Here is a 56,103-nt window from a genome sequence, read left to right on the forward strand (position 1 = left end):
GTGCTCCCCGCGTATGCGGGGGTGATCCGGAAGCCGCGGTCCCCGTTGATATAGGTCCACAGTGCTCCCCGCGTATGCGGGGGTGATCCTTTGGTGAGCGAGGGGGCCTCTTGCCCCTTAACGTGCTCCCCGCGTATGCGGGGGTGATCCGGCGATCAACGACACCCACGGGCACCGCTTCGGGTGCTCCCCGCGTATGCGGGGGTGATCCTGCAGGCGACAAGGCGCAGCAAGGGCGACCCCAGTGCTCCCCGCGTATGCGGGGGTGATCCACCAGCGCAGCAGCCGCCCGTCGTCGATGACCGGTGCTCCCCGCGTATGCGGGGGTGATCCGACTTCTGACCGGCTCCGCTGGGCGTAAAGGTGGTGCTCCCCGCGTATGCGGGGGTGATCCAAGGTATGCCTCTGCTGCAGATCCAACCAAGATGTGCTCCCCGCGTATGCGGGGGTGATCCCAGCACCGCCACCCACGCTGCCCAGTTCGCACCGTGCTCCCCGCGTGTGCGGGAGGGGGTGAGCCGTCGGTGGTCAGCCACCGACGGCTGGACTCGCCGTGCTCCCCACGGTCGCGGGGGATATCTCCCTTCACGAGCAGATTGAGACCCCCTAATTGGCGAGGTTTTTGTCCTTTTAGTCCTAATAGCCTTGAATGCGGGTGTCTGTTCAGGGGTCGGGGTAGGTCTGTCTTGCTGCTCCGAGGCCCAATGTGCGAGAAGCGCTTGATCAACTCTTCAGGGTCGATTACCTTTCGTGATCGCGCGATTGCTGAATCTGCTAGTTGTCCATGGGGGTTCGGTTTCATCTGGGGTGCCTGGGGGATCGGGGAGAGCTCTTTGTCGGTGCTCTGTGCTCAACTCCGAACAGGAATGCCACCGCGGTGGGGCAGATGGTTCGCGAGCACGATGAGGTAAGGAAGAAGATTGGAGTTGAGCGAAGCGGCCCGTTCGGTGTGGGCGAAGTCGACCGCTCGGGACGGGAGTTGGTTGCCGCTGTGGCAGCACATGGACGACTCCGCGGACATCGCAGGGCTGTTGTTCGACCAGTGGCTAGCTCCCCGGATCGTCCAGCTGTTCGCCGACGAGTTCGGTGGTGACGTCGCAGCCGCTCGTGCGGCCGTGACCTTCCTGGCTGGCGCGCATGACCTGGGCAAGGCGACGCCGGCTTTCGCCGTGCAGGACCAGAGGCTCGCGCAGCTGATGCGGGACCAGGGCCTGTACATGCCGCTGCGGAAAGCTGATCTTCCCGACCGGGAAATCGTTCACCACTCCCTCGCCGGGCACCACCTACTGGTCAGATGGCTGGTCGAGCAGGGCTGGCGCAGAAGAACAGCTAGGGCGTGGGGCGTGGTTCTGGGCGGCCACCACGGGGTACCGCCTGACACTGGCTCCGAAGCTGACACGAGGCCGAAGCTCTACCCGAGCCTGTATGGCGAGGGCCGCTGGAAGGAAGTCCAGCGCGAACTGATCGAGCGAACAGCTCGCCGTTCCGGGGCGGACCGGTGGCTTTCCGAGTGGCGGGACGTTCCGCTCTCGGCGCGTTTCCAAGTGCTGGTCACCGGGTTGGTGATCGTCTCCGACTGGATCGCCAGCAACGAGGACCTGATGCCGTTCCTGACCGGCCAGCTCCCGGAAGTCTCCAACAGCAGTGAACGAGGTTCGCGCGCGTTCGAGCAGCTCCGACTGCCGAAACCTTGGCGGCCGTCCGAGGCCTGCGAAGACGTGACCGAACTGTTCCGGTCCCGGTTCGACCTCCCGGACGAGGCGAAACCGCGGCCGGTGCAGCACGCTGCCTGCGCGGTGGCCCGCTCCACGCCAGAACCAGGGATGTTGATCATCGAAGCCCCCATGGGGGAAGGCAAAACCGAGGCCGCGCTCGCTGCTGCCGAGATGATGGCGGCCCGGTGGGGCTTGGGCGGGGTGATGGTCGCGCTGCCCACCCAGGCCACGAGCGACGCGATGTTCAACCGCGTGGTCGACTGGCTGGACGCGATGGGATCCACTGACCAGGAGGTTGGCGGGTCGATCACGCTCAGCCACGGCAAAGCCCGGTTCAACCGGCTTTTCCAAGGACTGGTGCGCGCGGGGCGGCTGGCCGAAATCGGACGGGACGAGCAATCGGAGTGCGATGGGGAACAGGACCGCGTGCCGCACGCGGTCGTCGCGCACTCGTGGCTGTCGGGGCGGAAGAAGTCCCAGTTGGCGAACTTCACGGTCGGCACGATCGACCAATTGCTGTTCGCTGGCTTGAAATCGCGGCACCTGATGCTCCGCCACCTCGGATTGGCGGGCAAGGTGGTCGTCCTGGACGAGGTCCACGCCTACGACGCCTACATGAACTCGTACTTGACCAAAGTCCTCACGTGGTTGGGCACGTACGGCGTCCCGGTCATCGCCCTGTCGGCGACCCTCCCCGCCGATCGACGCCGCGCCCTGCTGGAGGCGTACCAGCGGGGACGCAGCACCGCCGTGCAAGAACCAGATCGCGGCATCGAAGCCGCCGATGTCGAGGGCGACATCGGCTACCCCGTCCTCGTGTGGAGCGAAGGCCCGCAGGTGAAGACCGAGGTGGTCGAGCCTTCCGGCCGCCGCACCGAGGTGGCGATCGACGTGCTCGGCGGCGACGTCGACGACGACCTCGACGAGCTGGTCGCTCTCCTGCGCGACGCGCTGTCCGACGGCGGTTGTGCCGTTGTCGTGCGCAACACCGTTTCCCGGGTGCTGCACACCGCTAGGCGACTGGAGGAGGAGTTCCCCGGCGAGATCGAGATCGCCCACTCCCGGTTCATCGCGGCGGACCGGATGCGCAAGGACGAGCGGCTGCTCGAGCAATTCGGTCCACCGAAGCACGCCGCGCGACGCCCCGGGCGCCGCATCGTGGTCGCTTCACAGGTGATCGAGCAATCGCTCGACGTCGACTTCGACCTGCTGGTGACCGATCTCGCCCCGATCGACCTCGTACTGCAACGCCTGGGCCGGTTGCATCGCCACCAACGAGGCGAGAACCAGCACGACAGGCCGCCGAAACTGCGTTCCGCACGCGCCTACCTGGCCGGGGTCGACTTCTCCCGAACACCACCGGAATTCGAAGACAACTCCGCCCGCTACATCTACGGCAAGTACTGGCTGTTCAGGTCAGCTGCTGTGCTCCAGCCGCTCCTGGGGAGCAGCATCACGCTGCCCGACGACATCGCCCCGCTCGTCCAAGACGCCTACGGCGCCGCTGAGGTGAGCCCACCGCAGTGGCAGGAAGCGGTCACCGAGAGCTGGAAGCACTGGTGCGCCCAGGTCGCGGAACGCGAGGACAAGGCCAGCAAGTTCCAGATCACTGACCCAACCAACCCAGGGGAAGCCATTTTGGGGTGGCTGCGCGCCAATGTGGGTGAGGCGGACGACGAATCGCAAGGACAGGGCCAAGTGCGCGACGGTGTGCCCACTCTCGAAGCGATACTCGTCCAGCACGACGCATCCGGACGCTGGTTCACCCCCGGTTGGTTGTCGGAAGGCGCAGCGCTCGAGGTTCCTCGCGAGGAAACCCCTTCCGAAGACCTCGCCCGGGTCATGGCCTCGTGCTCACTGCGTCTTCCGCCGAACTTCAGCAACGCTGATGCGGAAGAAGAGCTCTGGAAGGCCACGCCAGAAGCGTGGGAACAGTCGCCGCTCATCTACCGCCTGCCGGTTCTCCTCGTCGACGAAGACGGCTGGGGGCAGATCGGTGACCAACGGATTCGCTACACACCTGAGACGGGTCTGGAAGTGTTCGGCAGTGACAGCTGAGTTCCTCCATGGTTTTCCGGATGCCAGTGAGCTGGCATTCCAGCGCACTGCATTCCCCGAGCACGAATGGATTAGCGATGTCAGCTGAGGTCGGATTCAATCTTCTCGACGAGCCGTGGATCGTCGTGCTCGAGCCCGACGGCCGTGAACGGCAAGTTTCGATCCTGGGGGCGTTCGAGCAGGCCCAGCAGCTCGGCACGATCGCGGGTGAGGTGCCCACCCAAGCGTTCGCGATCACGCGGCTGCTGCTGGCCTTCCTGCACCGCGCGATCGACGGACCGCAGGACCAGGACGAGTGGGAACAGCTGTGGGAGGCTGACGAGCTCCCGCTGGAGCAGATCCGCGAATACGCCCAACGCGTGCGGTCCAGGTTCGATCTGTTCCACCCGGACACCCCTTTCTTCCAGGTCGCGGATCTGCGGACCGAGAAGGACGAAGTTTCCGGGCTCGAGAAGATCGTCGCGGACGTGCCCAACGGGGAGCCGTACTTCACCACGCGCTCAGCCGCCAGCCTGCGGTGCATCGAGGCGGCCGAGGCCGCGCGGTGGCTCGTGCACGTGCACGCCTTCGACCCTTCCGGCATCAAATCCGGTGCCGTGGGGGACCCGAGGGTCAAGCGCGGCAAGGGATATCCGATCGGTCCTGGATGGTCCGGGCAGATCGGTGGTGTGCTGCCGCAAGGCAGGAACCTCCGGGAGACGCTGCTGCTCAACCTCATCTCCTACGACGTCGAAAGCTACGTCCGCATCGGTGAGCGCGATGATGTGCCGCCGTGGGAACGCGACCCGGACGGCCCGGAAGGACGGGAACGTTCACCCCGCGGAGCCATCGACCTGTACACGTGGCAGACCCGCCGCGTGCGGCTCGTGGGTGACCGGAACGGGGTCACCGGGGTGGTCTTGGCCAATGGAGACCCGATTCAACCCCGGAACCAACACGATTGCGACCCGCACACCACCTGGCGCTACAGCGATCCGCAGAGCAAGAAACTCAAAACCACGGTCTACATGCCGCAGACGCACGACCCGAACCGAGCGGTGTGGCGGGGGCTTCCCGCCATGCTCCCCTCGATCTACGGACGCAGGATCAGCAGGGGCAAACCCGAGCATCTGGCACCTGGTGTGCTGCAGTGGATCGGCGATCTGGCATCCGAGGAACACCTGCCGGAAGACTACGTTCCCCGCGTCCGGGTGCTCGGCGTGGAGTACGGCGCGCAAAGCGCCACCTACAGCGAAATCATCGACGACGTCCTACCCCTGTCGGTGGTGCTGCTGCGGCAAGACCGGCCTGCCGCGGGGCAAGCGGCCAAAGAAGCGGTGTCCGACGCCGAAAAAGCGGGGACAGCGATCTGGAGCCTCGCTGAAAACCTCGCACAAGCTGGGGGAGCCGAGCCCAGATCCGGTGCAGGGGACCGTGCACGAGAACAGCTCTACGCCGCCCTCGAGGCGCCCTACCGGGACTGGTTGGCCGAGTTCGGCCCCGACCGCGACCTCCTCGGTGCTCGTGCCGAGTGGCAGCAGACCGTCAAATCCGCCGCCTACGCAATTGCTGGCGAACTGGTCGAAGCCGCACCGCCGGCGGCGTGGAGCGGGCGAACCATCAAGAAGCAGACTGACGGCAAGAAGAGAGAGCGAGCCACAGAGGAACAGGTCATCAACGTCGCGCTGGCGAACCTGTGGTTCAGGGCCGCTCTCAGGAAAGCACTTCCCCTCGCCCACCCCAGCTCGGAGAGCACAGCACAGGAGGCAGCGGTATGAACTCGGCGAACACCGCGTCGAAAACAGCCGAGGACGCCAACACGAAGTTCGCAAAGGCTCTAGAACAGCGGTTCACCAGGCTGCAGGACGAATATTTGCAAGGCGAGCCGTCGGCGAAAGCAACACTCGCCCAACTGCGCCGCGGGCTGGGCAAGCCGGTGGGAAGCAGCCCCAAAGCTTGGGAACTCACCGTAAAAGCGGTTCCTGACGAACTGGGCGGAAATCCCCACTGGCCGTCCCGAGAAGAACAAGCCGCCTACGCGGCGTTCACGCTGTACGCGCTGCACCAGCAGTCGCTCACCACCGGGGCGCACGAGCGCGGAGTGTCCTTCGGCAAGGCCGTGCAGCGTCTGCGGTCGACCTGGAGCGAGGCGGCCGTGACCCGCAGGTTCACAGCCGTCTCCACCGCCGAAACCATCGACGAAGTGCTGGTCCACATGAGAGGCCTGGTTTCCCAGTTCCGCGCAGCACAGCAAAGCCTCGACTACGTGCGACTGGCCTTCGATCTCAGGGATCTGTTGAAGCCTGCTCGAGCTGCGAGCGTGCGGTTGGCCTGGGGGCGCGACTTCTACCGCACGGAAAAAGACGACGACAACAACCCCGCCGGAGGTATCACCAATGAGTAAGGACGAGAACCGCACCCTGATCGACATCCACATCCTGCAAACCGTCCCGCCCAGCAACCTCAACCGGGACGACACGGGCAGCCCGAAAACGGCGATCTACGGTGGGGTGCGTCGCTCGCGGGTCTCCAGCCAAGCGTGGAAGCGCGCTGCTCGAGAAGCTTTCAAGTCCTACTTGGATGAATCCGAGCTCGGCACGCGCACCAAGCGCGTTGTCGACTTGTTGGCCGAAGAGATCGTTGACCAAGCTCCGGAGCTCGAGGAGCGAGCATCGGAACTGGCTTCTTCGACGTTCGAGACTATTGGCATCAAGCTGGAGAAACCGAAGAAGGACGAATCTCAGGAGGAGAAGGAGGACGCGACCCTTCAATCCAAATACCTGCTCTTCCTCAGCCGCCGGCAGATCCAGAACCTCGCGAGTGCAGCGATCGGGGCTGCGGGCGCTGACGATGTGAAGAAAGCGCTCAGGGCAGCCAAGGTCAAAGATCTGGCCAACCGCGACCACTCCGTCGACATCGCGCTGTTCGGTCGCATGGTCGCCGACCAAACCGACATCAACGTCGACGCCGCAGCCCAGGTGGCGCACGCGATCAGCGTGCACTCGGTGGAAACCGAATTCGACTACTACACCGCGGTGGACGATCGCCTCGACGACGACGAGACCGGTGCGGGGATGATCGGCACCGTCGAGTTCAACTCCGCCACGCTCTACCGCTACGCCGCGGTCGATGTGAACCGGCTGGCCGACAACCTCGGTGACGCGCTCGCCACCCGCAGAGCGGTGGAGGCGTTCCTCCAGGCGTTCGTGCGCTCGATGCCTTCCGGGAAGCAGAACAGCTTCGCCCACCGCACCCTGCCGGAGGCGGTGGTGGTGGTGGTTCGGGAGAGCCAGCCCATCAACCTCGTGGGGGCGTTCGAGAAGCCGATCCGGGAGTTGGAGCGGAAGGGGCGGGTCAAGCGGGCAGCGGAAGAGCTGTGCAACGAGGCCCAGGAAATCGAGCGGGCCTACGGCGAGAAGCCGATCAGCAGCTGGGTCACCCGAGTCGGGACGGACACGGACAGCCTCGACGAGCTGGGGGCGAACGTGCCGTTGGACGAAATGGTGACCCAACTCGGTGAGCTGGTTGAAACGCGGCTCGGAGAGCAGTCATGAGCGTGGTCGCGTTCCGGTTGGCCGGGCCGCTGCAGTCGTGGGGCGTGCGGAGTCGGTTCGTGCGGCGGGAGACCGAGATGGCCCCCACGAAAAGCGGGGTGCTCGGCATGGTCGCGGCCGCCAAAGGACTCCGCCGCACCGATCCGCTGGACGAGATGCTGGGGTTGCGGTTCGGAGTGCGCATCGATCAACCCGGGAAGCTGCTCCGGGACTTCCAAACCGCGCAGCGCCCCAAGCGGGAGAAGGACGGCAGCACCAGCTGGAAAGCACTGCCGCTGTCCTACCGGTACTACGTCTCCGACGCCGTGTACGTGGCGGTTTTGGAAGGCGATCGGGAACTCGTCGAAGGGATCGACGAGGCGGTGCGTTCCCCGGAATTCCCGCTCTACCTCGGCAGGAGGTCCTGCCCTCCGGCGGGTCCGGTGGCGTTGGGGTTCTTCGACGGGACCGTGGAGGAAGCTCTCGCGAACCTGCCCTGGATGGCGAGCGCTGAGCACCAACGGCGACATCGGAGCAAGACCGTTCGTTTGAGCACCGTGTGCGATGTGCCTCCAGGTGGATCGAGCGGGGAACTGGTGCGCGATGTTCCGGTGAGTTTCGACCCGAACCGGAGGCAGTACGCCTGGCGTGCGGTCGCGCGCGGAACCGTGGAGATCGAGAACCCTCATGGCAATGCCGAAGCCAGCGAGGAGCACGATCCGATGGCGGCCCTGGGAGGATGAGGTGTTCCTGACGAAGATGCCGCTCAACCCGCGGCGGCGCGGAACGGGAAAGCTGCTGGGCTCGCCGCAGGCCATGCACGCTGCAGTGCTGGCGGGGTTCGCCGACGCCCGGCCGACCGGGGAAGGGCGGATCCTGTGGCGGCTGGACAGCGGACAGCACCGGCTCGTGCTCTACACCGTCAGCCCGGAAAAACCCGATTTCACGCACCTCGTCGAGCAAGCCGGCTGGCCCACGACCGAAACCTGGGACACCCGGGACTACGGCGTCCTGCTGGACTCCCTGCGGCCAGGACAGCGCTGGCATTTCCGGCTCACGGCGAACCCGGTGCATTCCGCGCGCAAGGAGGACTGGCACACCACGAAACCGATCGGGCACGTCACGGTGAAGCAGCAGGAGCAGTGGCTGCTCGATCGGGCCCCGCGGCTGGGGTTCCGCATTCCTCCCGTCAAGGGTGACAACGGTGGGCTCGATCTGGCGGTGGTCGAGCGGAAAACCCACCGCTTCCCGAAGCGAGGCCACCTGGTCACCATCTCCACGGCCACTTTCGAAGGCCATCTGGAGATCACCGATGCCGAGGCGCTGCGCCGCACCCTCACGTTCGGGGTCGGGCGGGCCAAGGCGTACGGGTGCGGCTTGCTCACTTTGGCGCCGCCGCTGAGGGACGCTCCGGCATGACGTCCATCGGATGGCGGCCGACCCAGCCACGGGAACTCGTTCGCGCAGTGGATCGCATATCGTTCCTCTACCTGGAGCGGTGCACCGTCAACCGGGATAGCAATGCGATCACCGCGGCCGACGAGCGGGGCACTGTTCACATTCCGGCAGCGTCCGTCGGTGTGCTGCTGTTGGGGCCGGGAACGACGATTTCCCACCAGGCCATCGCGCTCATGTCGGACAGCGGGTCCACCGTGGTGTGGGTCGGTGAGCGGGGAGTGCGGTACTACGCGCACGGGACCCCGCCGGCCCGCTCGTCCCGCCTCCTGGAAGCGCAAGCCGAGGCGGTCACGAACCGGAGAGCGAGGTTGCGCGTCGCACGCGCGATGTACGAGATGCGCTTCCCAGGGGAGGACGTTTCCCAGCTCACGATGCAGCAGCTGCGGGGCAGGGAAGGAGCCCGGGTTCGCCGCGTCTACCGGGAGCATTCCGAAAGAACAGGGGTCCCGTGGACGAAACGCAACTACGACGTGGAGGACTGGGAGGCCGGTGACCCGGTCAACCAGGCGCTTTCCGCAGCGAATTCCGCGCTGTACGGAATCGTGCACTCGGTGATCGTCGCCCTCGGGTGCTCACCGGCGTTGGGCTTCATCCACACCGGACACCACCGGTCGTTCGTCTACGACATCGCGGACTTGTACAAGGCGGAGTTGACGATCCCGGTCGCTTTCGACGTCGCGAGCGAGCAGGTGGCGGACATCGGTGGGGAAACTCGCCGGTTGCTCAGGGACGTCCTGCACAAGGGCAAACTGCTGGAGCGCTGTGCGCGGGACATCCAGCGCCTGCTGCTGCCAGGTGCGGGTGACGGCGATCCCGGCGACGGGTACCTCGAGGTCGATGTCATCTCGTTGTGGGACGAGCGCGAAGGTTGCGTGCCCGGCGGGGTGTCCTACGGCGGTGAGCTGTGACTGTGCTCGTGCTCACCGCCGTTCCACCTGGGCTGCGCGGACACTTGACCCGGTGGCTGCTGGAAATCAGCCCCGGGGTTTTCGTCGGGCACATCTCCGCTCGGGTGCGGGAGGAGATGTGGCGACGCGTCGTCGAATTCGTGGGTGACGGGCGAGCGATCATGGTGCACTCGAAGCACGGTGAGCAGCGGCTTGCCTTCCAGGTCCACGGGCACGACTGGACCCCGGTCGATCACGACGGTGTCGTGCTCATGCGCCGCCCGGCGGGTTCGGAGCATGTTTCCGACGAGTACACCGCCGGTGCGGCTCCCTCATTCAGGCGGTGGAAACCACCGGGCTCCAGCCGCGCTTCGGGCATCAGCTCCGAAGCCGTGTGGAAACGCCGCGAGAAACGGCGGAAGTTCAAACGCAAGTAGAGCTCGTGCGGACGGCGGGAGGAGGTGACCGCGCGAAGCGATGCCGAAGCGGCAGGCTGACTGGCAGAGGCACAAAGTGAAGCTGTTTTGCGGTGCGGGCTGATATATTCGCTGGTCATCAAGTGTGCTCCCCGCGCACGCGGGGATGATCCCCGATTGCTGTGTCGGTACCTGACGGAGATGTAGTGCTCCCCGCGCACGCGGGGATGATCCGTTCGTTCCACGGGCGTGCGTCTCCCAAGTGTGTGCTCCCCGCGCACGCGGGGATGATCCGTGGTGTCGGTTCGGAGAGCGCCTGCCGGTGCTGTGCTCCCCGCGCACGCGGGGATGATCCGGCTGTCGAGCCCATTGCCTCCGCCCGCACCGAGTGCTCCCCGCGCACGCGGGGATGATCCAGAGCTGGGGTGTGACGGCTACGTCCGGGCCATGTGCTCCCCGCGCACGCGGGGATGATCCCCACATTCGCCCGGCCCGCCCCGTACAGGAGGCGTGCTCCCCGCGTATGCGGGGATGATCCGGTTTTCAGCCACGGCACGTGGTTGCGGTACTGGTGCTCCCCGCGTATGCGGGGATGATCCGTTGTGCGACAAGGGAAGAAGGCGGCTGTTGCCGTGCTCCTCGTGCACGCAGGGGATGGGCCAGCACCACCACGTCGTTCACCATTGCTGGCTTTGGAGTTCCTCGGCGTTCGGGTGGTGGGCGATGGCTTCGGCGAGTCGTCGTTCGGCGGTGGGCGCGTCGGCGGCCAGCGCGCTGGCCATCGCTCCGCCCTTGGCGAGGGGCACGAGCGACCACCACTGCCCGCTCGACGACTCGACCGGATCGTCGTCCCACACCACGGTTTCGGTGGCGATCACCCGCACCCCAGCGAGACGCTCGACGCTCGTCTGCGGCCCGCCGATGTCCAACCGCTGCCGCAGCAGCGGTGCACCCTCCCGCGAGAACCGGGTCGTGCTCACCACCGACCCCGGCTGCTCGCCGTGCCGGCCGAGCACCAGCGTCTCCCGGCAGCGCGCCCGGGCGTCCGACGACAGTTCGACGAGCAGATCCGCCCGGTGATCAGCACGCGAACTGACCACCGCGGGCTGCGGCAAGTACTCCACCACGCCCCCGTCCGACACCTCGATGGTCACAGTGGACGTGCTGCGACCGGGGTGCTGGCCGGGGAGCACGATGCTCGCGGCGGTGCCGAGCAGTCGGAGCCGCGCCCCGGCACCCACGTGCACCCGCAGGTCGACCCGGTCCCCGCCGAGCGGTGAGAGCGCCGAGCTCACCAGGTGCACGATCGCGGTCCCGTCCGGGCTCGGCACCGCGCCGCGCCGCGGCACCAGCGTCAACGGCGGCTGCGACCGGAGCTCGCGCACCACGGTCCGCCCGCCGGAGCCCCGTTCGACGCGCAGCAGCGCGGTCGCCCTCATCTGTTGCTCGCGTGGGCCTTGAGCTGTTCGCGCACCCACGAGGTCACCTCGGGCGCGTTCGGGGTGCGGGTGAGCGACTGGGTGATCACCGGCAGATCGCCGCGCATCCGGTGCGCGTCGGAGATCATGACCTCCATGTTCGCGCCGACCTGCTCGGCCAGGTCCACCTTGTTGATCACCAGCAGGTCGGCGGTGGTGACGCCCGGCCCGCCCTTGCGGGGCACCTTGTCCCCGCCGGCCACGTCGACGACGAAGATCTGCTTGTCGGCCAAGCCCCTGCTGAACAGGGCGGTCAGGTTGTCGCCGCCGCTTTCCACGATGATCAGCTCCAGTCCCGGGTGGCGTTCGGTGAGCCGTTCCACGGCGTCGAGGTTGGCGGTGATGTCGTCGCGGATCGCGGTGTGCGGGCAGGCGCCGGTTTGCACCGCTTCGATCCGGTCGGGCTCGAGGACCCCGTTGTTGCGCAGGAAGTCCGCGTCTTCGGTGGTGTAGATGTCGTTGGTCACCACGGCCAAGTTGATCTCCTGCCCGAGGGCGCGGCACAGGGCGGCGGTCGTCGCGGTTTTGCCGCTGCCGACCGGTCCGCCGATGCCGAGCCGGAACGGGCGGTCCTGGCGCGGGCTCGCCGGGTGCGGGTCCGGTTCGGCGGCGGTGGGGTCGAAGTTGACGGGGTGGTGGTGGCCGTGGCCGTGTTCTTCAGGACGCAAAGAGACGCACCTCTTTCCGGTGGTGGTGGGCGTGTGCTTCGGCGAGCAGGTCGAGCGCGGGTGAGCCGGGGGCGGACAGGTCGGCCGGTGCTGCTCCCGCGGTGGCGGCGGCCTGGTCGGCGATCCGGTCCAGTTCCTCGGCCAGCCCGGTGACCGCGGCGTTGACGTCGAACGGGTTCAGCCCGAGCAGCCGCACCGCGGCGGACGAGGACCCGCTGACGGCCAGGTAGCCGGCGGCCAGGGCGGCTTCTCGCGGCCCGGCACCGCCCACGGCGGCCAGCGCGCCGAGCGCGATCGGGTGGTGCGGCCGCGGGGTCGCGGCCACCAACTCGTCGAGCAGCGGGGAGGGCCAGGCGGTCCTGCCGGCGCGCAGCAGGCCTTGGCCTTGGGCGCGGGAGGCTTCCCGCTGGGCGGGGGAGGGGGTGCGGGCGTCGAGTTCGACGTCCAACTCCCGCCAGTGTCCGCTGTGGACTCCGCGGGTGGTGGCGTGCGCTGCTGCGGCGGCGAACACCGCTTGCAGGGCGCCCGCGGTGCGCAACCGCCCGCGCAGGAATGCGCGCAGTTCGGCGACGGCGCTGATCAGGCCGCGCGACGCGGCTTCCTCGACACCTCCGGAGTGCACGTGCCCGCCGCCGGGGAACCGGGCGTCGGCCAGCGCCAGCACGGCGAGACCAGCGCGCACGGGCTTCACCTCCCTTCCCGCGGCTCAGAACAGCGAATAGCGCTGCGCCATCGGCACTTCCGACACCGGGGCGGGTTCGACCAGCTCCCCGTCGATGCGCACGGCGAAGCTGTCGGGGTCGACTTCGATGTCCGGGGTGGCCGAGTTGTGCAGCATGTGCTCCTTGGTGACCCCGCGGGTGTCGGTGATGGCCTCCAGGCGGGAGGTGAGCTCGAGCCGCTCGGGCAGGCCGTCGTCCAGGGCGGCTTGGGCCACGAAGAACGCGCTGCTGGTGGCGGCGGCGCGCGGCTGGGCTCCCCACATCGGGCGGGCGCAGTAGGGCTGGGGGGTGGGGATCGACGCGTTGGCGTCGCCCATCTGCGCCCAGGCCGCGAACCCGCCTTTGAGCACCAGGTGCGGGCGCACGCCGAAGAACTGCGGTTCCCACAGCACCAGGTCGGCGAGTTTGCCGACTTCGACGGAGCCGACGAGGTGGTCGATGCCGTGGGCGATGGCCGGGTTGATCGTGTACTTGGCGACGTAGCGCTGGGCGCGGTGGTTGTCGGCGGGGCCGTCGCCGGGCAGCGGGCCGCGGCGGTGCTTCATCGCGTGCGCGGTCTGCCAGGTGCGGATGACGACTTCGCCGATGCGGCCCATGGCTTGGGCGTCCGAGCTGATCATCGAGATCGCGCCCATGTCGTGCAGGACGTCTTCGGCGGCGATCGTGGTGGGGCGGATGCGGCTTTCGGCGAACGCGAGGTCTTCGGGCACCGCCGGGTTGAGGTGGTGGCACACCACGAGCATGTCGAGGTGCTCGTCGATGGTGTTCGCGGTGTGCGGGCGCGTCGGGTTGGTCGACGACGGCAGCACGTTGGGCTCGCCGGTGACGCGGATGATGTCCGGGGCGTGCCCGCCGCCGGCGCCTTCGGCGTGGTAGGCGTTGATCGAGCGCCCGTTGATCGCGGCGAGGGTGGATTCCAGGAAGCCGCTTTCGTTGAGCGTGTCGGTGTGGATGGCGACCTGCACCCCGAACTCTTCGGCGCAGCGCAGCGCGGTGTCGATGGCCGCGGGGGTGCAGCCCCAGTCCTCGTGCAGCTTCAAGCCGCCGGCGCCGGCGCGGATCTGCTCCGCGAGCGCTTCGCCGCGCGCGGTGTTTCCCTTGCCGAGCAGCAGCACGTTGACCGGCAGCAGGTCGAAGGCCTCCAGCATGCGGGCGATGTTCCAGGCGCCCGGGGTGACGGTGGTGGCTTTGCTGCCTTCGGCCGGGCCGGTGCCGCCGCCGATGAGCGTGGTCAGCCCGGAGGCCAGCGCGGTGGAGACCTGTTGGGGGCAGATGAAGTGCACGTGGCAGTCGATGCCGCCGGCGGTGAGGATCTTGCCGTTGCCGGCGATGATCTCGGTGGAGGGCCCGATCACCAGGTCGGGGTCGACGTGGGGGTCCACGTCCGGGTTGCCGGCTTTGCCGATGCCGGTGATCCGGCCGTCGCGGATGCCGATGTCGGCTTTGACGACGCCCCAGTGGTCCAGGACCACCGCGCCGGTGATGACCACGTCCGGGGCGCCTTCGGCGCGGGTGGCCACCGACTGGCCCATGGATTCGCGCACGACCTTGCCGCCGCCGAAGACGACTTCGTCGCCGGAGCCGCCGGGGCCTCGGCTGCGGTCTTCGGTGACTTCGACGAACAGGTCGGTGTCGGCGAGCCGGATGCGGTCGCCGGTGGTCGGCCCGAACAGTTCGACGTATTGGCTGCGGTCCATCGAGGTGCTCACCGGTTGCCCTCGCCCCTTTCGCCGTAGTGGGGGTCTTGCGGGTGGTGGTCGCGCTGGTCGAGCTCACCGGCGTGTTCCGGGCGCAGCCCGGGGATGCGGCGTCGACCACCGACGGGCACCAGGTCGACTTCCCGTTCCACGCCCGGTTCGAAGCGCACCGCGGTGCCTGCCGGGACGTCGAGCCGGTGCCCCCAGGCGGCGGCCCGGTCGAAGTCCAGCGCGGGGTTCACCGCGGCGAAGTGGTAGTGGGAGCCGACCTGCACGGCGCGGTCGGCGCGGTTGACGACGGTGATTCGGACGCGTTTCCGCCCCGGGTTGAGCGGGACCGGTTCTTCGGCGGGGATGATTTCTCCCGGACGCATGGCAGCTCCCTGGTGACCGGTGCCGGCCGCTGCGCTCCCGCGATGTCGCGTGGGACCCAGTGGCCCGCGGTTTTCCTCGGCGAGGCGGAACACCGCCGCGCAGCGCGGTTTCACGCGATGGGGTCGTGGACGGTGACGAGTTTGGTGCCGTCGGGGAAGGTGGCCTCGACCTGCACGTCGCGGATCATGTCGGGGACGCCGTCGAGGACCTGGTCGGCGGTGAGCACTTGGCGGCCGCTGCGCATCAGCTCGGCGACCGATCGGCCGTTCCGCGCCCCTTCGACGACGTGGTCGGTGATCAGGGCCACGGCTTCGGGGTAGTTCAGTTTGAGACCGCGGTCCAGCCGGTCACGCGCGAGCCGGGCCGCCACGTGGACGAGGAGTTTGTCGCGCTCGTGAAGGGCGAGGTGCATGCGACTTCTCTAGCACGGGTTCGGCGGGGCGCGACCGGAGAATTCCGGGGTTTTACGCGGGGAAACCGAAGCGTCACAACTGCTTTCCCGGAATTTTCCAAGGGCGGCGCGGCTGCACGGCGGGGTTCCGCGGCGGCCGCCGGGAGGTGGTGCCGCCGCGGTCGGGGGTCACGCCGGGCGCAGCAGGGCCACCAGGAAGTCCGAGTCGTCGGTGAACGGGCGCAGGTCCCAAGTGGACAACAGCAGGTCGGGTTCGAACCCGGCGTTCCTGGCGTCGGCCAGGAATTCGTCGAACTCGTAGCCGCGGCCGGCGCCGAACCCGATCGCGGCCCGCCCCTGCTCGGCCAGGTGGTTGCGCAGCCGGCGCAGCACTTCGCCGCGGGTGCTGGGGGCGAGGAACGGCATCACGTTGCCGGCGCAGACGACCGCGTCGAACGGTTCGGTGATGCCCAGCGCGGGCAGGTCGAGTTCGGCCAGGTCGCCCACGATCCAGCGGGGCCCGGGGTGGTCTTGTTCGGCGGCTTCGACCAGCACCGGGTCGACGTCGACCCCGACCACGTGGTGCCCGGCTTCCGCGAGGGCGCCACCGACCCGGCCGGGGCCGCAGCCGGCGTCCAGGATGCGGGCGTGGCGCGGCACCATGGCGTCCACCAGGCGGGCTTCCCCGGCGAGGTCTTCTCCGGCGCGGGCCATGGCGCGGAACCGCTCGACGTACCAGGTGGAGTGCCCGGGGTTGGCGGCGACCTTCTGCATCCAGCGACTCTGTTCGGCCATGCCCGCATTCTCCCCGAAGAGGGGCGGGGCACCCCGGGTCAAGCGTCCGGCTGCTGGGGCGGGCTGAGCTCGGTGAGCCTGTCCACCAGGGACGGCAGGGTGCGCATCATCTCGTCGCGCACGGCGCCTTCGGGGTCGTCGGTGCCGGAGAGGATGGCGTTCACCATCGCGGATTCGAACTGGTTGAGCAGCATCCGCGTCAGGTGGGCGGAGTCGACCACGAACCGCAGCCCCACCGATGCCATGGCGGTGTCGATGAGTTCGGCCAGCTGGTTCTGGAAGGTTCGGATGGTTTCCAGGAACTTCGGGGCGACTTGCGGGTTGCGCATCGCCAGCAGCCGGAACTCGATGTTGAGCAGGCACCACTGCCGTTCCTGCGGTTGGAAGGACAGGATGTCGGCGATCACTTCCTCGATCAGTTCGGGGCCGGGTTTGCTGGTGGGGCGCCCGAGGGTGGCCACGATCTCGTCGAACCGCTTTCGCAGCATGGCCAGTCGCAGCCGGTTCTCCCGCTCGGCCAGGGCGAGGAACAGCTCTTCCTTGCTGGCGAAGTTGGAGTAGAACGCTCCCCGGGTGAAGCCGGCGTCGTCGGTGATCGCCTCGATGGACGTGCCGTTGATGCCGTGCTGGCAGAACTGCCGGTAGGCGGCGTTCATCAGCCGCTCCCGGGTTTTGGCTCGGCGGGCGGTTTCCCGCGTGCCGCTGCCGGTCGCGCTGTCGGCGGCCGACCTGGTCCTGCTGATCACTCGAAGTTACCTCCTGTGGCGGCATTGTCCGGGTTCTGTGACCGTGCGCACCCGCCGGGAACAACATGAATTTTATTCGATACGATCCTGTATCGAATACACCAACGTATCCGATACGACTTCGTATTCTCCCGTACAGCACACATCGGCATCGTCGGTGTCGGCGACAGGAGTTAGGCGTGTCCTCCTTCCTCTACTCACTGGGCCAGCGAGCCTTCGCCGCCCGCGGAAGAGTCCTGGCGATCTGGCTGCTCGTGCTCGCCGTCGCCGGAGGCGCAGCGGGTCTGCTCAACAAAGGACTGGACAACACCGTCACCATTCCGGGCACCGAATCCCAGGAAGCGCTGGACCGGTTGGCGGTCACGTTCCCGCAAACCAGCGGCGCCTCGGCGCAGATCGTCGCCGTCGCACCCGACGGCGTGCGCGACCCGGAAGTGCGCGCCGCGGTGGACCGCGCCGTGGACCAGCTGGAAGCCGTGGACGACGTCGTCTCGGTCGTCTCGCCCTACGACGAAGACTTCGGCGGGGCGATCAGCGAAGACGGCAAAGCCGGCATCATCACGGTCCAGCTCGACGGGGACATCACCTCCATCGGTGAGCCCACCAAGGAGCGCATCAGCGACATCGCCGGCGAACTCCAGCAGAACCTGCCGGAAGGCGCCCGCGCCTCCCACGGCGGTCAGCTGTTCGCGCAGGAATTCCCCGGCGTGAGCATCATCGAAGCGCTCGGCCTGGTGGTCGCGATCGTGGTGCTGACGATCACCCTCGGCTCGTTCGTGGCCGCCGGCATGCCGCTGCTCAACGCGCTGCTCGGCGTCGGCGTCTCCATCGCGCTGATCTTCCTGGCCACCGTGCTCGGCCCGGTCACCGCCACCACACCGCTGCTGGCCCTGATGCTCGGCCTCGCGGTGGGCATCGACTACGCGCTGTTCATCGTCGCCCGCCACCAGCAAGAACTGGCCAACGGGGCGTCCCCGCAGGAAGCGGCCGCGCGGGCGACGGCCACCGCCGGGTCCGCGGTCATCTTCGCCGGCCTCACCGTGATGATCGCGCTCGTCGGGCTGGGCGTGGCCGGCATCCCGTTCCTCACCACCATGGGCGTGGCCGCGGCGGTCGGCGTCGGCATCGCCGTGCTGGTGTCGGTGACCCTCATGCCCGCGCTGCTGGGCTTCGCCCGCAACCGCATCCGGCCGCGGCAGGCCAAGCGCAGCGCGAAGCGCCCGCTCGGCGAGCGGTTCTTCGGCGGCTGGGTGCGGGCCGCGATCCGCTTCCCGGTGGTGACCGTGCTGGTCGTGGTGGCCGCGCTCGGGCTGATCTCGGCCCCGGCCGCCGGGCTGCGGCTCGCCCTGCCCGACTCCGGCGCCCTCCCCGAGGACGACCCGGCCCGCATCACCTACGACCTGATCGAAGAGCACTTCCCGGAAGGCTTCAACGGGCCGCTGATCGTCACCGGCAACATCGTCACCAGCACCGACCCGCTGAAGCTGATGGACGATCTCAAGACCGAGATCGAACAGCTGCCCGGGGTCGCCGACGTGCCGCTGGCCACCCCGAACCCCACCGCCGACACCGGGATCATCCAGGTCGTCCCGGAAGGCGCCCCGGACTCGGAGCAGACCAAGCAGCTCGTCGACGACATCCGAGCGCTGCGCGGGCACTTCGAGGAGACCTACGGGGTGACCATCTCCGTCACCGGCTTCACCGCCGTCGGCATCGACGTGTCGGACAAGCTGGGTGCGGCGCTGCTGCCGTTCGCGGTGGTCGTGGTCGGGCTGTCGCTGGTCCTGCTGGCGATGGTCTTCCGCTCCGTCGCCGTCCCGATCAAGGCGGCGCTCGGCTACCTGCTCAGCATCGGGACCTCGCTGGGCGTCGTCACCCTGGTGTTCCAGGACGGCTGGCTGGCCGACCTGTTCGGCGTCACCCACACCGGCCCGGTGATCAGCTTCATGCCCATCGTGCTGATGGGCGTGCTGTTCGGCCTGGCCATGGACTACGAGGTCTTCCTGGTCTCCCGGATGCGCGAGGAGTACGTGCACACCGGGGACGCCCGCGGCTCGATCGTCCACGGGTTCACCGCCTCGGCCAAGGTGGTCACCGCCGCCGCGGTGATCATGTTCGCGGTGTTCATCGCGTTCGTGCCGACCGGCGACGCGAACATCAAACCCATCGCGCTCGGGTTGGCCGTCGGCGTGTTCGTCGACGCCTTCATCGTGCGCATGGTCCTGGTGCCGGCCGTGCTCACGCTGCTGGGCAAGCACGCCTGGTGGATGCCGCGGTGGCTGGACCGGATCCTGCCGTCGTTCGACGTGGAAGGCGAGAACCTGCGGGACGAACTGGAACTGGCCGACTGGCCGCAGTCCGCCGCTGACGTCTCCGTCGCCTGCGAAGGACTGGCGCTGTCCGATCCGGACACCGGGGCACCGGTCTACCGCGGCATCACCTTCCAACTGCCGCGGCGGGGGCGGTACGCGGTGCGCGGTCAGGACGAGGCCGCGGTCAGCGCCCTGCTGCTGACCTTGTCGGGCCGGTTGAAGCCGGACACCGGAAAGCTGAAGGTCCTCGGCCACGTGGTGCCCACGCGCGCCTCGGCGGTGCGCTCCCGCGTCGCCTACGTCGACGTCGGCGCGGGCGGAGTGGACTCGGTGCGGCGCGCGCTCGCCGAGGAACCCGAGATGCTCGTGCTCGACCGCACCGACCGGGTCGCCGACCCCGCGGCGCGCGACGAGATCCGCACCCTCCTCGCCGGTGCCGAACCGGTCGTGCTCGCCGGCACCACCGGGCTGGCCGATGTGAACGACCTGCTGCCGGCCGTTCGGAAGACCGTTGTCGTCACCGCGGACGACAACACGCCACCCCTGCCCCACGCCCTCTCCGGCGCGACTCGCTAGGAAGCGGAGGTAATCGCTGTGTCATCGCTGAACCGCCGGTCCGCGCGCCGCTCGAGACTGTGGGCCGTGCTCGGCCTGCTGCTGGTGCCGCTGACCATCGCAGGTGTGCTCACCTGGGCGCTGGGCAGCCCGGGAGAGCGCCTCGGTGACGTCAAGGCCGCGATCGTCAACAACGACGAGCCCGTGGAAGTCGACGGGCAGCTCGTCCCGCTGGGGCGCCAACTGTCGGCCAAGCTCGTCGGTGACGAGATCGAGAGCAACTACACCTGGGAGTTCGCCACCCCGGAAACCGCCGAGGAGGGCCTGGAGAACGGCACCTACGCGGCGGTGGTGACGATCCCGGAGAACTTCTCCGCCGCGGCCACCTCCTTCTCCGGTGACCCGTCCGAGGCGGAGCGGGCCACCATCGACGTGCAGACCAGCGAGCGCAGCCGCTTCGCCGACGAGGCGATCAGCCGGATGGTGACCGCCACGGCGACCGACCTGCTCAGCGAGCAGCTGACCACCACCTACCTGGACAACATCTACGTCGGTTTCAACACCATGGGCGACAAGCTCGGGGAAGCCGCCGAAGGCGCGGTTTCCCTCGCCGACGGCGCCAAGGAGCTGGCCGGCGGCACCCGGCAGCTGGCCGACGGGGCCGGGGAACTGGCCAACGGTGCGCAGGAGCTGGCCAACGGGCTCGGCGCCCTCGACGACGGAGCCGGCCAACTGGCCGAGGGCACCAGCGGACTGGCCGACGGGCTCGCCCAGATGAAGGAGCAGACCGCGCAGCTGCCGCAGCAGACCGCGACCCTCGCCGACGTCTCCACCCAGCAGGCCGAGGGCGTGCAGCAGCTCAGCACCGCGCTGGACGGCATGGCCCAAGAGCTGCAGGCGATGTCCGAGCAGTGCCCGCCCGGTGTGGTGGAGATGTGCAACAAGCTGATGGTGCAGGCCATGACCGCGCAGGAGCTCAGCAAGGGCGCCGGGCAGCTGGTGCAGGCCAGCGAAGGCGTGTCCACCGGGCTCGACGCGCTCGCCGGCCGCACCCCCGAATCCGGTGGTGGGCTGCCCGCCCTGGCCGGTGGGATCAGCCAGCTCGCCGACGGCGCCGCCCAGCTCGACGACGGTGCCAGCCAGCTCGCCGATGGCGTGTCGCAAACCCACGACGGCGCCACCCAGCTGGCCAGCGGGGCCCAGGAACTCGCCAGCGGGATGCGCCAGGCGGCCGACGGTGCCGCTCAGCTCGGGGACGGTTCCGGGCAGTTGTCCTCGGGCCTGGAGCAGGCCACCGGCCAGCTGCCCAACTACTCCGAGCAGGACCGGGACAAGCTGGCGAAAACGGTGGCCAACCCGGTGGTGACCGCTGAGAGCACGCCGCTGGGCTTCGGCGCCACCGGCCCGGTGCTGTACGCGGTGCTGGCGCTGTGGGCGGGTGCGATGGCCACCTTCCTGGCGTTGCGCGCGGTGCCGAAGCAGGCCCTGGAGTCCACCAAGTCCACGCTGCGGCTGCTGCTGAGCCACCTGCGGCTGCCCGCCGTGGTCGCCGTCGTGCAGGGCCTGGTGGTGACCACCGTGTTCGGGCTCTCCCAGGAGCTGGACCCCGAACAGTGGTTGAGCTGCGCCGGGCTGCTGGTGCTGACCGCCCTGGCGTTCACCGCGGTCAACCAGGCGCTGGCGGCGCTGGGCGGCGTCGGCCGGTTCGCGGCCATGCTGGTGGGGCTGGTGGTGCTGGCCACCGGGTTCATCGCCGCGGTTCCCTCGCTGCTGGAGGAAGTGGCAGCGGTGCTGCCGGTCGGCCCGGTCCAGGACGCGCTGCGGGCCGTCGCGCTGGGGGAGGCGCCCAGCGGTGGCGCGATCGCGGCACTGCTCGTGTGGGCGGTGTGCGGTCTCGCGGTCAGCTACCTGGCCGTGGAACGCGCCCGCACGGTGAAGGCCGACCGGTTGCGCGGCGCGCTCCGGGGCAGCCCAGGCGTGGCGTGATCGCCGCTCCTGCAAGGGCCACCCGCCGAGAGCGGGTGGCCCTTCTTTCGTGCGCTCCAGGGCGGGGCGGAACCGGCGTTGTCCATCCGCTGTGGACGGTTCCCGGGAATCGGTGCCCGGCGGGCCGTCCAGTCGACGCACCCGCGGACCGTCCCCGGTGGAGAGTCGGATTCCCGGTGGGAGCGGGAATCCGTCACCCGCCGGTTTCCCCCTGGGGGTCGGGGTCCTGCAGCGGACGCAGCGCAGGGGTCAGGGCGGTGATGGTGTGCAACGCCGCGGTGACCAGCGGGTGGTCCCGGGCGCCGCGGCGGGTGGCGGCGAGGATGCGCCGCGCGGGGGCGGGCTCGCCGTGCAAGCGGATGCGCGCGACGGGCCAGTGCGCGTGCAGCCGGGCGAGCCGGGGGACGAGCATGATGCCGAAGTTGTGGGCCACCAGCGCGGTTCCGGTGTCCCACTCGTCGGCGTAGTGGGCGATGTTGGGGGTGAACCCGGCCGCGGCGCAGGCGGTGCGCACCAGGTGGTGGTAGGTGCTGCCGGGCCGGCCCACGATCCACGGCTCGTCCGCCGCGTCGGCGAGGGTGACCCGTTGCCGGGCGGCCAGCGGGTGCGAGCTGGGCACCACGAGGTCGAGCGGGTCGTCCAGCAGCGGCTGCTGCTCGAAGCGGGTGTCCGAGGTCGGCGGGGTGGCGGCGGTGGCCACCAGCAGCGCCAGGTCGGCGTCCCCGGCCAGCAGCAGGTCGAAGCAGCGGGCGGGTTCGGCTTCGATGACCCGCACCGTCAACTGCGGGTGGCGTTCCCGCAAGCGCGCGGCCGCCGGCGGCAGCAGATGGGTGGCGGCGGTGGAGAAACCGCACAGCGTGAAGGAACCGCTGGGCTCCTCGGTGGCGGCGGCCAGCTCGGCGCGGGCCCGTTCGACCTGGGCGGCCAGCGCGTCGGCGTGGCGCAGCAGGGTGGTCGCGGCGGGGGTCAGCTTGATGCCCCGCCCGGCTTGGGCCACCAGCTCGACGCCCAGCTCGGCGGAGAGCTGGCGCAGCTGGTGGGACACCGCCGACGGCGTGTAGTGCAGGGCGGCGGCCGCGGCGGTGATCGTGCCGTGGTGGGCCACCATCTGCAGCACCCGCAGCTTCGGATCGATCATGCAATGATTTTGCACGGTCAGCTGCAAGAACATTTGATTTTCCTGGACGGTCCTCCTGGCCAAGCTGGTGGTGTGCTGCTGTTCAAGGGAACGTCCGAGGATGGTTGCGCAGGAATTTCCGGTGTTCAGCTGCCCCGGCCGCCGCAGGTGCGGGCGAGTCGGGTGCGCGTCGCCGCGTACCTGCTGGTGGTGCTGACAGCCGGGGCTTACTTGCCCAGCCCGCTGTACGCGGCGTACCAGCACGAGTTCGGTTTCAGCGACCTGCTGATGACGCTGATCTACGCGACGTTCGCGCTGGTCAGCGCGCCTGCGCTGGTGTTGTTCGGGTCGATGGCCGACGGGCTCGGCCCGCGCGTGGTGCTGCGGTCGAGCACCGCGGTGGCGGCGGTGGCTTCGCTGTGCTTCGCGCTCGCCACCGGTCCGGAGTGGCTGCTGGCCGGTCGGGCCGCGCAAGGCCTGGCGCTGGGCGCGGCCACCGGTGCGGCGACCAAGGTGATCACCACGAACGCCGCGGGCGGCAACCTGGTCAAGGCCTCGGTCCTGGCCAGCGCGGCCTTCGCCGCCGGCACCGCTGCCGGGCCGGTGGCGGCGGGCCTGCTGGCGCAGCACGCGCCGGCCCCGCACGTGCTGCCGTTCGCGGTGCACCTGCTCCTGCTCGCGCACGGGTGGCACCGCGCATCCGTCCTGCCGGGCCGCACCGGATCGGGGCGGTGGAAGCCCGCGCGGCCGCGGATCCCGGCCGGCATGCGGCTGCTGTTCACCGGCGCTGCCGCGACCGGGTTCCTCAGCTGGACCGCGGCCGGCCTGTTCATGGCGGTCGTCCCGGCCGTGCTCGAACGGGCAGCCGGTGTGGACGACCTGGCGGTCCTGGGCGGCATCGTGAGCGCGGTGATGATCTGCTCCATGCTGTCCCAACCGCTGGTGGCCCGGTGCGGCGCGGGGGCGGCGCAGCTCACCGGCCTGGCCGCGCTGCTGGTCAGCCTCGCGGCCCTGGCGGCCAGCGGGGGCAGCTCGCTGCTGGTCGTCCTGCTCGCGGCCGTCACCGCCGGGGTGGGGCACGGGTTGGCCTACAGCGGGGCGAACGCCGCCATCGACGCGGCGGTCCCGGAAGAGCAGCGGGCGTCCACCAGCTCCGCGCTCTACCTCGCGTTCTACCTCGGTTCCGGGATTCCGCCGGTGGCGGTCGGGCTGCTGACGTCCTGGCACCCGCTGCCGGTGGCGATCTCCTGGCTGAGCACCGCGGCGGCCGCGCTGGTGCCGCTCACCGCGATCGCCACCGCGCTCGCCGCCCGACGGCGGAAGCGCGCGCGCAGCACGAGGTCGCCCGCGCTGTCCGCGCGGGGATGAGGAAGTGGGCCGCGCCGGTCCCGGGGCGTCCTGCCGGGCGGGGCCGGCGCGGTCATCGGCTTCGCGGCAGGGGGCTCAGTCCTGCTTGACGGCCATCTCGCCCAGCTCGGACCAGTCGTCCTGGGGCACGGTGGTGTTGACGATCCGCGGGGTTTCCACCAGGTGCGGCGGCAGGGTCTGCTGGGCCTTCTTGAAGTGCTCGGACTGCACGTGCGCAGCCCCGGCCTCGTCGTCCCGGAACGCCTCGACCAGGACGTACTCGTTCGGGTCCTCCACGCTGCGGGACCAGTCGAACCACAGGCAGCCCGGCTCGTTGCGGGTCGCCTCGGTGAACTCGCGCGTGATCTCCGGCCACTGGTCGGCGTACTCGGGCTTGATCCGGAACTTCGCGGTGATGAAGATCAATTCACTCTCCCCTGATGGTCAACTCCTTGGCGGAACTGGATCGTAACAGTCCTGCAACGTTGGTTCGTTCGTCGCGCGTCCAAGAGGAGTACCGGACTTTTTGCCCTGCGCGAATTGCCTGTTTTGTGTATCCCTGGGCGTGACGGGAATCGTTCCCGGGCAGCATTCGGCGCTGCTGTCCGCACCGCGGCGCGGGGTGTTCACCCGGGCGGTGCGTCCGCCGACGCGAAACTGCCGCTCCGGTGGGAATCGCACCACGACGAGGAGGCGAGGGGGTGCCGCGGTGACGGCGACGAGCAGGGCCGAGCAGCTGCCCGGCGGTCTGGTGGTCGAGGTGTTGGAGACCTCGTCCTTGGGCGACCGCAGCTACCTGGCCGGTGATGGCGAGGTGGCCGTGGTGGTGGATCCGCAGCGGGACGTGGACCGGGTGCTCGCGGCCGCCGGGCGGCTGGGGGTGCGGATCGCCCTGGTGCTGGAAACCCACCTGCACAACGACTACGTCTCCGGCGGTTTGGAGCTGTCCCGGCTGACCGGGGCCGAGTACGGCTTGGCCGCCGCCGAGGAGGTGGCGTTCCAGCGGCGCCCCCTCGCCGAGGGGGACGTGCTGGAAGTGTCGTCGCGGATGCAGGTGCGGGTGCTGGCCACCCCGGGCCACACCTTCCACCACCTGTCCTACGTGCTGGAAGGCGAGCACGGCCCGGTGGGCGTGTTCACCGGCGGGTCGCTGCTGTTCGGCACCACCGGGCGCACCGATCTGCTGGGGGCCGAGCACCGCGAAGAACTGGCCCGGCACCAGCACGCTTCGGCGCGGAAACTGGCGGAGCTGCTGCCGGACGGGGTGCAGATCTGGCCGACGCACGGCTTCGGCAGTTTCTGCGCGGCCTCCCCGACGTCGGGGGATTCCGCCACGTTGGGCGAGCAGAAGCGGGTCAATCCCGCGCTGACGCTGGCCGAGCGGGAGTTCGTGGAGCGGACGCTGGCCGGGCTGGACGCCTACCCGGCCTACTACGCGCACATGGGGGTGCGCAACGCCGCCGGACCGGACCCGCTGGACCTGCGGGAACCGGACCGGGCGGAGCCCGCGCAGTTGCGGCACCGCCTGGAGAACGGGGAGTGGGTGGTGGATCTGCGCTCCCGCAAGACCTACGTGGTTTCGCACCTGGCCGGCACGATCAGTCTCGGCCTGGACGGCCCGATGGCGACGTGGCTGGGGTGGTTGATCGACTGGGGTGCCCCGCTCACGCTGCTCGGGGAGTCCCGGGAGCAGGTCGCCCGGGCCCAGCGCGAGCTGGTGCGCATCGGCATCGACCGACCGGCCGCGGCAGCGGTGGGCAGTCCGGAGAAGCTGGCCGCCGAGTCGGCGCAGCTGCGCAGCACCCCGGCGGCCTCGTTCGCCGATCTGGCCGCGGCCCTGGCCGGCAGGAGCAGCGGGCTGCCCGCGCCGGACGTGGTGCTGGACGTGCGTTCCCGCAACGAGTTCGCCGCCGCCCACCTCACCGGTGCCGTGCACATCCCGCTCCACCAGCTGCGGGAGCGGGTCGAGGAGATCCCCGCCGGGACGGTGTGGGTGCACTGCGCCAGCGGCTACCGGGCTGCGGCGGCCGCGTCGCTGCTGGAGGCCGCCGGGCGCTCGGTCGTGCTCGTCGACGACAAGTTCAGCGCCGCCGGTGGGGCGGGGATGCCCGTGACCGACGCCGGCTGAGGATCCCCGCGGAAACATCTTCGAGAACCGGGTGGCGGCGCGGCAGGTCCTGCCAGAATGCTCTCGTGTTGATCGCGAGTTCGGTGCTGCTGGCCGTGGTGCTGGTGGCGGGGTTGTGGACGTGGCGGCGCCAGCGCTCGGTGGATCCGGCTCTCCAGCGGGCCGCGCTGCAGTTGATCTCGGTGCCGCAGCAGACGCAGCGGACCGTCGCCGAGCTGATGGGGCAGGGCAAGGAGGTCCAGGCGATCGCGGCACTGCGCCGGGACGCCCCGGTTTCCCTGGTGCAGGCCCGGGAGATGGTCGCCCAGGTGGACCGGGGAGAGCAGCTGCCCACGCCCCAGCAGGCGGCGCAGCGGTTCCGCGAGCAGTTCCCGGAGTTGGCCGGTGAGGTTCGCGAGCTGCTCCAGCAGGGGAAGGAAGTGCAGGCCATCAAGCGGCTCAGGCAGCAGTTGCCGGTGGATCTGCGCGCCGCCCGCAACCTGGTGGCGGCTTTGCGCAGCGACCAGGAGCGCTGAACCGGACCGCCCGGCGATGTCCACTTCGGAGGCTCGGGGAAGTCGGATCGCCGAGCGGTCCTCCCGGCGGTGCCGCCGAGTTGGTTGTTCCACTGTGGCCTGAAGTGCGCGTTCAGGTCCGGGCGTGCCGCATGAGCAGTTTGGCCTGGCGTACGCGGCGCACCTGCTCAGCGGTTCCGGTGCACTGCTCCGGCAGCCGGAGCATGATGGCCCGGGTGGCGCGCGCCTGCTGCCGCGCCACGGTTTCCAGCACCTGGCCGGCGGGGCCGTCACCGGGCAGGGAGTACAGCTCGCGCGCCCAGCCCGGCAGCAGGGAGATCCCGAGCGCCCCGAGGTACGGGTAGACCAGTCGCAGTGCGGCCAGGTGCCGGGGTGCGGGGGTGTTCATCCACATGCGGATGCCCCGTCGGGCGCTGTCGGTGAGCTCCAGCTTCGGGCGCATCTGCCGGAAGTACTCCTCCATCTCGGCCACCGACCCGGGGACTCGCTCGGGGTCGAGGCCGACCACGGCTGCGGAGCGCCGCTGCTCGTCGAGGTAGGTGTCCGCTTCGGCGTCGGTGAGCGGGATTCCGCAGGCTCGGGCCACCAGCAGGTAGGGGTAGACCTCGGCGCAGTGCACCCACAGGAGGTTCTCCGTCTCGTCGAGGCGGAACTCCTCCCCGGTGCGTTCGTCGATGCCGGTGAGCGAGCTGTGGATGCGCCGGACCCGCGCACCGGCCTTGGCGACTTCTTCGCTGGTGCCGAAGGTGCGGATGGCGACGAAGTCGGCGGTGCGGAACAGGCGGGCCATGGCCTTGCGGCGGTCGAACAGCGCGGAGTTCTGGTAGGTGCCCCACATCGTGCGGGGGTGCAGGGACTGCAGGGCCAGGGCGCTGAACGCGGCGATCCACATGGCCGGGTCGGTGTGGATGCGCCAGGTCACCGAGTTCGGGCCGAACAGGCCGGTGTCCGAAGGGGGCTGTTGAGGAGATCGGTCCGCGGTGGTGGTCACATCCGACTCCCTTCTCCCTGGGATACAAAGAGACTAAATATGTATCTCTGTGTCCCCCAAGGGGCCGATCGTGCGAATCGATCGGGTAGCGTTCCTCTCGCCATGACTTCCCGTGCCGAATCGCTGTTCGCCCGCGCGGTGGTTGCCGATGACGCCCCGGCCGATGAGCTGTCCGAGCGCATCCTGGACGGGGCGATGGCGTGCCTCAGCGAACTGGGGTTGCGGCGCTCGACCGTGGAGGACATCGCCCGCCGGGCCGGGGTGTCGCGGGTGACGGTCTACCGCCGGTTCGAGAACAAGAACAACCTGGTCGAAGCCGTGCTGCTGCGGGAGTGCCGCCGCTGCCTGGCCGCGCTCGACGAAGCGGTCACCGGGGTCGAGTCCCTCGACGAGCGGATAGTCGAGGGTTTCGTGTTCGCGTTGCGCTACGGCCGCAACCACCCGCTGGTGGGGGGATTGCTGCGGGTGGAGCCGGAAGAGGTGCTGCCGTACCTGACCGTGCGCGCCGGCACCGCGTTGGCGGTGGTGCGGGAGTACTTGGCCGGGCACATCCGGGAGGCGGAGGTCGGCGCGTTCGACCCGGTCCAGGTCGCCGAGATCATGGTGCGCATCGTCGTCTCGTTCGTCCTCACCCAGGACAGCAGCATCGAACTCGACACCGACGAGGACCTGCGCCGCTTCGCCCGCCGCTACCTGGTGCCCCTGGTGCACTGAAGCCCCGGCGCGGCTGGCCCGCTCGTGCCAGCATGGACCGGACAGTCCACCGCTTCCGGAGCTGTGATCGCCATGGCAGTGCACCACCCGGTCTTCGCCCGCTGCTACGCCGCCCTCAGCAGAGCGGTGGAACAGCGCGGCATGGACGCCCACCGCCGAGAACTGCTGGCCGGGGCCACCGGAACCGTTGTCGAAGTGGGAGCGGGCAACGGGCTCAACTTCGCGCACTACCCGCGCGAGGTGGCCGGGGTGGTGGCGGTGGAACCGGAGCCGCGGCTGCGGCAGATGGCGCGCGAGGCCGCCTCCCGGGCACCGGTGCCGGTCGAGGTGGTCGACGGGGTGGCCGAGCAGCTCCCGATCGCCGACGGCAGCGCGGACACCGTGGTGGTGTCGCTGGTGCTGTGCTCGGTCCCGGACCAGCGAGCGGCGCTGCGGGAGATCGGCCGGGTGCTCCGGCCGGGCGGGAAGTTCCACTTCATGGAGCACGTGCGGGCCGACACGCCCGGCTTGGCCCGGGTGCAGCGGGTGTTGGACGCCACCGTGTGGCCGCGCCTGGCCGGTGGCTGCCACACCGGCCGGGACACCGGCGCGGTGATCCGCGAGCAGGGCTTCCGGTTCGAGCGCTTCGAAAGCTTCTTCTTCCCGCCGAGGAAGCTCCCGGTGTCCCGGCACATCCGCGGCGTCGCGGTGCTGGACCGCTGACCTGGGGAAGTTCGCGGAGCCAGCTGCCCGCGGTCCCGGCGGAGCCCCCGTCGACTTCGTCGCGTCCGGAGTTCTTCCGCGTCGAACTGGGGTTCCCGTCGAAGCCCGGTTCGCCCGGAATGGGCGTCTTGTGCGATGACTCACCCCCGAAACTCCGGCTGTTTTCTGGAATCGTTCCAAAAAAAGTGGTTGTATGGATGTCGCATCGGCCTTCCGCTCGGAGTACCAGCCCGGTGGCCCGCTGAGAGCGGGGCCCGCGGGCCGCTGCCGAGACCGGGGGCCTCTGCCCCGCGCCGGCCCGGAACTCCCGTTCCGGGCCACCCGGGCAGCGATCGCCGGTGCCGTCGGCAGGCAGCGGACCTGTCGTCCTGGAAGCCCTCGAGATCAGACTCCAGCAACTGTTCCTCGAGCCCGTCAGCACCCTGCTGGATGGAGGAACCGCTTTGACCGAGAAGAACCCGGAGCAGCACGTCACGGGGACCCCTTCGACGCGCGAGAACGGCGCGCCGGCTGGCAGCGACCGCAACTCGCTGAGCGTGGGCAGCAACGGGCCGCTGCTGCTGCACGACGTCCGACTCGTCGAGACCCTCGCGCACTTCAACCGCGAACGCGTTCCGGAGCGCAACCCGCACGCCAAGGGCGCTGGCGCGTTCGGCGTCTTCGAGACCACAGAGGACGTTTCCCGGTACACCAAGGCCGCCCTGTTCCAGAAGGGCACCAAGACCGAAATGCTCGCCCGATTCTCCACTGTGGCCGGTGAGCAGGGGTCTCCGGACACTTGGCGGGACGTCCGCGGTTTCTCCTTGAAGTTCTACACCTCCGAGGGGAACTACGACCTCGTCGGCAACAACACGCCGGTCTTCTTCCTCCGCGACCCGATGAAGTTCCCGCACTTCATCCGCTCCCAGAAGCGCATGCCGGGCACCGGGCTGCGGGACCACAACATGCAGTGGGACTTCTGGACGCTCAACCCGGAGTCCGCGCACCAGGTCACCTACCTCATGGGCGACCGCGGCCTGCCGCGCACCTGGCGCCACATGAACGGGTACGGCTCGCACACCTACATGTGGGTCAACGCCCAGGGCAAGAAGTTCTGGGTGAAGTACCACTTCCTCAGCGACCAGGGCGTGGAGTCCATGAGCAACGAGGAGGCCGAGCGCATCGCCGGCTCCGACGCCGACTACCACCGCCGCGACCTCGCCGAAGCCATCGAACGCGGCGACCACCCGAGCTGGACGCTCTACGTCCAGGTCATGCCCTACGAAGAGGCGAAGACCTACCGGTTCAACCCGTTCGACCTGACCAAGGTGTGGCCGCACAGCGACTACCCGCTGATCAAGGTCGGCAAGATGACGCTGAACCGGAACCCGGAGAACTTCTTCGCCGAGATCGAGCAGGCCGCGTTCGCGCCGTCGAACCTGGTGCCGGGCATCGGCGTCTCGCCCGACAAGATGCTGCTGGGCCGCACCTTCGCCTACGCCGACGCGCAGCGCGCCCGGATCGGCACGAACTACTTCCAGCTGCCGGTCAACAAGCCGAAGGTCGAGTCCAACTCCTACACCTTCGACGGGAACATGACCTACGAGCACTCCGGCAAGGCCCCGGTCTACGCCCCGAACTCCTACGGGCGTCCGTGGGCCGACGAGACCGGTCCCGTCGACGACGGGTGGGAAGCCGACGGCGAGATGGTGCGCAGCGCCTACGAGCTGCACCCGGAGGACGACGACTTCTCCCAGGCCGGTGCGCTGGTCCGCGAGGTGTTCGACGACGCCCAGCGGGACCGGTTCGTCGAGACGGTGGCCAACCACCTCGCCGGCGGCGTGAAGGAGCCGGTGCTGTCCCGCGCCTTCGAGTACTGGCGCAACGTCGACGAGAACATCGGCAAGCGGATCGAGAACGCCTACCGGGAGATCAAGGGGGACCCCGCGTGAGCCTCGTCGTGCGACGGGTTCTGCGCGGAACTGCGGGAGCGCGCTGAGGCGGCTGCGGTCGCGTTCCCGGCAGGGCTGGTCGGCGGGTGGACCGCGTCCGCCCGTGCCGGCAGGCACTCGAAGAGGACTCGGGTCGGTGTTGGGGAGCACCGGCCCGAGTCCTCATTTCTTATGCCCTTCAGTTGCGGTGGAAGTGCTGGACCAGCCGTCGGGGAACCAGCATCCGCTCGCCGTCGACGACGATCGGCACCAGGTCCGGTGCGGTGGCCTTCCAGCGCGCCCGGCGGTGCCGGGTCCTGCTGCGGGACGTCCTGTGCTTGGGAACGGCCATGGTCTCCTCCGATCAGCGGGTCCGGCCGCCGTAGCGGCGCTTGAACTTCTCGACGCGTCCTTCGGTGTCCAGCACCCGTTGGTTCCCGGTCCAGAACGGATGGGAATACGCCGTGACGTCCACTGCGATCAGCGGGTAGGTGTTCCCGTCCTCCCACTCCACGCGCACGTCCGAAGTGGCGGTCGAGCGGGTCAGGAAACGCGTTCCGGTCGAGCGGTCTTCGTACACGACCGGGCCGTACTCGGGATGGATTCCAGGTTTCACGGTTTCTCCTTCGCGATGTCGCCGTCGGCGATGGCGCCGGACATCTCGTCGACGTCCGGGTCAGCGCACGGGTCGGTGTGCCAGTCGCTGAACGGGTCGGGGTAGTGCAGCCATTGCTGCTGGCCCGCGGCGAGCTCCTCGTCGGTCAGCAGTGCCGCCCGCAGCGCTCGGGTGATCTCCTCCGGATCCGCCCGGTGGGCGATGACCACCAGCTCCTGCATCCGGTCGCCGTAGTAGTCGTCCCAGGCCAGCAGGGCCTTGGTCTGCTGCTCGGGGTCGACGTCGGTCCACTGCTCCAGCGGCAGCGCCGCCAACCACGGGCCGGCGTGCCCGACGTTCAGCCCGCCGCCGGCCGATTCCAGCCACAGCACCGCGTCCGGTTGGCTGGCCACCCAGGCCCGGCCGCGGGTGCGCACCACCCCGTCCAGCAAGACGTCGAGCGCGTCGTGCAGGCGACCGGGGTGGAAGGGGCGGCGTTCGTGGAAGACGACCACCGACACCCCGGCGTCGGGTTCCAGCGGTGGTTGGCCGCGCAGCAGCCTGCCGTGCGGACCGTCCACTTCACCGCGTCGGGAGTTCGCCGGGATCCGGTTCAGCAGCGCTGTCGGGTTGAAGTCGGCCAAGCGCGCTCGGGGAGCGGTGGGGGCCAGCCGGTCGAGCACCGCGTGGGTGCGCACCGTGTTCCAGTGGTCGGTGTCGTCGCCGGACAGCACCAGGGCGTCGGCGAACTCGACCTGGCCGACGGCCAGCTGGGCGACGGTCCGCTCGTCGTCGGGACTGCCGGGCAGGCCGCGTTCGGTGAGCATTTCGTCGCCGCCGGCGTCGGCCAGCCAGGTGGGCAGGTCCACGACGGTGACGACGGCTTCGATGCGCGCGTCGTCGACCGCCGTGCCGCCGTTGACGACGACGTGCTGCAGCGCCCAGCAGACCGCTTCCGGTTCGACCGCGGGGTCCAGTTCCACGACGATGCGGTCGACGTCGCTGTCGGCGGCCAGCTCGCGCAGCAGCGGGAGGAGGTCTTCCCGCAGGGTGCAGGAGACGCACCCGTGGGCGAGTTCGAGCACCGCGCGCTGCTCGGTGCTGCCGCGGCGGAGGGTTCGGCGGACGATCCCTTCTCCGATGTGCCGCAGGTCGTGGTGCAGCAGAGCGGTGTTCCCGGGGGACTGCCGGTGCAGCGTCCGGGCGACTTCCCGCACCTGTTCCTGCTGCAGCCCGGAGACCACGATCAGCGGGGTTCGCTGGTCCGCGCTGGTTGCCTCGGTTCGCATCGCACCTCTAACGAAAATGGTTTTCAACTGCTGCCATGACACGGTACGCTTGTCGCGGCATTATTGAAAATGATTGTCGTTATCGTGAGGTGTGTCATGCCAGTCCGATGCCAGGTGACCGGGAAGAAACCCGGCTACGGCAACAAGGTCTCCCACTCGAACAAGCGAACGCGGCGGCGCTGGATGCCCAACGTCCAACAACGCCGCTACTGGCTGCCCTCCGAAGGCCGCTGGATCCGCCTGCGGCTGTCCACGAAAGCCATGAAGACCATCGACAAGCGCGGCATCGAATCCGTGGTTGCCGAAATGCGAGCCCGAGGAGAACGCGTCTGATGCCCCGCAACGACCTCCGGCCGGTGGTCAAACTGCGCTCCACCGCCGGCACCGGCCACACGTACGTCACCCGGAAGAACCGCCGGAACGACCCCGACCGGCTGCGGCTGCGCAAGTACGACCCGGTGGTGCGCAAGCACGTCGAATACCGGGAAGAACGCTGACCTCCACAAGAGGGACCACATGGCCAAGAAGTCCAAGATCGCCAAGAACGAGCGGCGGCGCGAGGTCGTCGCCCGCCACGCCGCTCGACGCGCCGAACTGAAGAAGATCATCGCCTCCCCCGAGAGCACCCCCGAACAGCGCCACGAAGCGGTGCGCGAGCTGCAGAGCCAACCGCGGGACGCCAGCCCCACGCGCGTGCGCAACCGCGACGCGGTCGACGGCCGCCCCCGGGGCTACTTCCGCAAGTTCGGACTCTCCCGAGTGCGCCTGCGCGAACTGGCCCACCGCGGCGAACTGCCCGGCGTGCGGAAAGCGAGCTGGTGATGCCCAACACCGATCGACGCAACCGGCACCGGCCGAAACCGAACCCGCTGCGCCAAGCCGGGGTGGACGTCGTGGACTGGAAGGACACCCCGCTGCTGCGCAAGTTCATCTCCGACCGGGGCAAGATCCGCTCCCGGCGGGTCACCGGACTGACCAGGCAACAGCAGCGGCAAGTCGCCCAGGCCATCAAGAACGCCCGAGAAATGGCGCTGCTGCCCTACCCCCAACCGGTGAAGCGGTGACCTCCCCGCCGCGCTTCCCGGCCGCGCACCGGGGCCACCCCGGTGCGCGGCCGGGCGGGAAGCGCGGCGCGACCGCACCGGGAACTCCCCGCAACACCCAGAACCGTCCGCAATGGATGGTCCCGTCACGACCCGGCAGCCGGCCCGGGCCGCCGGTTTGCTGTCGCGCCCCGCGCCCCACCGGTCTACGGTCGTGGACATGGACGAGTCGGAGGCGGTGCGCCGCGCCGGGGTGGAACTGACCGCCCTGGCCCAGACCGGGCTCGCCTACACCAAGGACCGGTTCGACGCCGAGCGGTACGAGCGGATCCGGGAGATCGGCCTGGAACTGCTGGAGCTGGTCAGCACCGCACCTCCCGGTGAACTGGCGAAGGTGCTGCCCCTCGAGCCCGGCTACAGCACCCCGAAGATCGACGTGCGGGCGTTCGTGTTCAACCCCCACGGGCAACTGCTGCTGGTGCAGGAGCGCGACGGGCTGTGGAGCGTGCCCGGCGGCTGGTGCGACGTGCTGGAAACCCCCGGCGAAGCCGTCGCCCGCGAAGTCCGGGAAGAAACCGGGATCAGCACGCAGGCCACCGCGCTCATCGGACTGCTGGACCGCAGCAAGCGCGGCAACCGCGCCCCCCTGCCGTTCCACGCCTACAAAGCCCTGTTCCTGTGCCGCACCGCCGACGGCGAAGCCCGAGCGGACGAGCACGAAGTGCTGGACGCGGGCTGGTTCCCGACCACCGAGCTGCCCCCGCTGTCCACCGCGCGCATCGCCGCCGAGGAGGTCGAACTCGCCTTGCGGCACGCGAACGACCCGAAGCTGCCAGCCCACTTCGACTAGCGGTGAGCCCCGTGCAAGCGACCTACGCGACCCTGCCCACCCCCGGCAAGCAGAACGAGGACTACGTGGTCGCCGCCCCGGACTGGGCAGCCGTGTTCGACGGCGCCACCCCACCCAGCGGGGTGGACAGCGGCTGCGTGCACGGCGTGCCCTGGCTGGTCCGCCAACTGGCCGCGGAAACCGCGCAACGCATGCCGCGGAACGACACCCCGCTGCCCGACCTGCTGGCCGACGCCATCCGCGCCACCTGCGCAGCCCACCAGCACACCTGCGACCTGACCAACCCGTCCAGCCCGTCCACCACGGTCACCGTGGTCCGCTTCACGGGCGACCAGCTGGAGTACCTCGTGCTGGCCGACAGCCCGCTCGTGCTGCACACCGACGACGGGGTGACCGCGGTGGTGGACGACCGCGTCGACCGGCTGCCCAGCTACGCGGTCGAGGCGGTGGCCCGCCGCCGCAACCAACCCGACGGGTTCTGGGTGGCCAGCACCACCGCGTGGGCGGCCTACGAAGCGCTGCACGGGCACGTGCCGGTGGCCGAGCTGCGCCGCGTCGCGCTGCTCACCGACGGCGCCTCCCGCTACGTCCAGCGGTTCCAGCTCGGCGACTGGGCCAGCCTGCTCGACCTCCTCGAAGAATCCGGCCCCGCCCACCTGCTGCAGCGGGTGCGCGCGGCCGAAGCCGGGGAAACCCCGCAGCAGCGGCAGGAACGCCGAGGCAAAGCCCACGACGACGCCACCGCGGTGTTCCTCAAGTTCCGATGACCCCGGCCAGCAGCGCGGTGATCAACGCGGCACCGAAGAACCACACGGCCGGGGCCACGGCCCGGAACTTGCGCCGAGCGATCCGACTGGTCACCCATATCTGTTCGGACAGCGCGTGCTGCAGCTGGTCCTCGTGGTCGAGCACTTCGGTGTAGCGCTCGCTGAAGACGTCCGGCGTCCGGTAGCGGCGGGCGATGTTGTCGAAGTACAGCGGCGAAATCGATTCGCGCGGCCGCAGCCGGGGGACGAAAACCGCCAGCGAGAGCAGGATGCTGACGCTGACCAGCACGATGCTGGCCAGCAGCAGCGCCGTGGAAAGCCAGGTGCCCGACCACCACGGCTGGGCGGGCAGCGCGTTGACCAGCACACCACCCAGCACCCCGCCGGCGGCCAGCACCGCACCGGCTTTCGCATCGGCGGTTTTGATCAGCTCGTTGGTGTGCTGGAAAGCTTTCCAGGCGTCCTCGGTGTTCGCCATGCTTCCGAGTTTGTCCGGTTCCGCGGAAAGCGCCAGCCCCGTTGGAGTGAGACGCTCATGACCTGCCGGCTGCGCTGATCGAGCGAACTTGATCAAAAACCATCCACAACCGGGCCCGGACGCGATACGGACAGGGCTGTGCGTCAGCAGCCAGCTCCAGCTCCGCGCGGGTTCCGCAAGCTACTCGGTGAACAGCGGTGGAAAGCCCTGCTGAGAGCCGGCTCCCCGCGCACCTACCGCCCCGGGGCGTTCCTGCTCCGCCAAGGCGACCCGGGTGGGTTCCTGCTCGCCCTCACCAGTGGTCGGGTCAAGGTGCTGGCCAGCGAGCGGGACGGCGGTGAAGTGCTGCTGACCCTGCGCGGAGCGGGCGACCTGGTGGGGGAGATGGCGGCGCGGACCGAAACCCACCGGACGGCGACCGTGCAGGCCCTCGAGCGCTGCACCGCCCACCACGTGACGAAGGCCGACTTCGACCGCTTCCTCGACCAGCACGACGCGCGGGACGAACTGAGCGACTACCTGATCCTCAAACTCTCCGAAACAGTTCCCTACCAGCTGCAGCAGGCGCACTTCAGCCCGGCGCAGCGCATCGCCCGCCTGTTCCTGCAGGTCGTCACGCTCGCCGACCCCGATCAGCCGGACCGGATGCGGGTGCCGTTCTCGCAGGAAGCCATAGCCAACGCGCTGGGCTACGCCCGCAGCACCGTGGCCCAGCAGATCGCCGAGATGCGCGCCAGCGGTGTCTTGGGCCCCGGGCCGCGGATCGTCGTCGCCGACTCGGCCGGACTCGCCGAGCAAGCCGGGGTAGTCACCTTCCAGTGATCACCAGCACAACCGAACTGTCCGCTGCCGGACAGTGCCGGGACGGCTGCCTCAGCAAACTCGAGCGCGAAAACCCCTGCGACGGAAGGAAAAGCCATGGAAAACGGGCAGAACGTCAAAAAACTGCCGCCGTACCGGGCGCTGCTGGTGGTGGACGTGAAGGACTTCAGCGGCCGGCCCGGCCGATACCACGACCAGATCACCGAGCAGATCCCGAACGTCCTGCAGAACGCGTTGATCCGGTGCGGGCATTCCAAGCTGCGGGACAAGGTGCGCTTCCACACCAGCACGGGGGACGGGTACTGCCTCGGTTTCAACCCGCGCTACCTGCCTTTCCTGCTCAACCCCTTCCTGCCCGAGCTGCAGAAGGAACTGGAGTACAACAACGCGACGAGCCGGCAAGATCAGCAAATGCGGATGCGGGTGAGCATCACCGTCGGCCCGATGACCGACACCGGGCGCAACACCATCAGCGACGGAAGCGGCGACGCCCGCGTCGAAGCGCACCGGATGATCGACGCCGAGCCGGTGCGGCAATTGCTGAGCCGGTCCGGCGCCGCGACCTGCGTGGCGGCGATCGTGTCCGAGCGGGTCTACCAGGACGCGGTGCTCGGCGGTTTCACGGGCGAAGACCCGAGCCTGTACGTGCCGGTCGACGTCGAGGTCAAGACCTACCGGGGCAAAGCCTATGTCCGGGTGCCCAAGCCCTCCGGAGACTTGCTGACCAGCGGATTCCACCTCGGTGAAGCTGCTGAGCGGGTGGTGGAGCCGTCCCCGGAACCGGAGCGGACGGAGCCGGAGAAAAGTGGGGCGCCATCACCGCGCGTCGGCATCAACATCGGTTCCATGGACAACCCCCGAGGGCCGGTGGTCATAGGGGAGAAAAACAAGTTCAGAACAGGGAATAAGAACGTCACCAAAAACAAGGACATCACCAATCAGAACACTGAGAACGGCATAAACATCGCCGGCGACGTGAGCAACATCCGTCATTCCGTTCGCAAAGGTGGACACGATGGCGACAAGCGCTGATCCGGTGAACGAGCGGATCGAAATCGGGAGTGCGAACGATGCTCAAGCAGTAGTCGCTGGGACTGATAACAAGGTCAGAATTGGTGATCACTACAAGGGAAATCAAATAGGACAAATCAATATTGGTCTTCCCGAAGGAGTTCTGCGGAGCATCCGACGTCCGCTGTCACCGTGGGCACTGACCGCCGACACCATCGACTGGCTGCAGCCCCGATTCATCAAGCCCCCGAAGTACGACCAGGCGGGCGAAAAGCTGGATGGGCCCGGGGGAACGGTGCTGCTCAGCGGGCCACCAGGAGTTGGGCGGCGCAGCGCGGCCATCATGCTGCTGCACGAATTCGGCGCCGACTCCACGAACCGCTACCTGGAAATACCGGTCGAAGAAGAAACGGACGAGGGCCTCTGGCTCGATCCGGGGCTCATCCAGCCCGAGGACAAGCTGCTGCTGGACCTCTCCGAGCAGACGAACCCGGAAAAGGTCGAATCGCTCAACAGCCAGCTGGAGAACTTCCGCGCCGGGGTCGCGAAGCAGAAGGCGACACTGGTCGTGGTGCTCTCCGCGGAAGCGGTCCACCACCTGCGACCTGAACTGCGGTCCCGGCACGTGGCCATCGGCCGCCCGGATCCGCAGCAAGTGCTCCGCAAACACCTGGAGGAAAGCGGCCTGCAGGTCACCGATGCCGATCTGCAGCTGGAAGAACTGAAGAAGACGCTGGCCGAAGCCTCCATGGGGGAGATCGGCCGGCTGAGCGAACGCCTGCTGGAGGCCAAGGAGCAGCAGAGCGGCAAGTCCTTCCAGGACTGGGCCAAGAGCGCCTGCACGGCGCTCGGCGTGCACAGCAGCGCGGTGGCGACAAAACTGGAGAACCGCTCGGCGGAAAAACGCGCCCTGCTGCTGGCCGCCGCCATGCTCGACGGCAGCCACGCCGATGCGGTGTTCGAAGCCGCTGATCACCTGCTGGATCAGCTGGGGCGGCCGGAACAGGAAGACCACGTGCTGGAGCTGGAAGGCCTGGACCCGCAGCTGCAGGACATGGGGGTCGAGGTCGACAGCAGGCGCCGGATCAGGTTCTCCCAGCTCGGCTTCGCCGAAGCGGTTCGGACCTACTTCTGGACCAACTACCCCGCTCTCCGAGAAGCCTTTCGGGATTGGGTCGACACGTGCCTGGGATCCCTGCGGATCGCCGACAAGGACCAGGACGAGCTCCTGGACCGCTTCGCCGAACTCGCCTGCCGCACCCACCGCGCCGAGGACCTCTGCGAGCTCGCGCAGCGGTGGACGGCGGAAGCGAGCAACCAGTACCAGCAGGCCAAGCGCATCGCCGAAGGACTGGCCCAAACCCAAACCAAGAACCAAAGCCGGGCGGTCAAATACGCCCAGTGGGCCGCCAGGGCGCTGGAAGCCGGGTTGCAAGCCGGTGGTCCGCAGGCCGGTGCGGTGCGGCGCAGGATCTACGAGTGGGCCACCCAGCCCGACCTGCCGGTCACCTTGGCCCAGGTGCTGATCCAGGTGTGCTCCGCGGTGATGGCCGTGACCCACCCGGATCGGGCCGCGGTCCGCTTGCGGCACCTGTGCTACCACTGGAACGCGGACATCCGCCGATTCGCCCACCGAGCACTGGTGGTGCTGGCCGCTAACAACCGGTTCCTGCGGCGGCTGCTGCGGTGGCTGCAGATCTGGTTCGACCGAGCCCGCCAAGCCAAGAAGGCCGATGTCCAGCTCTTCCTGGCGGTGGCGAACCCGCACCAACTGGTCGACGACCGGAACCATTCCGCGGCGGTGGTCCGCGACAACAACGTCCGCGCACAGCTGGTCACCGGGTGGCGCGCGGTGTTCTCCCAGCCCGAACAGGAGTGGCGATCCCGCTTCCACGACTGGTTGGCGGCTTGCCAGCACAGCGAACACGCCCCATTGCTGGTGGAAGTGCTGGTGCGAGCGACCGGGGGAGAGCTCAAAAAGCTCGCGGTGCTGCACGTGCACACCCGGAACTGGGCGGCTTCCACCACCGATCCCGATGCCCGCACCGCTCGGCAGCGCGTCTTCCGGCAGATCTCCGAAGAAATGGATCGGATGCAAGGACTGACCTGGAGCACGAACCATGGAACTGACTAGCGAACAGAAGAAAGTCCTCGCCGCGCTGGCAGTCATCGCAGTACTGCTGGTGGCGATCATTTGGGTGGCGGGCAGTGGCACAGCCGCCTCCTCGACCGCGATCGGACTGGCCGCGCTCGGGGGACTGGGCATGATGCTGTGGAAGAAGCAGGGAACCAAGAACCGGACCCAACCGCCACCGCAGCCACCCGCGCAGTCGACCCAGATGCTCCAGCCGCCAGCACCGCAGCGGTTCCCGGTGCGCGATGTCATGCTCAACAGCGCCCGGGAGGACTACCAGTTCAGCTTCTCCTGCACCGTGCTGTGGCAGCCGCTGCCGAACAGCCCCGGCTTACCGCACACCAACCCGGGAGCGTTGGCCGCCGAGCTGATCCTCGAAGAGGCCGAGAAACTGGCCAGCACCATCGCACCCGGAGACGCCGCCCGCGGGCAGTACCAGTTGACCAGCGCGCTCGGCACGGTGCGCAGCGACAAGGGCGGGCAGATCCAAGTCTGGGCGGAGAACATCCAGCTCGCCCTTCCCGAGAAGGACGCGGAACGGCTCGCGCGGCTGGCCGAGGTCCGCAAGCAGGAGGAGGTCTGGGAGTACGAGCGGAACTACGAGCGCAACGTCCGCTCCTACCTGCAGGAAGAAGTGCTGGCCGACCCGGCGACCGCGCTGGTGTGGTGGCTGGCCGGAACCCGCTCCGACGAGAAGAAGCGGGTGGGCGAGGCAGTGCAGCAGATCGACAACATCCGCCGGCTGGTCGATGTGGTCAACCCGAACCACACCGCTCCGGTGGTTGGCCCGGGCCACGCCGCTCTGCGCCCAACCCCGCCGGATTTCACCGACGATTCCGCTCCGAGCAGCACAACCCCGCAGGACTTCACCGGCGCCCACCCCTTCGTGATAAAGCCGACGCCCAGCGAGTCGCTGTTCAGCCCGCCAGCGGAATCGCCTTTGGACCACGCCCGTGCGTTGGTGGAGAACCAGCCGGAAGGCCCCGAGCGGGACATGTTCACCCGCCGCTTGGCCGACCTGCTCGAACGCCACGGGGACGCCGAAGTCGCGGAAAACCTGCGCGGCCAGTTCGACGCCCCGCAACCCCTGGCGGAAGAAACCAGCGAACCGGAAGCGGAACAGCCCGGTGATCAATCGCCGCAGCCATCCGATTGGGCATCCACCGCCTCGATGTCTCCGGTGGTGACCACCAACGGTGCGGAAGCGAACGAAAGCGGTGCCGAACCGGGCGAAACCGAGCAGCAGGCCGCGGAGCAGCCACGAACACCCGAGTTCGAGCCGACCGAGAACATCTCGGACTTCTTCGGGAACAACTCCACCCACCCGTCCCAGAACTGATCGGTGCTCCGCCAGCTGTCCCGTTTGGGGGTCGGGACAGCTGGCGCATTTTCAAACGCGCAATCGTCCGGTGTGGACACCGCACCGCTGTGCCAGGGCCACCGCGTCCAGCGGGGCGCGGGCCTCGACGTCGTTGTCGAAGTAGACGAGGACATCCCGGCCGCTCCGGGGTGGTGGCGGAGGGGCGACCGCGCGCCCGGTGTCCGGGATTCGGCCGCGATGCCAGGCGAGGACCAGCTCGGCCCAGTGGTCCAGCTGCTCCGATGTGTACCCGCTGACGTAGAGCTCCTCGGCGCCGTGCAGCCGGACGTAGACGAAATCGCTGGTCACGTCCTCGAAGTACGGCCACTTGCCGCCGCTGTCGGAAACCACCAGCCCGATGTCGTGCTCTCGCAGCAGCTCCACCGCCGCCGCGGTGGCGAACGAAGGGTGCCGGGGTTCCAAGGCGTGCCGCAGTGGTCGGTCCGCCTCCACCTGCAGATGGGTCCGCCCGGTCAGCCGCTCGTCGTGCTGCCGGGCCAGTTCCGCCGCCTCGCCCGTGGTGCGCGGCAGCAGCCGGAAGAACTCCACCAGCCGCTCCGCGTCGAACTCCATCCGCGGCGGCAGCTGCCACAGCACCGGCCCCAGCTTCTCCCGCAGGGCCAGCACCCCGGACGCCAGGAAGTTGGCCAGCGCAGTGCGCACCTCCCGCAGCTGCTTGCGGTGCGTGATGAACCTGCTGCCCTTGACCGAGAAGACGAAACCCGGCGGGGTTTGCTCGTACCAGCGCTGGTAGGAGCTCGGGTGCTGCAGGGAGTAGAAGGAACCGTTGAGCTCCACCGAGTTCAGCACCCCGGAGAAGAACGACAGCTCCGCACCGCGCTCGACCTCGGGCGGGTAGAACACCCCGCGCCAGGACGAGTACGCCCAGCCGGAGGTGCCGATCCGGATCGACGGTGCCGTTGCGTCAGCCATGACCCCACTCGGATACCCGGGGTGGCCCGCGGGTATGGCGGGTTGCCGGCGGAATGACCGGCAACCCGCTGCCGGTCATTCCGCGCGGCGCGCGTGCGCGTTCTCCAACGCCCTGCGGACCAGCACCTTCACCAGGTGCTGGCGGTATTCGGCGCTGGCCCCCGGCTGGTCGGGCGGGGAAGTGCCCTCGGCCGCGCGTTCGGCGGCCTCCGCGAAGCTCGCCCCGGCGGCCAGCGCTTCCTCCACGCCGCTGGCGCGCATCGGCTTGGGCCCCATGTTCACCAGGCCCACGCGGGAGCCGGCGACCGCGACGCCGACGATGGCCCAGTCGATCGCCCGCTTGGTGAACTTCTGGAAGTCCCAGCCCGCCCCGGTGGCCTCGGGGATCCTGATCTCGGTGAGGATCTCGTCCTCTTCCAGCGCGGTTTCGAAGAAACCCTCGAAGAACTCCTCGGCCGGGATTTCCCGGGTGCCGTTCGGGCCCTGCGCCACCAGGGTCGCGTCCAGCGCCAGGACCACCGCGGGCAGGTCGGACGCGGCGTCCCCGTGGGCCAGCGCCCCGCCGATCGTGCCGCGGTGCCGCACCTGCGGGTCCCCGACCGTGCTCGCCGCGTGCGCCAGCAGCGGCGCGTGCTCGGCTAGCAGCGGGTCGTTGGCCACGTCGTGGTGCCTGGTCAGCGCCCCGATCCGGAGCTCCGAGCCTTCGGCGCGCACGTAGGAGAGGTCGCGCAGGCCGGTGATGTCGATGAGCACTTCGGGGGCGGCCAGCCGCAGCTTCATCAACGGCAGCAGCGAATGGCCGCCGGCGAGCAGTTTGGCGTCGTCACCGTGCTCGGAGAGCAGGTCCAGCGCTTCCTCGACGGAGCTCGCCTTCTTGTAGGTGAACGCTGCTGGGATCATTTCTCGTCCCCCGGGGTCTCTTCCGCCGCGGCCAGCACGGCCCGGACGATGTTGTGGTAGCCGGTGCACCGGCAGAGGTTGCCCTCCAGGCCCGCGCGCACGTCGGCTTCGCTGGGCCGTGGGTTCTCCCGCAGCAGGGAAACCGACGCCAGCACCATGCCGGGGGTGCAGAAGCCGCACTGCAGGCCGTGGTGCTTGTGGAAGGCCCGCTGCACCGGGTGCATCTCCTCGCCCTCGGCGAGCCCCTCGATGGTGGTGACCTCCGCGCCGTCGGCCTGGGCGGCGAGGACCGTGCAGGACTTCACCGATTCGCCGTTGAGCAGCACCGTGCACGCCCCGCAGGAGCTGGTGTCGCAGCCGATGTTGGTGCCGCGCAGTCCGCAGTGGTCACGCAGGTAGTGCACCAGCAGCGTGCGGTCCTCGACGTCGTGGCGCTGCGGCTTGCCGTTGACCGTGATCGAAATTTCCACTGGATGACTCCTCAAGCCCGATTGATTGCCCGCCACACGCGTTCCGGGGTCGTGGGCATGTCGATGTGCCGGACGCCCAGGTGCGCCAGCGCGTCGACCACCGCGTTGTGCACCGCGGGAGTCGCCCCGATGGTTCCCGCTTCACCGATCCCCTTGGCGCCCAAGGGGTTCAGCGAGGTGGGGGTTTCCATCGTCAGCAGTTCGAAGCTCGGCAGCTCGGCCGCGGTGATGGCCGCGTAGTCGGCCAGGCTGGCGTTCTGCGGGTTCCCGTCGCTGTCGTAGGTGACCTCTTCCAGCAGGGCCTGCGCGGCGCCTTGCGCGATGCCGCCGTGCCGCTGTCCTTCGGTCAGCACCGGGTTGAGGATGCGCCCGGCGTCGTCGACCGTGACGTGCCGCAGGTAGTCGACCTTGCCGGTTTCGGTGTCGACCTCCACCACCGCCAGGTGGGTGCCGAACGGGAAGGTCGGCCGGTCCTCGGTGAAGTGCACGTCGGCGGAAAGCCCTTCGGGGGCGTGCTGCGCCAGTTCGGCCCAGGTCACGCCGACTCCCGGGGTGCCCCGGACCTGCCAGCGGCCTTCGACGAGCTCCAGGTCCTCCGGGGCGATTTCGATCAGTTCCGCGGCGAGCTGACGGGCCTTCTCCAGGACCTCCTCGGCCGCCCGGTACACGGCCGATCCGCCGAGCTGCAGGGAACGGGAGCCCATGGTGCCGACCCCGTTGGGGATCCGGTCGGTGTCCCCGTGCACCACTTCGACCTCGTCGATGTCGACGCCGAGCCGGTCGGCGACCAGCATGGCGTAGGAGGTCCAGTGGCCCTGCCCGTGCGGGGAACTGCCGGTCAGCACCAGCACGCTGCCGTCCGGCCGGACCTCGACGTGCCCGGTTTCCCCGTCGGTCGCGTTGGGCGCGGTGACCTCGACGTAGCTGGCCAGCCCGATGCCGAGCTGCCGCGCATCGCCCCGTTCCCGGCGCGCGGCCTGCTCGGCGCGCAGCGCCTGGTAGTCGGCCGCCTGCAGCACCGCGTCCAGGGCTTTCTCGTACTCGCCGGTGTCGTAGACCATGCCGCCCGGCGTCTGGTACGGGAACTGCTCGGGGCGGATGTAGTTGCGCCGGCGCACTTCGGCCGGGTCCATGCCGATTTCCGCGGAGAACAGGTCGATGGCCCGTTCGATCGCCGCGGTGGCCTCCGGTCGACCGGCGCCCCGGTAGGCGTGGACCGGGGTGGTGTTGGTGACCACGCAGCGGGTGGTGGTTTCCACCTTGGGAATGGCGTAGACGCCGCAGGCCATGCTGCTGGTGAACGCCGGCAGCAGCGCCCCCATCCGCGGGTAGGCGCCGGTGTCCTGCACGATCTCCAGCCGGTAGGCCTGGATGGTGCCGTCCCGCCGGCCGCCGATGGTGATCACCTGCCGCTGGGCCCGGCCGTGCGACATGCCGACCAGGTTCTCGCTGCGGCTCTCCACCCAGCGCACCGGGCGACCGGTCTTCTTGGCCAACCAGGCCAGTAGGGCGGACTCCGGCTCCAGGCCGATCTTCGCGCCGAACCCGCCGCCCACGTCGGGGGTGATGATGCGGACCTGCTCCGCCGGCAGCCCCAGGTTCTTCTGCAGCGCGTCCCGGCAGGCCTGGGCGTTCTGGTTCGACAGCCACAGCGTCACCTTGTCGCCGTCCCAGGCGCAGGCGGCGGCCCGGCCTTCCAGGGAAACGGCGGCGAGCCGCTGGTTCTCCAGCTGCTGGGTGACCACGACTTCGCAGTCGCTGAACAGTTCCGGATCGGTTCGCCCGGCCGAGCTGGCCAGGTTGCTCCCGGCCTCCGGGAACAGCAGGACTTCGTCGCGGAGGGCGTCGTCGACGTCCACCACCGCCGGCAGCGGGTCGTAGTCCACCGCCACCAGTTCGGCGGCGTCTTCCCCTTGGGCGCGGGTTTCGGTCAGCACCACCGCGACCGGTTCGCCGACGTAGCGCACCACGTCCCGGGCCAGGTGCGGGCGGGCCATCGCGGACGAGATCCGGCCGCCCACTCCCGGGTTGGGCGGGAACGGGGGCAGGTCCACGTCCTCACCGGTGAAAACCGCCACCACGCCGGGGAATTCGCGGGCTTCTTCGGTGTCGATCTCGGTGATCCGGGCGTGCGCCATCGGGCTGCGCACGTAGGTGACGTGCAGCGCGCCGGTCAGCGCGGGATCTTGCAGGTCCTCCACGTAGGTGCCGCCGACCGTCAGCAGGCGCGGGTCTTCGCGGCGGTCCACTCGAGTGCCGAGAATGCTCAATGCTGCCTCGCAGTTGGTGGGATTCGAATGGCTGTCAGTCGTTGTCGGCGGGCGAATCCCGCCCGGGGCTGTCGTCTCCGGAGCCGGTTCTCAACTGCTGGGCCGCTGTTCGGGCCGCGGCGTGCAGCAGTTCGGCGTCGGAGGACAGGCTCGTCAACTGGAAACCGAGGTCGAGCCAGCGTTGAGCGGTCCGCGGGGAGTCGCAGTGGATTCCCGCGTGCACCCCGGCTCGCTGGCAGGAGCGCAGCACGGTGCGGACGAGTTCTTCGTGGTCGGTGTCGCGCACCGCCAGGTCCGGTCGCATGCCGTGGCTGATGCCGAGGTCGGAGGGGCCCACGTAGATCGCGTCGACTCCGGGAACCGCCAGGATGTCGGTCATGTTCCGCATCCCTTCGGGGGTTTCGATCATGACCGCGACGAACGTCCGCCGGTTGGCTTCGGGAGCCAAGTAGGAGGGGGCTGCCATGGCTGCGCGCAGGGGACCCCAGCTGCGGGTTCCTCCCGGTGGGTACTTCGCCGCCTCGACCGCGCGGGCCGCCTCGTCGGCGGTGTTGACCATCGGCACGATGATGCCGTGGGCGCCGGCGTCGAGGGCTTTCATGACGTGCTCGGGGCGGTTCCACGGCACCCGCACCAGGACCGGGGTGCCGGTGGCCGACAGCGCCTGCAGCATCGGCACCATCTGGTCGTAGCCGATGAGCCCGTGCTGGGTGTCGATGCACACCCAGTCGAAGCCGCTGCGCCCGACGATTTCGGCGGTGACCGGGCTGGGGATCGAGCACCAGCCGCCGATCGCCGGTCTGCCGTCCTGCAGCAGTTCCCGCAGCGTTGCCATCCTTCTCCCTCTGTCCGTCCGCGCCCGCCGGTGCAGGGGGCGGCGCCTCCGGTGTGATTCGGGTCTCCGGTGTCGGACATCATTACTGGCAACGGTGGCCGCGGTCCATACCCCGCCGGCAGCTGCCGCGGTGGGCGTTCGGCCGGGTTCGCGACCGCGCGTCGGGTTCCTGACCGGGGCAGCAGGCCGTCCGCGGTGGTCACCGGCGGGGCCCGCCGCTCCGATCTGCGGTGTTGAACGTCACAACTGTTCCGGGGGTCAGCCCGACAGCAGCAGGAGGAGGCCGGTGCTGGTCAGCAGCACCATGGCGAGCACGACGGGGATTTGCCCGCGGCGGGCCAGTTCCGGGGTGAACAGCCGCAGGGCTTGGTCGTGGGCGGCCGCGGTGCTGGCGATGTGGCCGAGCACGATGGCGTTGATCTGCACCATCGCGACGATCTCCGGGGTCAGCAGGCCGTAGTTGACGCTGTGGCCGCTCAGGCCCAGCAGGTCGAGCCCGGTGCCGAAGGGGTCGCTGGCCAGGATGAGCGTGTTCTGCCCTTCCAGCAGGAAGAAGGAGAAGTAGTGGGCGATCGCGTAGCCCAGGGCGATGGGCAGCAGGGTGGGGGCGAAGATCTCGGCCAGGCCGTGGTCGGCGCGGGAGATCCGCCGGCTCACGCGCATCGCGCCCCAGTACAGCACCGACACCGCGGCGATCGAGCCCGCGAGGCCGATCGTGTCGGTCAGCCACCCGGTGGAGGTCCAGAACGTGGTGCGGGTGAGCCCGTCGAACGCGGTGCCGCCGACCAGCACGCAGGCGAGCGCGGTCAGCCCGGGTTCGATTTCGGTGCGCACCAGGCCGGCGAGCGGGTTGCGCAGCACGAAGGTCCCGTCGTCGCGGCGGCCGATGGGGCTCAGCTCGGCGATCAGGGTCGAGTACACCTCGAAGCCGTCGCCGCGGGCGAACCAGGCGGGCCCGTAGACCCGGGCCGCGGCGAGGTTGATCGCCGCGTAGCCCACCAGCACCCAGCCGACCAGGCGGGGATCCGCCCGCTCGGGCACGACCAGTTCCAGCCACACGAACGCGGCCAGCCAGCCCGCCGCCGGCCAGTAGCCGAGCCAGGAGGGCATGGGGCGGGGCGGGCGCCGGTTGGGGATGTGCAGCGCCCGCAGCGGGTTGACGATCCGCCACACCGGGCCGAAGAGCGCGCTGACCGGCACCAGCCCGACCCAGAAGGTCACGTACAGCGCCCACGGCGCGAGGTTGCGCTCGGTCTCCGGGGGGCCGAGGAAGGCCACGGCGACGACCCCGAGGCTCAGCGCCAGCGCGATGATCCGGCAGGTGCGGCGCAGGACCGCGGAGTCGGCCACCCGCGCCCAGCTCAGCTCCTTGCCGGAGTTCGGGTCGAGCCAGGGGCGGGTCCACAGCTTCGCCAGGGCGAGGAACGAGGCGGCGACGACGATGCCGCCGCCGATCACCGCGGCGGTTCCGTTGAGCGGCAGGTCGGTGCGGCCACCCAGGCCGTGAGCGAGAACGTTCACCGGACTTCCAGACTCGGCAGTTCGGCCTTGGACTCGTGCAGTTCGATTTCGAAGACGCCCGGGACGTCGGCCTGGAATTCCACAGTGGCCGGTTCGTTCGGGCGGAGTTCGACGGCCTTGTCGTAGCCGTGCACGTGGAGTTCGTCGGCGTGGTCGCTGACCACGGTCAGGCGGACGGTTTGGCCTTGCGCGGCGTTGATCCGGTCGCCTGGGGCTTGCACGCGGTCACCGGTGATCCGGATGCTGGCTTCCACTGGTTCAGCGGGGGAGCTCTGCTGGTCGTTCTCCGCCGACGAGCAGCCGGCGAGCAGCAGGACTGCCGAGACCAGGGCGAGAACGAGATTGCGGGCGGTGTTCATGGGTCCTCCTCGTGGGTCACCGCCAGGATATTAACAACGTTCAATGTCACAATAGGGGGTGACATTGTGACGGATGTGGTGTTCCATAGCAGGCATGACCGCGCTCCTGCAGCAGACACCGGACACCCGCCCCGCGGGTGGTGCCGCATTGGACCAGATCCTGATCGCCTCAGGCGGTGCAGGCCTGCTCACCGCACTCCTGCTCGTGCTCGGCTACGGCCACCGCACCGGGAAGATCCTGCTGCTCACCAAGCTCGCCGCGTTCACCGAACGCCAAGGGATCTCCCGCGGCTTGCCGGGGTGGGCAGCCCTGCCGATCCACCTGGCGATGATCTCCCTGGTGACCGCCCTGGTCGGGATGTACTGGGACATCTCCCTGCACATCACCAACGGGCGTGACGAAGGGCCCCTGGCCAACATCGCCCACTACCCGATCCTCATCGGACTCTTCGGTCTGTTCAGCGCTGGAATGCTGGCCATCGCTCTGCCGCTGGACGGGCGCCCGGGCGGGGCCGCGGTGCGCATCACCCGCGACTGGCACGCGCCGGTCGGCGGGATCCTGTTGAGCGCAGCCGGTTTCTACGCGCTGCTCGGCTTCCCCCTCGACGACATCTGGCACCGCATCTTCGGCCAGGACGTCACCCTCTGGGGGCCGACGCACCTGATGATGATCGGCGGCGCGGGACTTTCCCTGATCGCCATCGCGGTCCTGGAGCGGGAAGGGCAGGCCGCTTCCGGGAAGCAGGTGGCGCCGGTGCTCGTCTACCTGCGGCGCGGCATGATCGGCGGTGGCCTGCTGGTCGGCCTGTCGGTGTTCCAGGGGGAGTGGGACTTCGGCGTCCCCCAGTTCCGGATGGTGCACCAGCCGTTCCTGATCGCCCTGGCCGCCGGCTGCGCCCTGGTGTTCTCCCGGCTGTGGGTCGGACGCGGTGGTGCGCTCTTCGCCGCCGGCTTCTACTACCTGCTGCGCGGCGGGGTTTCCCTGTTCGTCGGCCCAGTGGTCGGGCAGCTCTTCGCCAGCGTTCCGCTCTACCTCGCCGAAGCGCTGTGCGTCGAGCTCGTCGCCCTGTTCCTGGTCCGCCGCCCGCTGGTCCTCGGGGCGGTGTCCGGATTGGTGGCCGGCACCGCCGGGTTCGCCGCCGAGTACGCGTGGACCCAGTTCGCGTTCGTGCTGCCCTGGACTCCCGACATGGCCGTCGAAGGGGTGGTCATGGCGATCGCCGGTGGCGTCAGCGGTGGTCTGCTCGGTGCGCTGCTGGTGCGCGCGCTGCGCGGGCAGCTGCCCCGCCCAGCGGTGCAGTACGGCGTCTTCGGCGGTGCCCTGGCGGTGATCACCCTGGCGGTGACCAACGCGCTGATCGGAACCGCCCCGGAGAACGTGCGGGCATCGGTGAGCATCGACGACTCCGCGCACGCGGTGGTGCGGTTGCAGCCGGCCGACTTCGCCGAGAACCCCACCTGGTTGACCATCACCAGCTGGCAGGGCGGCGGTCTGCACGTGGACCACTTGCAGCGCATCGGGGACGGGGTCTACCGCACCACCGAACCGATGCCGCTGGAAGGCTCCTGGAAGACGATGATCCGGTTGCACGACGGCCGGGCCATGCTGGCCATTCCGCTGTACATGCCGGCTGACGCCGCGCTGGACCTGCCGGAACTGCCCGCCACCCCGGAGCTGACCCGGGAAGGCCAGCCGGAGTGGCAGGTGCTGCAGCGGGAGACCAAGCAAGGAATTCCCGCCTGGCTGTGGGCCACCGCGTCGGGTGTGGTGCTGGCGTGCTCGATCGCGCTGGTGCTCTCGCTCGGCTGGGGCGCGCGTCGGGTGTCCCGGGCGATCGCGGCGGACTCCAGCGAGCCGAAGGGCTCGGACACCGAGCAGCGGCCTGAAGTGGGGGCGCCGGCATGACCCAGCTGGTGGCCTCCGATCTCGTCCTCGCCACCCACCCGGTGATCACCGCGGTGCCGTTCTTCGTGCCCACGTTCATCGTGGTGGCGGTCGTGGGGATCATCATCTACCGGGACCGCCGTCGCGCTGGCGACCAGGACGATCCGGAGGACTGAGCAGCACCCGGCCCCGGTGCGCCGCGGCAGCTCCGCGGCCCGCCGGGGCCTTCCCGTCAACTGGTCGTGGCCGGGGCGGACCGCTGGGCGAACCGGAAAAGCAGGAGCGCTCCCGCGCCAGCGACCGCCGCGATGACCGGCAGCGGCCCGCAACCGAAGCGGTCGATGACGACGCCTCCGACGACGTCTCCGACCGCAATCCCCACGCAGGTCCCGGAAGTGTTCAAGGCCAGGGCTCGCGCTGAAGCGGGACCGGTCAGCAGGTGCAGTCGGGCCGGGACCGCGGGGGAGTTCCAGAACGCCGCACCACCCCACACCACGCCCAGCGGGTGGAGCACTTCCACGGGCACCGGCCGAACCGTCCACAGTGCAGTGAAGACGACCACCACCAGGATGAAGGCCCGACCCCGGTGGCGAGGGTGCGGTCCGGGCCCCAGCGGTCCGTGACGATCCCACCGGCCCGCAGGCCGAACATCCCGGCGAACCCGGGCAGGGCGAACAGCAGGCCGCGCTCCTCGGCTCCGGTGGGCGCCGGGGCAGGGCGACCGGCTCGACGCGCCGCCGTCGTTCCACTGCGTCCAGTCGGGTGGGCCGTGGAACGGACCGCGGTCGTCGTTCCACGCGGCGGTCGACCTCTTCGACCGAGTCCGCCAGCAGTTCGCCGCGACCGCCGAAGCAGTGGCGCACCGAACCGGTGTTGACGTCGGATTCCTCTGCTCCGCGCAACGGGCTTCGCCCGCTCCGCCGCGGACCACCGGGGTGAAGACCCCTTCGACGATCCGGGCCCGGGCCGAGCCGCGATCGCGTTCACCAGCCACGTCGGAAAACCGCCGCACCTGTGCTGTCCCGGCTCGGCGCTGCGGACGGCACCTGGTGCGCTGGTGCGCCACCACCCGGTCGCGGTGGAGCGCTCGCGCATTTCCAATGTGCGCTCGACCTCCGGTAAAAATGTTAATTCCCGGGAATTTCAAAAATATTCGAGCTAATTCACGAGTGGTTACCTGGAATTCACCACGATCGGGGTTGGCTGCGGCATCGTGGAGTGCTGCGGAAGCGAGCAGAGTGGCTGCATTCCGGAAGAAATCAGGTCAAGCCGTTCCGGTGGTGGTGACGTGTGCGCAATCACTGCGCGGGAGAGCGCTGTCCGAAGTGGTCGCTCGAAGTGCTTGGTGTTCTTGCTGGTGGATCCGGTGACTTGCGGCCTCGTTCGAGAGAGGGTTGGGCAATTGCGCAGGAATGGGCCGGGTTGCGGCTCGGTCGGTGGTGATTCACCGGAGAATCATTTTCCGTTCAGCGATTTCGGTTCGTGAGGCGTTTGCACCTCTTTGCTGCTCCGGTTGGCAGAGGGCGCGGAAGTTGTTTCTGGCGCCGATTTCCACAGCGGGGTGGGGAACACGGCGTCGTGAGTTCTGGCCAACGGTCGGAGAAAGTGCGGCTGTCGTGCATCACATCCTTGTGGCATTCCACGGCTTCACACCGCTCGTCTCGGTGTTCCTCCCGGCTGCCGCCGCGGTGGCGGGGATTTCCCTGCTGCTGCGGCAGCTCGCCGGTAGCTGCAACGCGCTGGCCGAGTCCGTGCTGGACGCCGCGCTGGGGTACTCGGCGCTGTGCGTGGCCTTCCTCGTCTTCACCCCGCAGCGCGGAACGGCCAGCCGGTTGCACCTGGAGCTCGGCGAGGACGTGCGGACGGCGCTGGCCGCGGGAACGACGGAGTGCACGCCGTGGCTGCAACTGGCGGGCAACCTGCTGCTGCTGGCCCCGCTGGGAGCGCTGGTGCCGCGCCGGATCAGCTGGTTCAACAGCACGGCCCGGATCGCCGCCGGCGGGCTGCTGCTGGCGGGGTTCATCGAACTGGTCCAATTCCTCCTGGTCCCCGGCCGGGTCTCCTCCGTCGACGACATCGTGCTGAACGCGCTCGGAGCCGTGCTCGGTGGACTGTTCGCGCGATCGCCGCGGCGGGTGGTCCTGTCCCGGCGCTCCGCGGTACCCACCGCGCCGGCGGTGGAGTCGGCCCGACCGGGGTGGGAGGTGTCCGCACCGGAGCACAGCACGTGGCCGGAGCGGACGGAGCAGTTGCGGGCCGGCTCGGTCAGCCGTTGAGCTTCTGGTTGCGCTCGCTGAAGAACCGGCCGAGCTGGGCGACCTCGCGTTCCATCTGCGGCACCAGCTTCCGGGTGAGCGGCTGCATCAGCCGCTCCATGAGCTGGGAGGAGGGCAAGTTGCGCAGCCAGTGCATGAGCATGATCGAACGCGGCACGTAGACGCGCCGGGCGCGGCGTTCCACGGCGTCGGCGAACGCCCGCGCGCAGGTGTGCACGTCCGTTGTGGAGCGCACCGGCCACGGCAGCCGTTTGCGCATCTCGCGGAAGGCGTTGAGGTCGCGGGCGGCGTCCCGGACCAGGTCGGTGTCGATCCACGAGGGGTGTGCGCTGCCCACCGCCACGCCGAGGTGCTTGACCTCCGAGTGCAGTGCGCTGGCCAGGGCTTCGGCGCCGGCTTTGCTCGCGGTGTAGGCGGCCATCCCGGCGACCGGGGTGAAGGCCGACAGCGAGGAGACCACCAGCACGTAGCCGCGGCGCTCGATGACGTGCGGCAGCGCCGCCTGCGCGGTGTGGAACACGCCGTTGAGGTTGACGTCGATCGTTTTGGTGAAGGCCTTGGGGTCGCTGGTCCGCACGGTGCCGAACGGGGCGATGCCGGCGTTGGCGATGACGACGTCGATCCCCCCGAGCTCCTCGACGGTGCGCGCGACCGCCTCTTGGATGGATTCCGGGTCGGTGACGTCGGCCTCGGCCCACATGTGATCTTCGCCAAGTTCGTCGGCGACGGATTTGAGCTGCTCGGGTTCCAGTCCGACGAGGGAGAGCCGGGCGCCCCGCCGCGCCAGTTCCCGGGCGGTGTGTGCCCCGATTCCTCTGGCCGCACCGGTGATCAAGACGACCTTGCCGGACACCTTCGACATGTGAACTCCCTCGAACCTTGTCTACTCGTCAGTAGGTTACTGATAGTAGATTCTGGTCGGAGGATGTGGAAGAGGCCACAGCCAACTCGTTGTGGCAGCAAAAAGCCCCCGGGCGGACCCGGGGGCTGGTGAATGCGGACAGCCGATCAGGCGGGGCTGTTCAACTGCTTCAGCAGGTCCTGCTGCTCGGCCAGGACCGACTCGGCCAGCGAGCGCATCGGCTCGGCCGAACCCTCCTCGAGCTCGGTGCTGGCCAGCTCGCCGGCGTTCTCCAGCAGCGCGGTCACGGCCTGCTTCCACTGCTGGTCGAACTGGGCACCGCGCGCCCGGGAGAGCTCCTGCAGCTGCTGCTCGCTCAGCGCCGGCGCCGCGTCGGAGTCGCCGGCCGCGTCCTCCGGGGCGCTGCCGGACTCGGAGCTGGAAGCGGAAGCCAGCCACGACTCCAGCTGCCGCACCTGGCCCTGGGTCTTCTGCTGCAGCTGCGAAGCCAGCGACTTGAGCTGCGGGCTCTCCGCGTTCCGGTTGGCCAGGTCGGCCAGCTGCAGGAGCTGCTCGTTGTTGCTCAGCAACTGGTTGGCGAACTCGACGTCGGTCGAGGTGTGCTGACCGTCCTGGGCCTGCCCCTGCTCGCGCTGCGGCTGCGCGGTGGCCGGCGGCGGTGTGCCGGGCGCTGGCGGCTGGTCACTGGGCTCTTCGCTCGGCGTGCAGCCCGCGAGTGCGAGACCGCCGGCCAGCACGGCGCCGATGATCGTGCTCTTCCGCACGTTCTTCCCCTCCACGGTGTGGTGGTCGTCCCGGGGCGGCCCTGCGATTTGCTCGCAGATGGGCTGCCGGACCTTTTTGTCCGTAGGCTAGCGGTCGCCTCAGCTGCGCGTGCGAGCGAGTGGTGGAGGGCGGAGGGGTTGATCCGTTCTGTCAGCTTCCCCTCACTGGCGGTGACGGTGTTCCAGTTGATGACTAGGGTGCCTACAGCCCGGCGGAAGAACCGCATGAACACCGGGCTAGTATCCGATGGAGCGTAGGCATGATGACGGCCCTTCACGGGGAAGGGCAACTGTTCGTCACATGTCGTCGGCCGGTCCACCAGGACCGGGGAAGGGCCCAGCCGGGTCCGGGACACATACCGAGGGATCAGTGCAGGAGGCACCGTGACGGCCGTCGCGCCACAGCCGATCGCCACGCGCCCTTATCCGGCGCGCAAATCGGTCAAGGGGTCATTCCTGTTGGGGATGTTCCGCACCACTGACCACAAGACAATCGGCATCCTCTACCTGACCACGTCGATGGGCTTCTTCCTGATCGGCGGCCTACTGGCCATGCTGATCCGCGGTGAGCTCGCCCACCCGGGGATGCAGTTCCTGTCGCAGGAGCAGTACAACCAGCTGTTCACCATGCACGGCACGATCATGCTGCTGCTCTACGCGACGCCGGTCGTGTTCGGGTTCGCCAACTACATCTTGCCGCTGCAGCTGGGTGCTCCCGACGTGGCGTTCCCGCGGTTGAACGCCTTCGGGTACTGGCTGTACGCGCTCGGCGGCACCATCGTGGTCGCCAGCTTCTTAACCCCGGGCGGCGCCGCGGACTTCGGCTGGTTCGCCTACACGCCGCTGTCCGACGCCATCCACTCCCCGGGGCCGGGCGGTGACATGTGGCTGGGCGGCCTGATCGTCAGTGGTCTGGGCACCATCATGGGTGCGGTCAACATGGTCACGACCGTGGTCTGCATGCGGGCGCCCGGCCTGACGATGTTCCGGATGTCCATCTTCAGCTGGAACATCCTGGTCACCAGCGTCCTGGTGCTGATGGCGTTCCCGATCCTGACCGCCGCGCTGGTGGGCCTGCTGGCCGACCGCAAGATCGGTTCGCACATCTTCGACCCGGCCAACGGCGGTGCGATCCTCTACCAGCACCTGTTCTGGTTCTTCGGCCACCCCGAGGTCTACATCCTCGCGCTGCCGTTCTTCGGGATCGTTTCCGAGATCCTGCCGGTGTTCAGCCGCAAGCCGCTGTTCGGCTACAGCGGTCTGGTGTTCGCCACCCTCGGCATCGCGGCCCTGTCGATGGTCGTGTGGGCGCACCACATGTACGCCACCGGCGCGGTGCTGCTGCCGTTCTTCTCCTTCACCACGTTCCTGATCGCGGTGCCGACCGGTATCAAGTTCTTCAACTGGATCGGCACCATGTGGAAGGGCCAGATCACCTTCGAGTCGCCGATGCTGTTCAGCTTCGGCTTCCTGGTGACCTTCCT

The 56,103-nt window shown here is 69.2% G+C and carries 55 protein-coding genes and 2 CRISPR repeat arrays; of the genes, 30 read left to right on the top strand and 25 right to left on the bottom strand.

Going from position 1 to position 56,103, the window contains the following annotated elements; genetic code table 11:
- Positions 1-455: direct repeats of the CRISPR family, unit length 28 nt; unit sequence GTGCTCCCCGCGTATGCGGGGGTGATCC.
- 465 nt (positions 456-920) lie between these two features.
- The 8 genes from SREC43747_RS0108185 to cas2e all read left to right on the top strand — a co-directional run bounded on the left by SREC43747_RS0108185 (position 921) and on the right by cas2e (position 10,067).
- A complete protein-coding gene (locus SREC43747_RS0108185; RefSeq protein WP_029720685.1) occupies positions 921-3,773 on the top strand; it encodes a CRISPR-associated helicase/endonuclease Cas3 in 2,853 nt (950 codons plus the stop codon).
- A 77-nt stretch (positions 3,774-3,850) separates the two neighbouring features.
- Positions 3,851-5,530, top strand: a complete 1,680-nt coding sequence (gene casA / locus SREC43747_RS0108190) for a type I-E CRISPR-associated protein Cse1/CasA (protein WP_029720686.1) — start codon at positions 3,851-3,853, stop codon at positions 5,528-5,530.
- Positions 5,527-6,156, top strand: coding sequence for a type I-E CRISPR-associated protein Cse2/CasB (gene casB, locus SREC43747_RS0108195; RefSeq protein WP_051387870.1), 630 nt, complete (start codon positions 5,527-5,529; stop codon positions 6,154-6,156). The genes casA and casB overlap by 4 nt, the downstream gene beginning before the upstream one ends.
- The gene (gene cas7e, locus SREC43747_RS0108200; RefSeq protein WP_029720688.1) at positions 6,149-7,306 is read left to right on the top strand and encodes a type I-E CRISPR-associated protein Cas7/Cse4/CasC; all 1,158 of its coding nucleotides are present in this window, start codon (positions 6,149-6,151) and stop codon (positions 7,304-7,306) included. The genes casB and cas7e overlap by 8 nt, the downstream gene beginning before the upstream one ends.
- Positions 7,303-8,028, top strand: coding sequence for a type I-E CRISPR-associated protein Cas5/CasD (gene cas5e / locus SREC43747_RS0108205; protein ID WP_029720689.1), 726 nt, complete (start codon positions 7,303-7,305; stop codon positions 8,026-8,028). The genes cas7e and cas5e overlap by 4 nt, the downstream gene beginning before the upstream one ends.
- Before the next feature lies 1 nt (position 8,029).
- Positions 8,030-8,704, top strand: coding sequence for a type I-E CRISPR-associated protein Cas6/Cse3/CasE (cas6e, locus tag SREC43747_RS0108210; RefSeq protein WP_029720690.1), 675 nt, complete (start codon positions 8,030-8,032; stop codon positions 8,702-8,704).
- Complete coding sequence (gene cas1e, locus SREC43747_RS0108215; RefSeq protein WP_029720691.1) at positions 8,701-9,651, top strand: type I-E CRISPR-associated endonuclease Cas1e; 951 nt, start codon at positions 8,701-8,703, stop codon at positions 9,649-9,651. Before cas6e ends, cas1e begins: the two co-directional genes overlap by 4 nt.
- Positions 9,648-10,067 carry a type I-E CRISPR-associated endoribonuclease Cas2e gene (gene cas2e, locus SREC43747_RS19695; RefSeq protein ID WP_037331606.1) on the top strand — a complete coding sequence of 140 codons (420 nt, stop codon included), beginning with the start codon at positions 9,648-9,650 and terminating at the stop codon, positions 10,065-10,067. The genes cas1e and cas2e overlap by 4 nt, the downstream gene beginning before the upstream one ends.
- 124 nt (positions 10,068-10,191) lie before the next feature.
- A CRISPR array of direct repeats spans positions 10,192-10,645; the repeat unit is 28 nt; unit sequence GTGCTCCCCGCGCACGCGGGGATGATCC.
- A gap of 78 nt (positions 10,646-10,723) precedes the next feature.
- Here cas2e and SREC43747_RS0108225 read toward each other — a convergent pair.
- From SREC43747_RS0108225 to SREC43747_RS0108260, 8 genes are all read right to left on the bottom strand, one after another.
- Positions 10,724-11,485 carry an urease accessory protein UreD gene (locus tag SREC43747_RS0108225; RefSeq protein ID WP_029720693.1) on the bottom strand — a complete coding sequence of 254 codons (762 nt, stop codon included), beginning with the start codon at positions 11,483-11,485 and terminating at the stop codon, positions 10,724-10,726.
- Positions 11,482-12,192, bottom strand: a complete 711-nt coding sequence (ureG, locus tag SREC43747_RS0108230; protein WP_029720694.1) for an urease accessory protein UreG — start codon at positions 12,190-12,192, stop codon at positions 11,482-11,484. Before ureG ends, SREC43747_RS0108225 begins: the two co-directional genes overlap by 4 nt.
- Positions 12,182-12,874, bottom strand: a complete 693-nt coding sequence (locus SREC43747_RS0108235; RefSeq protein WP_029720695.1) for an urease accessory protein UreF — start codon at positions 12,872-12,874, stop codon at positions 12,182-12,184. The genes ureG and SREC43747_RS0108235 overlap by 11 nt, the downstream gene beginning before the upstream one ends.
- 24 nt (positions 12,875-12,898) lie before the next feature.
- Positions 12,899-14,611: an urease subunit alpha gene (locus SREC43747_RS0108240; protein WP_029720696.1), complete on the bottom strand. Its 1,713-nt coding sequence runs from the start codon at positions 14,609-14,611 to the stop codon at positions 12,899-12,901.
- Between the two features lie 8 nt (positions 14,612-14,619).
- The gene (locus SREC43747_RS0108245) at positions 14,620-14,985 is read right to left on the bottom strand and encodes an urease subunit beta (protein WP_029720697.1); all 366 of its coding nucleotides are present in this window, start codon (positions 14,983-14,985) and stop codon (positions 14,620-14,622) included.
- 110 nt (positions 14,986-15,095) lie between these two features.
- The gene (locus tag SREC43747_RS0108250) at positions 15,096-15,398 is read right to left on the bottom strand and encodes an urease subunit gamma (protein WP_029720699.1); all 303 of its coding nucleotides are present in this window, start codon (positions 15,396-15,398) and stop codon (positions 15,096-15,098) included.
- Positions 15,399-15,566: 168 nt separating this feature from the next.
- Positions 15,567-16,172 carry a class I SAM-dependent methyltransferase gene (locus SREC43747_RS0108255; protein WP_029720700.1) on the bottom strand — a complete coding sequence of 202 codons (606 nt, stop codon included), beginning with the start codon at positions 16,170-16,172 and terminating at the stop codon, positions 15,567-15,569.
- 38 nt (positions 16,173-16,210) lie between these two features.
- A complete protein-coding gene (locus tag SREC43747_RS0108260) occupies positions 16,211-16,918 on the bottom strand; it encodes a TetR/AcrR family transcriptional regulator (RefSeq protein WP_236623091.1) in 708 nt (235 codons plus the stop codon).
- A 179-nt stretch (positions 16,919-17,097) separates the two neighbouring features.
- On the opposite strand from SREC43747_RS0108260, the gene SREC43747_RS0108265 reads away from it, so the two are divergent.
- Positions 17,098-19,806 carry an MMPL family transporter gene (locus tag SREC43747_RS0108265; RefSeq protein ID WP_081722484.1) on the top strand — a complete coding sequence of 903 codons (2,709 nt, stop codon included), beginning with the start codon at positions 17,098-17,100 and terminating at the stop codon, positions 19,804-19,806.
- Positions 19,807-19,824: 18 nt separating this feature from the next.
- A complete protein-coding gene (locus SREC43747_RS0108270; protein WP_029720703.1) occupies positions 19,825-21,771 on the top strand; it encodes a YhgE/Pip domain-containing protein in 1,947 nt (648 codons plus the stop codon).
- Positions 21,772-21,964: 193 nt separating this feature from the next.
- On the opposite strand, the gene SREC43747_RS0108275 is transcribed toward SREC43747_RS0108270, so the two are convergent.
- Entirely contained in the window at positions 21,965-22,909 is a 945-nt protein-coding gene (locus SREC43747_RS0108275) for a LysR family transcriptional regulator (RefSeq protein ID WP_029720704.1), read from the bottom strand.
- A 72-nt stretch (positions 22,910-22,981) separates the two neighbouring features.
- Between SREC43747_RS0108275 and SREC43747_RS0108280 the strand changes: the two genes are divergently transcribed.
- Entirely contained in the window at positions 22,982-24,256 is a 1,275-nt protein-coding gene (locus SREC43747_RS0108280; RefSeq protein ID WP_236623092.1) for an MFS transporter, read from the top strand.
- Between the two features lie 75 nt (positions 24,257-24,331).
- Here SREC43747_RS0108280 and SREC43747_RS0108285 read toward each other — a convergent pair whose 3' ends face one another.
- Positions 24,332-24,661 carry a putative quinol monooxygenase gene (locus SREC43747_RS0108285; protein WP_029720706.1) on the bottom strand — a complete coding sequence of 110 codons (330 nt, stop codon included), beginning with the start codon at positions 24,659-24,661 and terminating at the stop codon, positions 24,332-24,334.
- A gap of 283 nt (positions 24,662-24,944) precedes the next feature.
- On the opposite strand from SREC43747_RS0108285, the gene SREC43747_RS0108290 reads away from it, so the two are divergent.
- Both SREC43747_RS0108290 and SREC43747_RS0108295 read left to right on the top strand, forming a co-directional pair.
- Positions 24,945-26,363 carry an MBL fold metallo-hydrolase gene (locus SREC43747_RS0108290; protein WP_029720707.1) on the top strand — a complete coding sequence of 473 codons (1,419 nt, stop codon included), beginning with the start codon at positions 24,945-24,947 and terminating at the stop codon, positions 26,361-26,363.
- 65 nt (positions 26,364-26,428) lie between these two features.
- Positions 26,429-26,878, top strand: a complete 450-nt coding sequence (locus SREC43747_RS0108295; RefSeq protein WP_029720708.1) for a hypothetical protein — start codon at positions 26,429-26,431, stop codon at positions 26,876-26,878.
- 112 nt (positions 26,879-26,990) lie between these two features.
- Here the strand turns inward: SREC43747_RS0108295 and SREC43747_RS0108300 are convergent, their stop codons facing one another.
- Complete coding sequence (locus SREC43747_RS0108300; RefSeq protein WP_051387872.1) at positions 26,991-27,869, bottom strand: oxygenase MpaB family protein; 879 nt, start codon at positions 27,867-27,869, stop codon at positions 26,991-26,993.
- A 102-nt stretch (positions 27,870-27,971) separates the two neighbouring features.
- Between SREC43747_RS0108300 and SREC43747_RS0108305 the strand changes: the two genes are divergently transcribed.
- The 3 genes from SREC43747_RS0108305 (at position 27,972) to SREC43747_RS0108315 (ending at position 31,216) form a co-directional block, all read left to right on the top strand.
- Entirely contained in the window at positions 27,972-28,583 is a 612-nt protein-coding gene (locus SREC43747_RS0108305) for a TetR/AcrR family transcriptional regulator (protein ID WP_029720710.1), read from the top strand.
- 72 nt (positions 28,584-28,655) lie between these two features.
- Positions 28,656-29,285, top strand: coding sequence for a class I SAM-dependent methyltransferase (locus SREC43747_RS0108310; RefSeq protein ID WP_029720712.1), 630 nt, complete (start codon positions 28,656-28,658; stop codon positions 29,283-29,285).
- A gap of 443 nt (positions 29,286-29,728) precedes the next feature.
- Positions 29,729-31,216, top strand: a complete 1,488-nt coding sequence (locus SREC43747_RS0108315; RefSeq protein WP_051387883.1) for a catalase — start codon at positions 29,729-29,731, stop codon at positions 31,214-31,216.
- A gap of 178 nt (positions 31,217-31,394) precedes the next feature.
- On the opposite strand, the gene rpmF is transcribed toward SREC43747_RS0108315, so the two are convergent.
- Genes rpmF through mrf form a run of 3 tightly spaced genes read right to left on the bottom strand, consistent with a single transcriptional unit; the run spans position 31,395 to position 33,079 of the window.
- The gene (rpmF, locus tag SREC43747_RS0108320; protein ID WP_029720714.1) at positions 31,395-31,547 is read right to left on the bottom strand and encodes a 50S ribosomal protein L32; all 153 of its coding nucleotides are present in this window, start codon (positions 31,545-31,547) and stop codon (positions 31,395-31,397) included.
- 12 nt (positions 31,548-31,559) lie between these two features.
- Positions 31,560-31,811, bottom strand: coding sequence for a type B 50S ribosomal protein L31 (locus SREC43747_RS0108325; RefSeq protein WP_029720717.1), 252 nt, complete (start codon positions 31,809-31,811; stop codon positions 31,560-31,562).
- Positions 31,808-33,079, bottom strand: coding sequence for a ribosome hibernation factor-recruiting GTPase MRF (gene mrf, locus SREC43747_RS0108330; RefSeq protein ID WP_029720718.1), 1,272 nt, complete (start codon positions 33,077-33,079; stop codon positions 31,808-31,810). The genes SREC43747_RS0108325 and mrf overlap by 4 nt, the downstream gene beginning before the upstream one ends.
- A 96-nt stretch (positions 33,080-33,175) precedes the next feature.
- Between mrf and rpmB the strand changes: the two genes are divergently transcribed.
- The 6 genes from rpmB to SREC43747_RS0108360 all read left to right on the top strand — a co-directional run bounded on the left by rpmB (position 33,176) and on the right by SREC43747_RS0108360 (position 35,739).
- The gene (rpmB, locus tag SREC43747_RS0108335; protein WP_029720720.1) at positions 33,176-33,412 is read left to right on the top strand and encodes a 50S ribosomal protein L28; all 237 of its coding nucleotides are present in this window, start codon (positions 33,176-33,178) and stop codon (positions 33,410-33,412) included.
- Positions 33,412-33,576: a 50S ribosomal protein L33 gene (rpmG, locus tag SREC43747_RS0108340; RefSeq protein WP_029720721.1), complete on the top strand. Its 165-nt coding sequence runs from the start codon at positions 33,412-33,414 to the stop codon at positions 33,574-33,576. The genes rpmB and rpmG overlap by 1 nt, the downstream gene beginning before the upstream one ends.
- Before the next feature lie 19 nt (positions 33,577-33,595).
- Entirely contained in the window at positions 33,596-33,901 is a 306-nt protein-coding gene (gene rpsN, locus SREC43747_RS0108345; protein WP_029720722.1) for a 30S ribosomal protein S14, read from the top strand.
- On the top strand, positions 33,901-34,143 hold the full coding sequence (gene rpsR / locus SREC43747_RS0108350) for a 30S ribosomal protein S18 (RefSeq protein ID WP_029720723.1): 243 nt from the start codon (positions 33,901-33,903) through the stop codon (positions 34,141-34,143). Before rpsN ends, rpsR begins: the two co-directional genes overlap by 1 nt.
- A 199-nt stretch (positions 34,144-34,342) precedes the next feature.
- Positions 34,343-34,972, top strand: coding sequence for an NUDIX hydrolase (locus SREC43747_RS0108355; protein WP_029720724.1), 630 nt, complete (start codon positions 34,343-34,345; stop codon positions 34,970-34,972).
- Positions 34,973-34,983: 11 nt separating this feature from the next.
- Positions 34,984-35,739, top strand: coding sequence for a protein phosphatase 2C domain-containing protein (locus SREC43747_RS0108360; RefSeq protein WP_029720725.1), 756 nt, complete (start codon positions 34,984-34,986; stop codon positions 35,737-35,739).
- Here the strand turns inward: SREC43747_RS0108360 and SREC43747_RS0108365 are convergent.
- Complete coding sequence (locus tag SREC43747_RS0108365; RefSeq protein ID WP_029720726.1) at positions 35,726-36,217, bottom strand: Pycsar system effector family protein; 492 nt, start codon at positions 36,215-36,217, stop codon at positions 35,726-35,728. The two genes, SREC43747_RS0108360 and SREC43747_RS0108365, sit on opposite strands and share 14 nt — an antisense overlap.
- Before the next feature lie 138 nt (positions 36,218-36,355).
- On the opposite strand from SREC43747_RS0108365, the gene SREC43747_RS0108370 reads away from it, so the two are divergent.
- From SREC43747_RS0108370 to SREC43747_RS0108385, 4 genes are all read left to right on the top strand, one after another.
- Positions 36,356-37,039, top strand: a complete 684-nt coding sequence (locus SREC43747_RS0108370; RefSeq protein WP_029720727.1) for a Crp/Fnr family transcriptional regulator — start codon at positions 36,356-36,358, stop codon at positions 37,037-37,039.
- Between the two features lie 96 nt (positions 37,040-37,135).
- Positions 37,136-38,071 carry a hypothetical protein gene (locus SREC43747_RS0108375; RefSeq protein WP_051387875.1) on the top strand — a complete coding sequence of 312 codons (936 nt, stop codon included), beginning with the start codon at positions 37,136-37,138 and terminating at the stop codon, positions 38,069-38,071.
- Entirely contained in the window at positions 38,055-40,184 is a 2,130-nt protein-coding gene (locus tag SREC43747_RS0108380) for a hypothetical protein (RefSeq protein WP_152528354.1), read from the top strand. Before SREC43747_RS0108375 ends, SREC43747_RS0108380 begins: the two co-directional genes overlap by 17 nt.
- Entirely contained in the window at positions 40,171-41,523 is a 1,353-nt protein-coding gene (locus tag SREC43747_RS0108385; RefSeq protein ID WP_152528355.1) for a hypothetical protein, read from the top strand. The genes SREC43747_RS0108380 and SREC43747_RS0108385 overlap by 14 nt, the downstream gene beginning before the upstream one ends.
- A 51-nt stretch (positions 41,524-41,574) precedes the next feature.
- Here the strand turns inward: SREC43747_RS0108385 and SREC43747_RS0108390 are convergent, their stop codons facing one another.
- The 7 genes from SREC43747_RS0108390 to SREC43747_RS0108420 all read right to left on the bottom strand — a co-directional run bounded on the left by SREC43747_RS0108390 (position 41,575) and on the right by SREC43747_RS0108420 (position 48,832).
- The gene (locus SREC43747_RS0108390) at positions 41,575-42,477 is read right to left on the bottom strand and encodes a DUF72 domain-containing protein (protein WP_029720731.1); all 903 of its coding nucleotides are present in this window, start codon (positions 42,475-42,477) and stop codon (positions 41,575-41,577) included.
- 75 nt (positions 42,478-42,552) lie between these two features.
- Positions 42,553-43,377 (bottom strand): FAD binding domain-containing protein, encoded by an 825-nt coding sequence (locus tag SREC43747_RS0108395; RefSeq protein ID WP_029720732.1) that lies wholly within the window; start codon positions 43,375-43,377, stop codon positions 42,553-42,555.
- Positions 43,374-43,847 (bottom strand): (2Fe-2S)-binding protein, encoded by a 474-nt coding sequence (locus SREC43747_RS0108400; RefSeq protein WP_029720733.1) that lies wholly within the window; start codon positions 43,845-43,847, stop codon positions 43,374-43,376. The genes SREC43747_RS0108395 and SREC43747_RS0108400 overlap by 4 nt, the downstream gene beginning before the upstream one ends.
- Before the next feature lie 11 nt (positions 43,848-43,858).
- Positions 43,859-46,117, bottom strand: coding sequence for a xanthine dehydrogenase family protein molybdopterin-binding subunit (locus tag SREC43747_RS0108405; RefSeq protein WP_029720734.1), 2,259 nt, complete (start codon positions 46,115-46,117; stop codon positions 43,859-43,861).
- A gap of 34 nt (positions 46,118-46,151) precedes the next feature.
- Positions 46,152-46,952: an HpcH/HpaI aldolase family protein gene (locus SREC43747_RS0108410; RefSeq protein ID WP_029720735.1), complete on the bottom strand. Its 801-nt coding sequence runs from the start codon at positions 46,950-46,952 to the stop codon at positions 46,152-46,154.
- Positions 46,953-47,210: 258 nt separating this feature from the next.
- Positions 47,211-48,473, bottom strand: a complete 1,263-nt coding sequence (locus tag SREC43747_RS0108415; RefSeq protein ID WP_029720736.1) for a hypothetical protein — start codon at positions 48,471-48,473, stop codon at positions 47,211-47,213.
- Positions 48,470-48,832 carry a cupredoxin domain-containing protein gene (locus SREC43747_RS0108420; protein ID WP_029720737.1) on the bottom strand — a complete coding sequence of 121 codons (363 nt, stop codon included), beginning with the start codon at positions 48,830-48,832 and terminating at the stop codon, positions 48,470-48,472. The genes SREC43747_RS0108415 and SREC43747_RS0108420 overlap by 4 nt, the downstream gene beginning before the upstream one ends.
- 94 nt (positions 48,833-48,926) lie before the next feature.
- Between SREC43747_RS0108420 and SREC43747_RS0108425 the strand changes: the two genes are divergently transcribed.
- Together SREC43747_RS0108425 and SREC43747_RS21290 are read left to right on the top strand one after the other, a co-directional pair.
- Complete coding sequence (locus SREC43747_RS0108425) at positions 48,927-50,738, top strand: hypothetical protein (RefSeq protein ID WP_152528356.1); 1,812 nt, start codon at positions 48,927-48,929, stop codon at positions 50,736-50,738.
- Positions 50,735-50,893: a hypothetical protein gene (locus SREC43747_RS21290; protein WP_160173039.1), complete on the top strand. Its 159-nt coding sequence runs from the start codon at positions 50,735-50,737 to the stop codon at positions 50,891-50,893. The genes SREC43747_RS0108425 and SREC43747_RS21290 overlap by 4 nt, the downstream gene beginning before the upstream one ends.
- 56 nt (positions 50,894-50,949) lie before the next feature.
- On the opposite strand, the gene SREC43747_RS19700 is transcribed toward SREC43747_RS21290, so the two are convergent.
- Positions 50,950-51,243, bottom strand: a complete 294-nt coding sequence (locus SREC43747_RS19700) for a hypothetical protein (protein ID WP_152528357.1) — start codon at positions 51,241-51,243, stop codon at positions 50,950-50,952.
- Between the two features lie 1,090 nt (positions 51,244-52,333).
- Between SREC43747_RS19700 and SREC43747_RS0108440 the strand changes: the two genes are divergently transcribed.
- Complete coding sequence (locus tag SREC43747_RS0108440; protein WP_160173040.1) at positions 52,334-52,993, top strand: VanZ family protein; 660 nt, start codon at positions 52,334-52,336, stop codon at positions 52,991-52,993.
- On the opposite strand, the gene SREC43747_RS0108445 is transcribed toward SREC43747_RS0108440, so the two are convergent.
- Together SREC43747_RS0108445 and SREC43747_RS0108450 are read right to left on the bottom strand one after the other, a co-directional pair.
- Positions 52,983-53,855 (bottom strand): SDR family oxidoreductase, encoded by an 873-nt coding sequence (locus SREC43747_RS0108445; RefSeq protein WP_029720741.1) that lies wholly within the window; start codon positions 53,853-53,855, stop codon positions 52,983-52,985. The two genes, SREC43747_RS0108440 and SREC43747_RS0108445, sit on opposite strands and share 11 nt — an antisense overlap.
- 146 nt (positions 53,856-54,001) lie before the next feature.
- Entirely contained in the window at positions 54,002-54,619 is a 618-nt protein-coding gene (locus SREC43747_RS0108450; protein ID WP_029720742.1) for a DUF305 domain-containing protein, read from the bottom strand.
- Between the two features lie 384 nt (positions 54,620-55,003).
- On the opposite strand from SREC43747_RS0108450, the gene SREC43747_RS0108455 reads away from it, so the two are divergent.
- On the top strand, positions 55,004-56,103 hold a 1,100-nt coding region (locus tag SREC43747_RS0108455; RefSeq protein WP_201768661.1), incomplete at its 3' end, for a cbb3-type cytochrome c oxidase subunit I.

The organism is Saccharopolyspora rectivirgula DSM 43747 (assembly GCF_000497205.1).
GTDB classification, from domain to species: Bacteria; Actinomycetota; Actinomycetes; order Mycobacteriales; family Pseudonocardiaceae; genus Saccharopolyspora; species Saccharopolyspora rectivirgula.

What these genes read in the sequence shown, in the direction of transcription:
- casA (WP_029720686.1), top strand. Translation starts at nt 3,851, where the DNA reads ATGTCAGCTGAGGTCGGATTCAATCTTCTCGACGAGCCGTGGATCGTC.
- casB (WP_051387870.1), top strand. Translation starts at nt 5,527, where the DNA reads ATGAACTCGGCGAACACCGCGTCGAAAACAGCCGAGGACGCCAACACG.
- cas7e (WP_029720688.1), top strand. Translation starts at nt 6,149, where the DNA reads ATGAGTAAGGACGAGAACCGCACCCTGATCGACATCCACATCCTGCAA.
- cas5e (WP_029720689.1), top strand. Translation starts at nt 7,303, where the DNA reads ATGAGCGTGGTCGCGTTCCGGTTGGCCGGGCCGCTGCAGTCGTGGGGC.
- cas1e (WP_029720691.1), top strand. Translation starts at nt 8,701, where the DNA reads ATGACGTCCATCGGATGGCGGCCGACCCAGCCACGGGAACTCGTTCGC.
- SREC43747_RS0108225 (WP_029720693.1), bottom strand. Translation starts at nt 11,485, where the DNA reads ATGAGGGCGACCGCGCTGCTGCGCGTCGAACGGGGCTCCGGCGGGCGG.
- SREC43747_RS0108240 (WP_029720696.1), bottom strand. Translation starts at nt 14,611, where the DNA reads ATGGACCGCAGCCAATACGTCGAACTGTTCGGGCCGACCACCGGCGAC.
- SREC43747_RS0108245 (WP_029720697.1), bottom strand. Translation starts at nt 14,985, where the DNA reads ATGCGTCCGGGAGAAATCATCCCCGCCGAAGAACCGGTCCCGCTCAAC.
- SREC43747_RS0108250 (WP_029720699.1), bottom strand. Translation starts at nt 15,398, where the DNA reads ATGCACCTCGCCCTTCACGAGCGCGACAAACTCCTCGTCCACGTGGCG.
- SREC43747_RS0108255 (WP_029720700.1), bottom strand. Translation starts at nt 16,172, where the DNA reads ATGGCCGAACAGAGTCGCTGGATGCAGAAGGTCGCCGCCAACCCCGGG.
- SREC43747_RS0108275 (WP_029720704.1), bottom strand. Translation starts at nt 22,909, where the DNA reads ATGATCGATCCGAAGCTGCGGGTGCTGCAGATGGTGGCCCACCACGGC.
- SREC43747_RS0108305 (WP_029720710.1), top strand. Translation starts at nt 27,972, where the DNA reads ATGACTTCCCGTGCCGAATCGCTGTTCGCCCGCGCGGTGGTTGCCGAT.
- SREC43747_RS0108310 (WP_029720712.1), top strand. Translation starts at nt 28,656, where the DNA reads ATGGCAGTGCACCACCCGGTCTTCGCCCGCTGCTACGCCGCCCTCAGC.
- rpmF (WP_029720714.1), bottom strand. Translation starts at nt 31,547, where the DNA reads ATGGCCGTTCCCAAGCACAGGACGTCCCGCAGCAGGACCCGGCACCGC.
- mrf (WP_029720718.1), bottom strand. Translation starts at nt 33,079, where the DNA reads ATGCGAACCGAGGCAACCAGCGCGGACCAGCGAACCCCGCTGATCGTG.
- rpmB (WP_029720720.1), top strand. Translation starts at nt 33,176, where the DNA reads ATGCCAGTCCGATGCCAGGTGACCGGGAAGAAACCCGGCTACGGCAAC.
- rpmG (WP_029720721.1), top strand. Translation starts at nt 33,412, where the DNA reads ATGCCCCGCAACGACCTCCGGCCGGTGGTCAAACTGCGCTCCACCGCC.
- rpsN (WP_029720722.1), top strand. Translation starts at nt 33,596, where the DNA reads ATGGCCAAGAAGTCCAAGATCGCCAAGAACGAGCGGCGGCGCGAGGTC.
- rpsR (WP_029720723.1), top strand. Translation starts at nt 33,901, where the DNA reads ATGCCCAACACCGATCGACGCAACCGGCACCGGCCGAAACCGAACCCG.
- SREC43747_RS0108355 (WP_029720724.1), top strand. Translation starts at nt 34,343, where the DNA reads ATGGACGAGTCGGAGGCGGTGCGCCGCGCCGGGGTGGAACTGACCGCC.
- SREC43747_RS0108365 (WP_029720726.1), bottom strand. Translation starts at nt 36,217, where the DNA reads ATGGCGAACACCGAGGACGCCTGGAAAGCTTTCCAGCACACCAACGAG.
- SREC43747_RS0108375 (WP_051387875.1), top strand. Translation starts at nt 37,136, where the DNA reads ATGGAAAACGGGCAGAACGTCAAAAAACTGCCGCCGTACCGGGCGCTG.
- SREC43747_RS0108380 (WP_152528354.1), top strand. Translation starts at nt 38,055, where the DNA reads ATGGCGACAAGCGCTGATCCGGTGAACGAGCGGATCGAAATCGGGAGT.
- SREC43747_RS0108385 (WP_152528355.1), top strand. Translation starts at nt 40,171, where the DNA reads ATGGAACTGACTAGCGAACAGAAGAAAGTCCTCGCCGCGCTGGCAGTC.
- SREC43747_RS0108390 (WP_029720731.1), bottom strand. Translation starts at nt 42,477, where the DNA reads ATGGCTGACGCAACGGCACCGTCGATCCGGATCGGCACCTCCGGCTGG.
- SREC43747_RS0108395 (WP_029720732.1), bottom strand. Translation starts at nt 43,377, where the DNA reads ATGATCCCAGCAGCGTTCACCTACAAGAAGGCGAGCTCCGTCGAGGAA.
- SREC43747_RS0108410 (WP_029720735.1), bottom strand. Translation starts at nt 46,952, where the DNA reads ATGGCAACGCTGCGGGAACTGCTGCAGGACGGCAGACCGGCGATCGGC.
- SREC43747_RS0108420 (WP_029720737.1), bottom strand. Translation starts at nt 48,832, where the DNA reads ATGAACACCGCCCGCAATCTCGTTCTCGCCCTGGTCTCGGCAGTCCTG.
- SREC43747_RS0108425 (WP_152528356.1), top strand. Translation starts at nt 48,927, where the DNA reads ATGACCGCGCTCCTGCAGCAGACACCGGACACCCGCCCCGCGGGTGGT.
- SREC43747_RS21290 (WP_160173039.1), top strand. Translation starts at nt 50,735, where the DNA reads ATGACCCAGCTGGTGGCCTCCGATCTCGTCCTCGCCACCCACCCGGTG.
- SREC43747_RS0108445 (WP_029720741.1), bottom strand. Translation starts at nt 53,855, where the DNA reads ATGTCGAAGGTGTCCGGCAAGGTCGTCTTGATCACCGGTGCGGCCAGA.